This is a genomic window from Streptococcus sp. E29BA (assembly GCF_041807805.1).
Classification (GTDB): Bacteria; Bacillota; Bacilli; order Lactobacillales; family Streptococcaceae; genus Streptococcus; species Streptococcus entericus.
On the sequence record NZ_JBGTZA010000011.1, the window covers coordinates 1 to 55,469 of the forward strand.

Sequence of the window (55,469 nt, forward strand, 5' to 3'; positions counted from 1 at the left end):
CGGAAATGCTTTTAAAGGGAAAAAGAATATCATTACAAAAGTGAAAAAATTAATCAAACAACTTGAAGGTGAGTGATTATAAGCTTTAACATAAGAGCCTGGAAAACTTTTCCGGTCTCAGTTTCTATGCAGATTAACCAAAGAAAGTAAAAGTCTACTCGTTATAGCTAAAGGCTATGGTACTTTATAGTTAAAATGTATAACCAATATATTGAAAGCACTAACAAAAATTGATATAATTATCTTATTCTGGTAAAACAATTCAAAAGGGGTTGCTATGAAATTCGGAAAGAAAGTTAAAGCGTTACGACAGGCTCAAAAGATAACTAAAGAGGCCTTTTGCGGCGATGAAAGCGAACTATCTGTGCGCCAGCTAACACGCATCGAAACAGGTAAATCAACACCTACATTGGCTAAGGTTCAATTTATCGCTAGTCGATTAGGGGTTAAAATCGGTGATTTAACCGATGAGAGTTTTGAATTGCCAGCGCGCTATAAAGAGTTGAAATACTTATTATTGAGGACGCAGACGTATCAAGAAAACAGCAGATTAGAAGAAAAAGAAACTTATCTAAATGAGATATATGATGATTTTTATGACGAACTCTCTGAAGAAGAGCAATTAGTAATTGACATCATTGATACAAATTTAAGATTAGGCTTTGATGATAATTTCTTTTCTGCTAACAAAATTCTCGAAGATTATTTAGACCAACTCTTCACAAAAAATATTTATACTGCCAACGACCTTGTCCTTATTGATCTTTATTTGCTTGCTATAAAAAAGAAAGACTTTCCTCCTGAATGGTTTGATAAAAAACAATATAATGAATTAATCAGCAATCTTTTTAAACATGTTGATATTGTCCCTCTTGAAGATTTATCTACTCTTAACTCTGTGTTTATTAGTGTATTTTCTAATTCTATCAGCTTAAATTGTGAAGAATCTATGGGAAAAACGATTGCCGCAATGGAGCGAATTATGCAAAAGACACAAGATTTTCAAAAAATGCCAATTTTCAATCTCATGAAATGGAAATACTATTTATTCCAGGAAAAAAATGAAGAAGAGGCTAGATTGTGTTACGAAAATGCTTGTATGTTTGCTAGGCTAGTTAGCGATAAAACCTTGCTAACTAAATTATCTGCTGAATGGAAGCAAGATATCGCTCGTCGATAAGACATTTTTGTCCTGTTAAGATTAATGATGTTCCGATACAATAAGTATGTAATATAAATTATTAATTTTAAAGGAGATAACACCATGTTCTTTTTCAACTTCGCTGCAATTAGTGCTTTCATCGTTAAGCCATTGGAAGAACTCAGTTGGTGGTGCGTTAAATAACTGAACTGTAACATAAAAGCAAGCTTATCGCTTGCTTTTATGTTATACTATTTTCATGAACAATCTACTAGACAAGCAACAACTGTCTGGGGAGGAGGCGGTTGAACGTACACTCCGTCCCCAGTATTTTCGAGAGTACATCGGTCAGAACAAGGTTAAGGAGCAGCTGGAAATTTTTATCAAGGCTGCCAAACTGCGTGACGAAGCCCTGGATCATGTCCTGCTCTTTGGTCCTCCGGGTCTTGGGAAAACGACTATGGCCGCGGTAATTGCTAACGAGCTGGGGGTCAATCTCAAACAAACTAGCGGTCCTGTCATTGAGAAACCTGGTGATTTGGTCGCTATCCTTAACGATCTGGAGCCCGGTGATGTGCTTTTCATTGACGAGATTCACCGCATGCCCATGGTTGTCGAAGAGGTGCTCTACTCGGCGATGGAGGACTTTTATGTCGATATTATGATTGGGCAGGGGGAAAATAGCAGAGCTGTCCATCTGGATTTGCCTCCTTTTACCTTGATTGGGGCGACGACACGGGCTGGGATGCTGTCCAATCCCTTACGCGCTCGGTTTGGTATCTCTGGGCACATGGAATATTATGCCTTGGAGGATCTGACGGAAATCGTTGAACGGACGGCTGACATCTTTGAAGCTGAAATCACCCACGAGGCTGCTCAGCAATTGTCACGGCGAAGCCGTGGAACTCCCCGTATCGCTAATCGCCTGCTCAAGCGGGTGCGGGATTTCGCCCAAATTATGGGCGACGGGCAAATTGACGATCAGGTAACTGATAAAGCCTTGACCATGTTAGACGTGGATCAGGAGGGGCTAGACTATGTCGACCAGAAAATCCTGCGCACCATGATTGAGGTTTACCGTGGTGGTCCGGTCGGGCTGGGAACGGTGGCGGTGAACATCGCCGAGGAACGTGAGACGGTCGAGGACATGTATGAACCTTACCTGATTCAGCAGGGGTTTATCATCCGTACCAAGTCTGGTCGGGTCGCTACCCAAAAAGCCTATGAGCACTTGGGGTATCCCTATCCTCAGACTTAACCACACGTTATCGAGATAATGCACAAAAAGAGCCCACGAGGCTCTTTTTATCGTCAACTTTCATCTCAAGTTAGGTCGATCCAATAAAATTCATCATGGTTGACCGTTTTTTCATAATGTCCACCATTACCCAAAATCAATTGTCGACTTCTCTTGTTATCAGCGTCACAGATAAGTATTAGTCGTTTCAAGCCTAACTGTTTGAGTTCAAGCAGCCCTAGCTTTAGCTGGGTATTCCCATAACCCTTGCCACGCTCCGACGGACGAATCGAATAGCCAATATGCCCATACTCGTCAACAATTTCTGGGGTGGTATCCTTACTAAAGGAGAAAATACCGAGTAAATCACCTCTATCGCTAAAACATTGACGATTACTCCCTCAAAACCTATTGGCGCCCACTCTATGACCAAGCTGTCAGCAGCGAAGACCTCTTGATTTCTCTCCTCTCAAGCGAGTTTGAAACAGTCTTTTCACCGACTGTTCAAGAGCGTTTTGTCAGAGTGCTCTTCCATGAGGAAAAAGCTGGACAGCTCAAAACGCATTCTACCATTTCCAAAAAAGGACGTGGTCTTCTCCTCAAGCAAGCCTGCCTGGAAGCAGTGGAGACTCTGGATCAGCTCAAAGAGCTGACTTTTGCGGGTTTTACCTATCAGGCTGTTCTATCCAGCGAGCAGGAATTGGTTTATGTCCGTCCAGCTGATTAAACAAGATTCAGGTCAAACAAAATCTTAAAATACTATAGCCCTAATCTTTTAAGATAGTTAGGACTAGAATGTTCTTAAATATAATCTAAAATGGTCAATTGCTTCAAATAATTAGTCAGACAATCATAGTCTACTTATTAAATGTACCACTGATATAGTAGGTCTGACCCGAACTCTCTGTTGTCGAAAAATACAAGCGATAAGTTCCTGATGATAAATAAGGAGAGAAAGTAGCAGGCCTTGTTTCATAATAAGTTTCAGAAGCTACCGAATACCACGTCCAACCGTTATGCTTTTGCACGGTCACTGTCATTCCGATACCATTGCAGTTATAATCTCTTTGCTGATAATGATTGATTGTAACCCTTTGGGAACTATTGAGGTAGGTCGAGCCAAGCGACGGTCTGCTCCTTATCCCCCAACCTTCATAGCTAAATGCAACGGCAGCCTGTACCACGCTTGTAGCCAATGATAAAAAAGTCACAGTAGACAAGACTAAGAAGACTATCTTTTTATTGAAATTTAATGATTTCATAAGTTTACTCCTTCTATTTTTTTGTTATAATGTATACGTATACATTATAATTTTCTCAAACAGGAGTCAAGTAAAATGAAGAAAAATATCATTTATGTTGTTATAACCCTTCTTATGAGTCTCGTTTTCTTTTTCGAACTAGCTAATTTTTATTCCTTTATTGCCTATCCCTACCTAGTGCTCCTGTTAGGAGGGGCTGGAGTTGACATTTTGAGTCAGACTTGGCTCATTATCACGTCACTAGTCGCCATCACTCTTTTATTTGCTACCAACGTTTGGCAACTCCTCCACCTACGATTCAAAAAAACATTTTTGAAAGTCCAGACCCTCCTCTATCTTGTCGCTCTTCTCTTTGTCATCATGCTCAAAAGTCGAGGGGTGCAGGGAATTAACTTAAACCCACTAAATCTCCTCACCCAATTTCAGGAGTCAGCCTTTATCGTTTTTGCCAACATCGTCCTCTTTATCCCCGTTGGTTTCCTGCTGTTTCGTCGTGTCAAAACGCTCAAAATGGTTGTCGCCTCTGCTACGATTGGTCTGATAATCCTAGAAATCAGCCAGTATCTTCTTCATCTGGGTATCGCCGATGTGGCTGATATCCTGACTAACCTGTCTGGTATTCTTTTGGGCTATTTAGGCTTAGATTTATTAAGGGACTTGGGTTGGAAGAGTCGAACAGACAGTAGCTACATCTATTTCTACAAAAACTAGTACGCTTTGACAATCAAAATCAGATGTCGTCACCTCGCCTAACTGCACCACCAGTGCTACCTTCGATTCGTTTCCTAGTCTGATGCTGATTTTTTGAGTATAACCAGCAAAAAAGAGCCATTTGGCTCTTTTTGTCTACTCTAAATCAACCCAATACCGCTCTGTGCCTTCACGCACGTCTTCCAACACGCCGCCGTTGGCTAAAATCGTCGCTCGGCTGGCTGGATTTTCCATGGAACAGGTGATTAGTACGCGGTGAATATTTTTCTGTGGGCACTCTAAAAGCCCCAACCGCAACTGCTCCTTAGCGTGACCCTTACCCCGCTCACTCGGTCTGATGGAATAGCCAATATGCCCACCTTGTTGTAGCAGGAAGTCATTGAGCCGCAGACGAAGATGAAGAAAGCCCAAAGATCGCCCAGCCTCATCAAAAGAGACAAACTGAACAGCTGGAACAAACTCTGCTGGGATATTGAGCCCCATCTCTGCGTCGGCGTTGTACTGGAGCCAGTCAGCATAGTCAAAGTTCTCAGGAGTCCAAAAGCCGCCATCGGTCGCAGAACCTGTGGCGATAAACTCCGCCATCATTTCCTCGACAGCCGCTTGATCCGCTAGGGTTGGTCGTCTTAGTTGCATGACAGTCCTCCTATTCTGGCAGGGTTAGCTGGAGCTGACCGCTGCTGGTTTTACTGTGGTTGATTTGGTGGCAGAGCCAATGGCTGAGCAAGCTGCTAGTAGGGTCTACAGGATTTTGCTTGGTCTTGATAGCCGTCAGAAAGGCGTCAACAATGCTCTCAAACCCTCGTTTGTAGAGGGTCGTATCCCAGGAACCAAAGCTCTTGGTCTGTTGGTCGTCGCCCTCGATGATGGTCAGCTTGTCCAGATTTTCCAGCTGATAGGTCGCTTGTGGGGTTTGGATGTCCATGACCTCATGGCGAGAGCCTGCTTGCAGGTTCATGCCAATGTGAATTAGCTCAGCTTGGTCAGTTTCCAGTGTGACAGCAACCTGTCGCAACTGTCCTGATGGCGTCAGGTAGTAGCGAAAATCCCCAGAGACAGCTCGGCCATTTGCCAAAAAAAGCGCCGTATCTAACGGGTGGATAAAGAGGTCATAGAGCTTGAAGGTCAAGTCGGCGGGACGGTTGTTGTCGTTTTTCTCGACACGAATGTGGGTCTTGTTCGTGAGCTGGGTCAGCTCTGTCACTCGAGGGGCGAAGCGGCGATTGAAGCCCGCCATAAGAAAGGTGTTGTGCTTTTCAGCCAAGGCATAGAGCTGGCGCGCCGCCTCGTAGTCCTCTGCCAAAGGCTTGTCCATGTAGATAGGAATCCCCCGCCGCAGAAACTGACTAGCCAGCTCCACGTGCGCCACCGTCGCTGCATGAATCATGACCCCATCCAGTTCCACCGCCAGCAAGTCTTCTATGGCTTGGTAGGTGTTGGCTACTCCAAAGAGGCTGGCAGTCTCTGCCAATACTGCTTGATTGCGGGTAAAGAGATGCCACTCCACACCTGTCAGCTGCCGCAGATAGGGCAGGTAGGCTTTCTGGCAAATGCCGCCAATGCCAACAATGCCAATTCTCATCCCTTGTTCCCTTTCTTGGTCCTAGCGACAAACTGAGCCTTCAGGTCTTTGAGTTTGTCGGTTTTATCAGATTTGCCTGTCGAATGTTTCTCGTGAAACCTAGTTACCTGTGCCTGCCCCTTGTAGTCGAGTTGGTATTTTCCCATGATTGTCTCCTCTGTGGTTGATTTGATGTGACCTCTAGCTTACCATATTGTCAATGGTTCGTCAAAGGTTACTCCATCTCCTGCAACCTCGACCACAGGACAACTTCACCAGTTGCTAACGACGTTGGGACATCAATGATGCGTTGGTTAGATGACCCGCGAAACTGTAGGCGGAGATTGCGCTTGCTGCGGTCATATCGTCCATCAACCAAAATATCGAGGAAACGGAGCAGTTCTAGCTTGTCCTCGGTTTCTAGCTGCAGTTCCTCCCAAGTGTAGCCTGTCCAAGACCAGATGTCCTTATCAGGCAGTTCTCTTCGTATCCGCTTAACCAAGGGAAGGAGAATCCCTGTGTTGAGAAAGGGTTCGCCCCCTAGCAAGGTCAGCCCTTGCACATAGGGCTTGGCTAAATCAGCCATTATCTGCTCCTCAAGCTCCTGGGTATAGGGAATACCTGCCCTAAAGTTCCACGTGGCAACGTTATAACAGCCCTCACAATGAAAGAGGCAGCCCGACACATAGAGGCTGCACCTTACCCCCTCACCATCTACCATGTTAAAAGCCTTGTAATCCATGATGTGCCCATGGCTTAGCTCGTCACTTTTCCATTCTTGGGGCTTGGGATTATTCATGGTCGCTCCTTTCAGGTTTTATAAGCTAGAGGCATTCATGTGTTTGACTCGGGCAACAATTTCCTTGTGGCGACCGGCGACCATGGGACGGGCTTGGGGATTGCCCAGATAACCGCAGGTGCGCTTGACCACATCAACGGTTTTGGGATCCGTATTGCCACAGTCTGGGCACTGGAAACCTCGCTCAGTCGGCTCAAAGTCCCCCTCAAACTGACATTTGTAGCATTTGTCAATTGGGGTATTGGTGCCTAGGTAGCCAACACGGTCATAGGCGTAATCCCAGACGGCTTCCAGAGCCTTGGGATTTTGCTGGAGAACAGGGTACTCGCAGTAGTGGATAAAGCCGCCGCTGGATCCTGCTGCTGGGTAATCTTTTTCAAAGTCCAGTTTGTCAAATGGCGTTGGGTTCTTGCGCACATCATAATGGAAGGAGTTGGTGTAATACCCCTTGTCAGTGATGTCTTTGACACACCCAAATTGCTCGGTGTCTAAGCGACAAAACCGATCGGTCAAACTCTCTGATGGTGTGGAATAGACCGAAAAATGGTAGCCATACTGATCTGACCAGGTCTCGCATGCCTGCTTGAACTGGCGGATAATGTCCAAGGTAAAGGTCTTTGCTCTGCTATTGGTCTCCCAATCTGCCCCATAAAAGACTGTCGCCACCTCATAAAGACCGATGTAGCCCAGTGAAATGGTCGCCCGACGGTTCTTGAACACCTCATCAACTGCATCGTTCTCGGCTAAGCGGCGGCCGAAGGCGCCGTGCTGGTAGAGAATAGGCGCGTTTGTCGGGCTAGCTTCCTTGACGCGCTGGACACGATAGACCAAAGCATCATGTGCGGTGGTCAGGCGCTCCTCCAAGAGCCGCCAAAAACGTGACAAGTCACCCAAAGACTCTAAAGCAATCCGCGGAAGATTGAGGGTGACCACCCCGAGATTCATCCGACCAGAGTTGACTTCTTGACCGTTCTCATCTGTCCAGCCCTGCAAAAAGGAGCGACAGCCCATCGGCACCTTGAAGGAGCCTGTCAGCTCAATCACCTGATCATAGGATAGGATATCAGGATACATCCGCTTGGTGGCACAGGCCAGCGCCAGTTGCTTGATGTCGTAGTTGGGGCTGTCAGGTTCCAGATTAAGCCCTCGTTTGAGGGTATAGATGAGTTTTGGGAAAATAGCTGTGCGACCTTCGCGCCCCAGACCCTTTAAGCGGATTTGGAGGATAGCACGCTGGATTTCTCGTTCTAACCAGCTGAGCCCTAGACCAAATCCCAGAGAGACAAACGGCGTTTGACCGTTGGAACTAAAGAGGGTGTTAATCTCATATTCCAAGCTCTGCATGGCATCGTAAATGTCCTTGACCGTCTTTTCCTTGGCGTAGGCATCGACCTGGTCAGGGCTTAGCCATTTTTCCCCTTCAAGGCGGTGCTTGTTATAATTGAGTTGAGCATAAGGGGCTAACAATTCATCGACACGGTCAGCTGAACAGCCCCCGTATTGACTGGAAGCGACATTGGCGATAATTTGAGACATCTGCGCTGTCGCTGTCTGGATAGACTTGGGACTCTCCACGTCAGCGTTACCAATCCGAAAGCCGTTTTCAAGCATATTGGCAAAATCAATCAGACAGCAGTTGGTCATAGTCGTATAGGGGCTATAATCCAAATCATGGTAGTGCAAGTGTCCACGTTGATGAGCTTTGGCCACATGAGGGGGTAAGAGTGACAACCCGAAACTTTTTGCGACTAGACCAGCAGTCAAATCCCGCTGAGTGTTAAACACCCGAGCATCCTTATTGGCGTTTTCATGGACAAGGCTACTATCAGCCGTCGCCAAACGGTTGAGCGCCTGCCCCATATCTGTCGCTGCTACAAATGCCCTTGCCTCTTCACTAGCATATGTTAGCATGCTCTCTGCTAGCTCGCCATAACCAGCCGTCTGCAAGGTTTCTGACAATAATGTTTGAATTTCGCCTGAACTGATGTTGTCTTGTTCAGACTGACTGATTTTCTGACCTACCGCATCACAAATCTGCTGGCATAACTCCCTTAACTGCTCCTGATTAAAAGATTCATAATACCTCGCGGTCTTTACTAAACTCCGATACAGTTTATCTGCATCAAATAATTGCTGCCTGCCGTCTCGTTTAATAACCATCAGTTGTCTCATGATATTGATACCCACCTTGTTAGCAAATTCACTTTTTCTCCATTATAGCAAGAAGAGCAAAAAAAATCAATATCTTGTGGTCTATTTTTTAAAAAGACACAAGATATTGATTTTTACTGTTTCTGGTAGAAGTTAAAATGAGTAAACTGGGGTGATGACAGGTGTTGATAATCCTTATCCAACTTCTCCTGTAATTGTTCAGGGAGAGGAAGGGACTTGTTAACAATGACAAAGCTTGCCTGTCCTCGCAACAGTTCATCGACAACCTGTTGCTGAGTGGTTTGAGTCATAGGATAAGCGGTGATAATGGGAATCTGGCTTGCCGAGGTCAGGTGACTGTCCAGATAAATTGTCGCGGATTTATCCCAAGCGTAGATCGATGTCTCACCAGTTACCTCGCTAGACAGATACTGAGCTATCTGTTCTCTTTCAGCTTGAACAGCTTGTTCTGTCAAGATAGGAGACAAGCGCCAGACTAGCCCAACTAAAAGCAATACCGCAGGCAGATAAGCATGGCTTTTCAACAGACCAACCGATGAGGAGGCTAACTTCTGACGACGGGCTGAACGGCTGTTTACCAAAGTCGTTTTCTCATCAGCCAAGCCCAGACCTGTTAGTAACAGGCCAAACGGCAGTAGCAGCAATAAATCTGTAAATGACCAAGATTGCCCAAGTACGGCCACAATTAAGTAACTCAAGGTCAGCAACGCCAGCAAAACAACACTGGCAGTCTGCTCTGACATGTGTCGAAAAACTTTCGGCAAAAAGAGCAAACCTGTCAATAGCCCCAACCCAAGGGCAAGGATGGCATTGACCCCCATAGGCAGAAAACTCATCGTGCCAGTGTCGGACAAGCTGCTGAAGTTCCCAATAAAGGCTTGCTCAAAATAGGGTGTCAACAAATCCAAGTTAACCGCAATATAGGCCAATGGGTAGATGATTAAAATGATACCGAACACCATGGCTAATTGTTGATAGAACCCTCTAGCCCAACGTTTTTTAGCGATATTGGAACCGGTGAAAACGACAAAACTGAGCAACCAAAACACTAATGTCCGAGGCTCCAAAGCTAAAGCCAAGGCAGACACCAGACCATAAGTGATAAAAATTTCATCGCGCCGCCAGTCATTTAAATAGGTCACCAATAGCCATAGACCAATCAAGACAAACGGAATGGCCAATTGAACCGAGAGAAAACCGCCGAATCCAACAACGGCGTTGACTGCGTAAAACATCCCTGATAACCCCAGCGCCTGTCGGTTATCCCCTGTCCAATAAGACACCAGTTTAAACAGGTAAATCCCTGATAGGTATAAACACCCAAGCTGGATTAGCATCATCCACTGAAGCCCACCTAGGAATGTGGTTGCAGCAACCAAAGCACTGTAAAGAAGTCCAGATCGACTAAAAATCGAAACATAAGGCAGTTGCCCTTGAGTAATCCCCCAAGCCATGTAAAAAATCTGGCTTTGCAGACCATCTGCAGAGGTACTGATGTAAAGGGGAACGAAAGACATGAGAGATACAACCGTACTCCACAGCATCAAGAGAAATTGATGCGATAGGGGCACTCTGTAATCTCTTAATCTTTTCTTTGGTCGCTCCGCAAGTGGCGCCTCAAGCAATTTGTCCCAATCCTCGGGGTTTAGAAAATGTTCACTCACGACATATCTCCTTATTCATTTGTAGTTCTTGTATAGCTTGCTGTCAAACTTAAAAAACTGGGCATTCAACACCCTGCATTATCCAAGCCTCAAGCCCAATAATCGGATTTCCAATTTCTCGTCTGGACAACCCGCCTATCCTCAGCACCCAATAGGCATTTTTTACACGTGTTTTCTGGAATTTGGTTTCACCAAATACTTTTATCCTATTTTGTATGCTCCGTTTGTATCTTTCATTATATCACCTTTTTCAGCTTTTTACTAACTAAAAAAGACCAGCATAAGCTAGCCTTGACATCGGTTATAGCCAGATAAAAAACGGCGCTAGACCGTTTTTTACTATTCTTCATCAACAAAGCTGTTGAAGACTTCTTCGATCATATCCCACTCAGCATCAGAATCTTCAGGGATTGGTAATAAGTCGCCTTCTGTACCGTCCTCATTTTCTGTATAAGAGTAAGCTTGAATCTCAATCTCACCTGTTTCATCTGCCTCTGCACCTGCTGGCACTAGGAGGACATAGTTCTTACCGAATTCTTCTCGACCATCAATGGTCAACAAAATTTCAAAGAGGGTTTCGTTGCCCTCTTCATCAACGAGGGTAATCACATCGTGATCATGTTCATGGTTATGTGACATAGTTTCTCCTTTATTTCCTAGAAAGACCGGTCAAGGTAGTTCTGCAAAATTAGCTGAGCAGCTAATTTATCAATAACTTTTTTACGCTTGTTACGGCTGACATCTGCTTGCTCAATTAAGAGCCGCTCTGCTTGAACGGTGGTTAGTCGCTCATCTTGATAATCAACAGGCAACCCAAACCGTTCAATAAGGAGTTCCCCGTAAGCCTGACTTGCTTCGGCACGAGGACCGAGGCTGTTATTCATGTTCTTTGGCAGACCGACGACGAACTTGGTCACTTGATAGTTCTTAACCAACCCTGCTAGGCGATCCAAACCAAACTCACCGTTATCCTCGTTAATTGGAATAATTTCCACACCCTGAGCTGTGAACCCTAGCGGGTCACTAATCGCCACTCCGACAGTCTTTGACCCAACATCCAATCCCATTACTCGCATCAGAGGTCTATCCCATTGCCTTTCAGGTAAAAGCGAACCAACTCTTCAACCAATTCATCACGCTCGTATTTACGAATTTGATTTCTAGCATCGTTATAGCGTGGGACATAAGCTGGGTCCCCACTCAGGACATAGCCTACGATTTGGTTAATCGGCTGATAGCCTTTTTCGCTCAACGAGCGATAGACAGACGCCAAGGTCTCGCTAATTTCTTTTTTATTGCCGTCATCCAGTTGAAAACGGACAGTATCTTCTGTAAATCCCATAACGTCCCCTTCTTTCCTTATCTTATTAACTATTATACCTTATTTTTATAATATTTTCAAGGACATGCTATCCTTTCGTCACCGAACATTGCTAGCGATTTTTCTCCAAGCTAAGCAAATCAGATTGATAGATAAAAAGGCTGGGTGAATCACTGTATCAACCAACCTTTAATAACCTATAAAGCAGCCCGCAAACGAGCTTCCGAATTTTCAACATCACGCACCGAACGTGGCAAGAAAATGCGAATGTCATCTTCTTTGTAGCCAACCTGTAGGCGTTTGTTATCTACTAAAATCGGACTTTTCAAAATACGAGGATTTTCTTGAATCAATTCAATCACTTGATTGAGGCTCAAGTCGTTAACATCCAAATCAAGAGCCTTGACATAACGATTTTTCGACGAAATGATGCTATCAACACCGTTTTCGGTTTTTGATAAGATATCGAGAATTTCTGCCTTTGTCAAGGGTTCCTTACCAATATTTTGTTCTTTATATGGTAGTTTGTGGCTGTTTAACCAAGTTTTTGCTTTTTTACATGAGGTGCAACTGGAGATGGTATAAATCGTAATCATTACTGATCCACCTTTCTATCAAGTCATACTACCATTATAACACAAAGCTGAGACACTGGTCGTAGGTCTTTAGACCTATTTTTACGACAAGCTAAAAAACCAGTTTTTTAGGGTTAACAGTAACCCGAGATAAGTACAACAGTCACTTCAACTTCTGATGGCACAACCTAAAACAAGCCACTGGCTTGTCTCGGCTTTTCAATTTTTTTGCCTCGACCTAAAACAAGCCACTGGCTTGTTTTAGTCCTCCAGATCGATATCGTCATCGTCAAGGTCAAGTTCCAAGAGGGTATCTTCCTCTTCGATAACCTCGTCAGCTTCTTTTTTCTTGCCTTTAGCCGTTTTCTTGCCTTCGGTCTCGATGGCAGGCAGGTCTTCACCTTCTTCAGGTTCAATCAGACCGTAGTGAAGTCGTACCTTACGGTCAATTTCTGTAAAGATGTCAGGGTTCTCTTTGAGGAAATCCTTGGCTTTTTCAGACCCCTGACCAATTTTTTGATCATTATAAGAATACCACGCACCTGATTTTTTAATAATATCCAAGTTCGTAGCAATGGTCAAAAGTTCACCAGTCTGTGAAATGCCCTCGCCGAACATGATCTCAACAAGAGCCTCCTTAAATGGTGGCGCAACCTTATTTTTGACAACTTTGATCTTCGTTTCCTTACCGATACTCTGGTCTTTCTGATCACCAGTCCCCTTAATTTGACTTGACCCACGAACATCTAGACGAACAGAAGCATAGAATTTAAGGGCACGTCCACCAGGTGTGGTCTCAGGACTACCGAACATAACACCAACTTTTTCACGGAGCTGGTTGATAAAGATAGCAATCGTTTTGGTTTTGTTGATAGAGGCACCTAGTTTACGCATGGCCTGACTCATCATCCGAGCCTGCAAGCCGACATGATTATCACCGATGTCACCATCAATTTCTGCACGCGGTACTAGAGCGGCTACTGAGTCAATAACCACCAAGTCCACCGCACCTGATTCGATGAGCTTGCCCGCAATTTCTAGCCCCTGCTCTCCGGAATCTGGCTGCGAAAGGAGCAACTCATCAATATTAACGCCCAGCGCTTGAGCATAAATAGGGTCGAGCGCATGCTCCGCATCAATAAAGGCTGCGATGCCACCTTCTTTTTGAACTTGAGCTACCGCATGCAAAGCAACAGTTGTCTTACCAGAGCTTTCCGGTCCATAAATCTCGATAATCCGCCCTTTGGGATACCCACCTGCACCCAAAGCAATGTCCAAGGCCAGAGAACCTGAACTAATCACTTGAACCTTTTGCTCCGCTCGCTCGCCGAGCTTCATAATGGCACCTTTACCAAAGTCTTTTTCGATTTGCTCAAGGGCTTTATTTAGCGCTTTTTCACGCTCTTCACCAAATTTTTTAGTGATATCTTCTAATTTCTTTGTCTGTTTTTTAGCCATGTTGTCTCCTTTTAATCACTTTTTCATTATACCATAGTTTTGTCAGAACAGATAGCCTGACGAACGAGATTTAGGACGTGCAAGACGGCAATCTGACGGATATGCTGCCTACCACGGTCACCGATGGTCAACTTGTGACTTATGACGCCATACTCTGTTGCAAGCCCCAGATAAACCGTCCCAACGCTCTGTCCCTCCAGCTCTTCTGGACCAGCCACACCCGTCAGGGCAACTCCTAAATCACTACCTGTCAATCGCCTACTCTGCTCTGCCATTGCCTCCGCAGAAACCGCCGATACTGTCCCGTGCTGGCGTAACAGCTCAGGTGAGATCCCCAGCATCTGCGCCTTTTGTTCCAGACTATAGGTGACGAAACCACCTTTGAAAATAGCTGAGCTACCGGCCTGTTCTGTTAGGGTTGCTTGCAAGAGCCCGCCTGTCAGGCTCTCTGCTGCGGTCAGGGTCAGCTGGCGCTCCTTGAGCAAATTGACCACCACAGCTGCGAGCGAGTTGTCCTCGCCATAGCCATAGAGACAGTCCGCTAACCCCTCATGGGCTAGAATTGTCGCCTCCAGCTGGTCAAATGCAGCATCTGCCAACTCTTGACGACTACTTTTGGTCGACAAGCGTAGGGTGACCTCGCCTGTCTTGGCATAAGGAGCGATGGTCGGATCTGTCTGATTGGCGATGAGGTCTGCGAGCACGGTCACTAGTTGACTCTCCCCAATCCCGATAAACCGTAAAACACGGGAGTAAAGCCGCTGTCCATCGGATAAGAAGGGTAAGAGCTGTTCTTGCACCATGGGCTTGAGCTCGCTCGGCGGACCAGGCAGGACAACATAGGTCACCCCATCCTGCTCGACCAGCCCACCAACGGCCAAGCCTGTTCGGTTAGGCAGGGGACGACTACCATCCACCAGCTCTGCCTGCCGGTCATTGTTTGGGGTACGATGATAAGTGGGGCGGCTGGCAAAAAAATGGTCCAGCTTAGCCATCGCATCTGGATCAGCAATCAAGTCTCGCCCCAGAAACTCAGCCAAGGTCTGCTTAGTCAAGTCATCCTCGGTCGGACCCAAACCACCACAGAGGATGACTAGTTGACTTCGGTTTTTAGCCAGTTCAAGCACCGACAGCAGCCTGTCTCGGTTATCGCCGACCGCTGTCTGAAAGTAAACATCTACGCCAATTTCTGCCATTTTTTCCGCCAAATACTGGGCGTTGGTGTTGACGATTTGCCCTGTCAACAGCTCTGTTCCAACGGTAATCAGCTCTGCTCTCATAAGTCCTCCTAATCAGTTATTCGTAATCACTGGGTATTTTTGCAAAAACAGGTGTCTTCGTGGTCGTTAACCAATCCCGCAGCCTGTAAATACGAGTAAACACAGACTGGTTCGACAAAGGTAAAGCCCCGTTTTTTCAAGTCCTTGGACAGGGCTTGTGACAGGGTCGTCTGAGTGGGGGCTTGGCTGTAGTCACTGACAGGATTAACCTGAGGTTGACCATTTACCCAACTCCAGAGGTAGCGGTCAAAGCTGCCAAACTCAGTCTGCACTCGCTGAAAAGCCCGAGCATTTTTCCGTGTGGCATAGAGTTTGGCTCGGTGACGGATGATGTCTGGGTTGACCAGCAGACGGTCCAGCTCCTCGTCGGTCATCTGGGCCACCTTGTCCACGGCGTAGCCATGAAAAGCTGAGCGAAAAGCCGAACGCTTGTTAAGAACAGTTTCCCAAGACAGCCCTGCTTGATAGGTTTCTAGGCAGAGCAGCTCAAAAAGCTTGTGGTCGTTGTGGAGAGGGAGTCCCCACTCCTCGTCATGATAAGCAACATAAAGAGGGTTACTGATTTTCACCCAAGAACAACGTGTTTTTTCCATGGGATAAGTATAACATAAAAAGCACCTGATGAACTGTCAGTGCTTTAGAATATACTCTAACATGAGGTGTTTGGCCAATATAGCGCCGATAATAAACAATAATAAACCGATAACGCGAAAAAAGTCGCTGGGAAGGATAAAGAACAAGCCAACCTCCCAGATAAGGACGGGCAGTAACTGCCATCTGAGTTGGCTGAGAAATGATGCCGTTAGTAGCTGGTGGTGCGGTCTGCCTAACAGGTGATGAATGCGAAACTCTTTTCGCTTTGACAACATCATCATGTAAAAAAAGATTAGGTTTAGCAGATAAAGGGCGCTCAGCCAAAGCAGACCTTCTACTGGTTCTTTCCAGTGAAAAAAGATACTCATCAACAAACTGGTATAGAGGTTAAGTAAGCGAATCCGCCACTCATGCATCATCTGAGCCCCCTTGTGTCATCAGCTTCAAACGGTAATCGCTAATCTGGTAAACCTTATCGGCTATGGCTGTCAAGCGGTCATCGTGGGTGGCGATGATGATAATTTTCCCGTCGGCTTTTAAGGTGTTAAATAACTCTATGACCAGCTGAAAGTTGTCTGCATCAAGATTGCTAGTCGGCTCATCGGCAAGAATAATATCTGGGTCCAAAAGAATACTGCGGATAATGGCTGCCCGCTGTTTTTGACCGCCCGAGATGCGCTTGACCTTAGTCTCCAGAACATCTGATACCTCAAATTGGTCGGCTAATTGACGAGCCTTGTCTTCAAGGCTTGACTTGTCTGCTGAACGACGATACAAGGCAGGCAACAACAAGTTCTCAAGCACGGTGTAGTCGTCAATCAAGGCAAAATCTTGTAAGATATAGCCGATATGACGGTTACGAAAACGGCTCATCTGCTTATCATCTTGACAAAAAATCTCATTGCCACGGTAATGATAGCTGCCATCATCCATTGATTTTACCCCAGCTATCATATCCAGCAGGGTTGACTTCCCAATGCCGGACTTGCCCATCAGCAAAACGATTTGACCCGCTTCAACTGTCAGGTCTATGCCTGAAAAAATCTGCTTGTCCTTATAGGATTTTTTAACTTGTTTCAACTCAAGCATCGAGAAACCTCCTTAGTTGGTTTTTGATTAATTTTGAAACGATGGTAAGTACTAGCAATTGATAACCAAATAGATAAAGGGAATCCCATATCAAAAACTCTCGCCATGGGAAAATCACTATGATGCTAATCAGCGCTAGCAGAAACCCCAAGGTCGGCAAGACCGTGACTGACAACACCAATTGTCGATGCAGTTGAGTAGCCGACAGTCCCACTACACGAAGTAGGCGGATATCCTCTTGACAAATTGTCATGACAGAAACAACTGCCCAGTAAATCAGTAATAAGCCAAAGCCAGACGCCAGCACGTTGACCAACAGAGCAAAGAGAGCTCCGCCACCGTAATAGCCGATTTCTGATGCCGCTCGTTCTCTCAAGGATGTAAACATCATCGTCACATTTAAGCGACCTGCCGCCTTTTCTAATCTCTTTAGTTGTGACTGGTCAACATTGGTCACTAATAAATCAGCAAAAAACGTCGGGTGATAAAGGTCGTTTGCTAGTTGCGTTGACAACTCGGCTTCTGATAGAATCGGCATTTCCGAAATGCTTTGGTCACCTTTCAAATAGGTTCGTTTCCCTTTGTACAAACGATTATCGGAAGTATCTTTGAAAAACGTTTCCTTCAGCAAAACCATCAACTGCTGACGCTCGCTAGCCGTGTTCGGCAGTATACGACCATCAGTGTCTGTTTGCGGCATCACAAAGACATCATAAATATCATCGGACGATTTCTGATGAAGGGCTATAAGCCTTGGCAAATTTTCAACGAATAGATTGGTATTGTTCCACGATAGAACGGTCGTGATAAAGGTGAACAGGCTCATAATACCAAAAACATACCAGCGCTTTTTAACGATTGTCCAAAACACATACGCCATTGTTAGCTCCTTTGTAATGACAACTCAAGCATCGAGAAACCTCCTTAGTTGACTTGACAATAGTTTTGATATTATAAGTCCGATCAAAAACTGGTAACTAAATAGATAGATATAATCCCAAATGAGTATCGTACGACCAACAGAAATGCTGTGAATAAATAATAACGATAGGAAAATTCCAAACATTGGAGCGCTTAGCACCAGTATCAGCAAGTACCGATGCAGTTGAGACTTGGATAAGCCAATAATCCTCAATAATCGAATATCCTCTTGACAGATGATGAACAGAGAGTGGATAAGCCAGTAAATCAGTAATAAGCCAAAGCCAGATGCCAGCACGTTGACCAACAGAGCAAAGAGAGCTCCGCCACCGTAATACCTTAATTCACTCTGAAATCGCTTTTTAAGAGAGGTAAACATCAAGTTAATTCTTAGTTTTTCAGCTAACAACTCAGCTTGTTTTAAGTGTTCGGGAGATGTATTTGCCACTAATAAATCGTCAAAAAATTTTGGTTGAAAAATATGTCCTGCTAGCATCTGTGAAAGTTCGGACTGCTCTAATTTAGGCATTTCAGTCAATCCCTTATCGCCTTCCAAATAGCCCTGTTTGTCTGTATAAAGTTTATCTACACTCTTATTGTTAAAAAATGTGGTCTCTAGTAAGCCAATAAATTGTTGCCTTTCGCTAGAGGTGTTGGTTATGATAAGACCGTCTGATTCAGCATGAGGAACTGCCACAATTTCATAAACATCGGTTGATGATTTGTCATGAAGCTGCATGATATAGGGTAATTGGGTAAACAATAGATTGGTATTGTTCCACGATAGAACGGTCGTGATAAAGGTAAACAGACCCATGATACCAAAAACATACCAGCGTTTTTTAATGATTGTCCAAAACACATACGCCATTGTTAGCTCCTCTATGATATCAATTCAAGCATTTAGAGACTTTCTTAGTTGACTTTTTACAATAAAGTAAATCAAGCTTAGCACAAAAGCATTGAAGCAAAGTAAATAAATATAATCGTAGGCAATCGCACCAAAGCCAATGGCATGTGCAAAAATGATAACTAGGATAGAGGCTAAAAAAATTGGGCTAAATAGTAATAACGAAAAGCCAATACAAATGTCTTGCTTATTTGCTCCAACAATACTTAATAATCTGATGTCATCTTGATAGAGGTTTAAGCTTGTTTGTATCAGCCAATAGAGCAGCGCTAATACAAATATCAGAATAAATAGAGCTGCCCCTAGCCCGAATAAAAAGTTGACAACATAATAGTTCACTTCTGCCGATAAACGTTGGTTAAGTGACTCAAACGACATGTTTATATTAAGCGTTTTGAATTTTTCAGTAACGGCACTTAAAGTGGATTTTGACGTATTTCTAACAAGTAAATCATCTAAAAATAACTCATCAAGTGTACCTGAATTTGCAAAAGAAGATTTCTCCCTGAATTCTTCAAAGGTCAACTGTTGTAGACTTCCCCCTTCTATATATCCCCATTTATTGTAGTAGAGAGTTTCACTAATATCTTTGTCAAAAAAAGTTTCTTTGATAATGTTATAAAATTCTTCTGTTTCCTCTGAAGAATTTGGGATAATCCTCTGGTTGATGGTGTAAGGTAGATGAATGATTTCATAGTCGTTATCACTACGCTTATGATATAACCCTATCAACTGCGGTGCGTAACGAAATAAGCGACTAGACTCATAAAATGTCAAAAAATTCATGACAAAACCTAATAAGATAATTGACACAAAAATATACCAACGCCTGGCAATGAGTAGCCGATAAATATATCTCATCCAGAATTCCTCCATTTTCAATCCATCCCATTAGATAATACAGATGAGAGTGGGACAAAAATCGGTCATTCGTCAGAATTCAATGAGTCGTCCCACCTCCGCACAGTTGAGTAGGGCTGTGAAAGCTGATAAAATCAGCGAATTAGAGCCCACTCTATAATCGCTCTTGATATAGATGTTCATCACCATTGAGCATAAAATTGAGTGACGTAACGCCGACCTGAAATTAACGAATCCCAAACATAGGTTGTCTGATAATCTTCTGCGGCATCAGACCAAGATGGTACCAGAGCAGTTACGGAACCAACGACCCTACCATCTCTTTTATAAATTCCTCTTGCAGCACCTCGTGCTGCTTTCGTATAGGCTTCCCCAAAATAGCGCAATTGTAATTGCTCTGTACTTCTTACCCACTTAGGACCATTGCTGAAGGTTATTGCCTGAATAACTTGAGCAGTTCCTAAGCCAAGCAAAGATAGGGCAGTCAAGGTCATTAGTTTCTTTTTCCAATTTTTCATCATCAATTCTCCTTTACGTATTATAACATTTTGTTCGTTTTTTAGCACACATTAACTGTTAGTTAATCCATCGGACTCACCTTGATTCTATCTATTTATAATACTGCTTGCCGTAAAGCATTAAAGCAATATTAACCACGTCCAATCTAGGGATAAAACTGGAGCAATTAGACAGGTAGTAATAATTAGTTTAGCTAATATCAAGTTTTTCATTTTTCCTCCTTTTCTTTATTTTATGATACAATAAAAAGTAGATAAGCGATTAAAATGTAAACTTTTTTCACTTTTTATTTTAGGAGGATTTTATGAGACATGATTTTGGCTATATCTATAAAAAAATTCGAAAATCAAAAGGTTTAACCCAAGTTCAAGTTTGTGGCGATATGATTTCGAGAACCACACTGACCAAGATAGAAAGTGGCATAGTTGTCCCTAAGTTTGAAAACATGATTTTTCTCCTTGATCAAATCAACATGAGTTTAGAGGAATTCCGCTATATCTGTAACCACTATAGACCACGACAAAGAGAGCATATCTTTGAGAGAGTTTATAACTATAAATCAATAGCAGATAACACAGAACTCTACCAGATAAAATGCCTGTGTGAAGAACATCTAAAAACTCACCATGATATTCCCATAAAAAAACTCCTAGATAAAATCAATGTGACCCTCTTAGTTCGCAAGCAAGGTTTTTTAAATCCTTCTGAAGAACTACAACAGCTTACTAAAAGAATCTGGGACGAACTTGCTAAGCAAGATACTTGGTATGAACGAGACTTGAAAATGATTGGTGTGATTTTGTTTACCTTTCCTTTAGAAACGATTATTGTCACAACTGATAAACTGCTTGTCAGTCTCGAAAAATACAAGGATTACCGTAACATCAACGACCTAAAATACGCTCTCCTTGCCAACCTTTCCAGTATTTTTCTCTATAACAACCTCATCAAGGACTGTGAACGACTGACGATGATGATTGAAGACTTAGCTCGTGAGACCAAGCGTTATGACCAGCTAGGGTTTGCGCAGGTTCGCTTGGGCATTTGCCGTGATGACCGCGATTTGATTGACAAGGGGCTAGCACTCCTCGACCTAACCGGAGAAGAACAAATGTTAAGCAATTTTCGAGAAGAACTCGATAAACTGAAAAAATGAGCAGGTTGTCCTACTCATTTTTCTTATTTCATCAGCATCTTGAGCGCACCCTTGATGTAGTTCTCCGTTGTGTCTGTCGTGCCATCAAAGAAGGTCTTGATCTTTTTGAGCTCAGCCGCTTTGTAGCCGAGGGCCAGAAGGGCCTCTATGGCTTCTTCAAGAGCGGTGTTTTCTGGGGTCAATGGCAGAGCAGCTCTGCTATTGGCGTCAGCCGAAGTAGCCGTAGGCTCAAACTTGCCAGCCAAGTCCAGCACCATCTGCTGGGCTGTTTTTTTGCCGACCTTGGGGAACTTGGTCAGGTAGGTGATGTTGCTGCTGTCAATGGCGGCGACCAGCCCGTCATTGTCGTCCACTGCGATGATGGCGAGGGCGGTGGTTGGTCCAATCCCTGTGACCGAGATGAGGTTGAGGAAGACTTCTTTCTCACTTTCGCTGGCAAAAGCGTAGAGGAGCTGGGCGTCCTCACGCACCACCTGATAGAGGTAAAGCTGGACGTCCTGACCAACACGGTCTGAAAAACGGTAGGGATTGGCGATATGAAGTAGGTAGCCGATGCCATAAGCCTCGACCACGAGGTGCTTGGCGGTGATTTTGGTCAGTGTGCCTTTGATATAGTCGTACATAGAGTCTCCTTTATACCATTATACCACAGCAAGATAAAAAGAAAAATAGCCCATGAAGTGGTTCCGACACTGACATTCTCTTCCATCAGTGACAAAAAAATCTTGCTTTTTAACTAAAAAATGATAAGCTAGTCCTAACACGAAAGGAGATACCATGTTACATTTTGAAAATGATTATAACGAAGGGGCTCACCCCGAGCTACTCAAAGCCTTGTTAGAAACAAACACTGAAAATTTAGCTGGCTACGGGACAGATTACTACACCAAACGAGCAGCTGAAAAAATCAAGCTGGCCTGCCAATCACCAGATGCAGACGTGTTCTTTTTAACAGGAGGAACACAAACCAACCAAGTTGCCATCGCAAGCCTCCTTCGCTCCTATGAGGGGGTTGTAACTGTTGACACTGGGCATATTAACACCCATGAAGCAGGCGCGATTGAGTATACTGGTCACAAGGTCTTAACAATCCCTCACGAACAAGGCAAGCTCTCTGCCCATAAACTAAAGGCCTATCTCGAACAGTTTTACCAAGATGATGCCAAAGAACACATGGTAGCACCAGGTATGGTCTACATCTCACATCCGACAGAGTATGGCACACTCTACTCCAAAGCGGAGTTAGAAGCCCTCGCTTCAATCTGTCGTCACTACACCTTACCGCTCTTTCTTGACGGCGCACGCTTGTCCTATGGCTTAGCCGTGACCGAGACAGATGTCGATTTGCCGACAATAGCAGAGCTTTGTGATGTCTTTTACATCGGCGGCACAAAAATCGGTGCTTTAGCAGGTGAAGCCTTAGTCTTTACCAGACAGCCCATGCCGAAAAACTTCACCAGTATCGTCAAGCAACACGGCGCTCTTCTCGCAAAAGGGCGGGTTCTTGGTGTTCAATTTGATCGCCTGTTTACTGATGACTTACACCTAACTATTGGGCGTCACGCTATCAAACTCGCTGAACAAGTCAGAACGATTCTCCTTGAAAAAGGCTACCACCTTTACATCGATTCTCCGACAAACCAGCAGTTTGTGATCATCGACAATAGCCAGCTGAGCAAGCTCGCTGAGTCAATGGTCTATACCATCTGGGAACCTTATGATGATAACCGTACCGTCATCCGCCTAACAACCAGCTGGTCAACCACGCAGGAAGATGTCGACCAATTAAGAGAACTATTATAACAACGAATCTAACAACGAAAAAGTGGCGAATCGTTTGACTCGTCACTTTTACATCATTACCGTCAATCACTGACAAGACACTCGTCAATGACTACCAGATAATCACACGATCCGCTTCATCACGCCACATACCATCTGCTGGTGTGACCCCAAAGGTCTCATGGAATTCAGCAAAGTTTGGTACTTGCAAGTTACAACGCAAGTGACCTGGGGCATGGACATCAACACTAGCCAGCATTTGCATGTACTCCTCACGAGCTTTCAAACGCCAGATGGTGGCAAAGTTGGTGAAATAGTCTGCCGCTGAGAAGTCAGCTTCTTTCTTGGCAGCTTCTAAGGCACAGGCAAGACCTCCTAAGTCTGCCACGTTTTCAGATACCGTCAGCTGGCCATTGACCTTGGCACCGTGAGAATCCTGTCCATCAAAGAGAGCGACAACCTTGTCTGTCCGCTCTTTGAAGGCCGCGTAGTCCTCGTCTGTCCACCAGTTTTTCAAACTCCCATGCTCATCAAAGCTGGCACCGTTGGTATCAAAGGCATGGGAAATCTCATGCGCAATGACCGCACCGATCCCCCCATAGTTAGCAGATGAAGACTGCTCCAAACTGTAAAACGGCGCCTGCAAGATTGCCGCTGGGAAAACAATCTGGTTCTGTTGAGGGTCATAGTAGGCATTGACCATGTGAGCCGGCATGTGCCACTCGGACTTGTCAACAGGTTTATCCCACTTGCTCCAACCGTGACGGATAGAAATCTCTGCTAATTTCTGAACATTGTCGACTAGAGACTTGTTTTCATCGATGATTTTTTGCGCATAGGTCTCAGGGAGTTTTTCTGGGTAGCCGATGTGTGGCACGATGGTATTGAGTTTGGCGATGGCCTTGTCACGAGTCTCGGGCTTGAGCCAGTCGTTGGTCTCTAGGCGCTCCTTGTAAACTGCAATCATGGTTCTCACCTTGTCCTCAACGTCCTTCTTAGCTTCTGGCGAGAAGTAATTCTGCGCATACCAGAGACCGATGGCTTGGCTATAAGGACTTTGGGCCAGGTAACTAGCTGCTTTTTTCTTGTCCATGGCTTGTGGCGTCCCCGAGAGGTGACGCCCATAAGCTCCCGCTAAAACCCTGATCTCGTCTGTTAGGTAGCTGGTGTACTGTTGCGCCGCCAAACTCAAGAGACTTGCCTTGAGGGCTGGCCAGTTGGCTTCTGAATAAAATTCCTTAGCAAAGCCTGTCCAGAAACGCTCCTCGCGCACGATAACCTGCTCTGGCAAACGCCCCAAAATCTCTGTGAACACCCTATCCAGTGGCAACTCTGGTGTCAGAGCGGTAAAGTCTGCCCAGTCGTAAGGGTGGTAGTGCTCCACATACTTGGCTGACTCTTCGTTTGATAGGACATACTGGGCAATCTTGGCATCCAAGACGATGATCTTGTCCAGCATATCGGCAATCTCCTCAGCTGTAAAACCAAAGTGAGGTAGGAGCTCTTCCTGGCAGCTCCGCCATTTCGCCAACAACTCCGCTCCCTTCTCATGACCGTCCTCATAGTAGGTTGTGTCTGGGAGAATGGTATCCATACCATAAGCCCAAAGGACATTGTGCTGGGCGTTCATAAAGTCAGGCGACACCCCAAACGGCAGGAGGTTGGGCTTACCTGCAAACTCAAAGTCTACTAGTTTATCAGTGAAGGCTTTGAAAGAGTTGAGGGCACGAATTTCCTCGATCAGGGGCATGGCTGGCGCCACACCATCAGCCTCACGTTTGTCAAAATCAGCCGCCAAGCGATGGAACTTGACGAAGTTTTGCAGAATAGGATCTGTCGGCACATCCTCACCTGCCAACCACTTGTCCGTAGTCTCAAGCATGAGCTTTTCTATGCCCAGGTGCAAATCCATAAAGCCACCTGTCGTTGGCTTGTCATCTGGAATCACAGCTGTCTTTTCCCACTCACCGTTAACACTCTTGTAAAAATCATCTTGTAAACGTGTCATTCGTTCATACTCCTTTTCAGTTGCTGGATATTATTGTAGCAAAATTTTGACGTTTTGAGTAGAAAAAACGTTAAAGCCCAGCAAATTGCTGGGCTTTAACTAGGAGATTTATGAAAAAGATGAGTTAATGATAAGCCTTCTTCCTTAAAAGAACCTTAATCGTCAAGCAACCCACTTTACTACCTCATGATAACTTAGTAAATCCGTATAATAGCACCGACATTCATCGGACTTGCTTTGCCTATCTTTAAGGTATCCTGGCATGGTTGCCATACCGTCTCTACGGTCCTTCATTCCCAATCTAAAATTGCTATCCTTTAGAGCTTTTTTGTGATATAATAAGGCATTAAGAGGTTTAACATGAAAAAATTTCGATTTGATAAGAACCATCTCATCATGATTGGTTTGATTTGCTATGGCGTATTGGCTTTGGGTCATGTCTTGGTTGGGCAATCTATTTGGTTTTTCTTCTTGTTGCTGGGAGTTATGATTGCTCTGGTCGGTTTATCTTTGTACCAAAAGTTCAGCTATGATTTGTCTGAAAATGAACAAGTTGAACGGATAGCAGATCAAATGGAGGATAACTTAGCCACTTTGCTGGATCAGATGCCCGTTGGTGTGGTTCAGTTTTCTGAAGACCATCAACATGTGACCTGGTTCAATCCCTATGCTGCTCTGCTATTGACCACAGAAGACGGTGACTTTGATGCCAACAGTGTCCTTGAGTTGTTTAGGCATAACCATCAAGGAACTGTTAAACTTGGGGACACCCTCCTGATGGTGACGACGGATAGTGCTAAAGGGATGCTTTACTTTTGGCACACCTACCAACCAGAGGTTCAAGCACCAATCTTGAGCGAGTTTAGTCCGGTTATCGCGGTTGTTTCTGTTGATAACTATGATGACATGACGGACAATTTGGCTGATGCAGAGGTGTCACAAATCAACAGTTTTGTGGCGAATTTTATCTCTGATTTTGCCAATCAAAAGAAGATTTTCTATCGTCGAACCGAAATGGATCGGTTCTACTTGTTCACAGATTATTTGGTCTTGACGGAGTTAATTGAGGAAAAGTTTGCCTTGCTGGAGCAATTCCGTCAGGCAGCAAAGGAGCTTGAACTAGGCTTAACGCTGAGTATCGGAATTGCTTATGGTAGTCACGATTATCAGGATATCGGTCGAGTGGCTCAAAATAACCTTAACCTTGCCATGGTTCGAGGCGGTGACCAAGTTGTCGTCAAAGAGAACCTGCCAGATAAAGATGTGCAGTATTTTGGTGGCGGTAGCACCTCTACCGTCAAACGCTCTCGGACACGCACCAGGGCGATGATGTCTGCTATCTCAGAGAAAATCAAGCATGCTGATAATGTGTTTGTCGTTGGGCATAAGCAGACGGATATGGATGCTTTAGCTGCCAGTGTCGGTATGCAGGTTTTTGCGTCACAGGTGATTGATGAGGCTTATGCAGTGTATGACCCAGAGAGCATGACCGATGATGTAGCGCGGGCTATCAGCTATTTAAAACATGACGAGAGCACACGACTACTAACACTGGCAGAAGCTTTTGGTCACCTTAAACGGCGTTCGCTTTTAATTATGGTTGACCATTCAAAACTCGCGCTGACCTTATCCCAAGAGTTTTATCGGCAGTTTCGTGAGGTGATTATCGTGGATCATCATCGCCGAGATGAGGACTTCCCTGACAATGCCAGCCTTAGTTTTATCGAAACAGGAGCTAGTTCAGCCAGTGAACTCGTCACCGAGCTGATTCAGTTTCAAAACGCCCCTAAACCGATTAGTCGCTTGCAGGCTAGCGTTTTAATGGCAGGCATCATGCTGGATACCAAGAATTTTTCTGCCAGAGTAACCAGCCGTACCTTTGATGTGGCGAGTTACTTGCGCCGATATGGTAGCGATAGCGTCGCTATTCAGACAATCTCCGCTCAAAACTTTGACGAATACCGTCAAATAAACCAGCTGATTATGGCAGGGCAGCTCGTCGGTCAGCGGGTCATTATCGCTACAGGTGATGAAAATGTCGTCTATACCAATACTCAGACAGGCAAAGCAGCAGATGCCCTTCTTGAGATGGCTGGTATCGAAGCCAGCTTTGTCATCACCAGAACAGCGAATGGCACTGTCGCTATTTCTGCGCGCAGTAAAAAAGATATCAACGTGCAGCGCCTGATGGAGCGCCTCGGCGGTGGCGGTCACTTCAATGTGGCAGCCGCCCAGTTGGATAGCCAATCTACACGACAAGTTAGGGATATTTTACTAACCGAAATAGAAGAAATTACGATAGACAAGGAGTAACGAGTATGAAAGTTATTTTTCTACAAGATGTTAAGGGAAAAGGTAAAAAAGGTGAGATTAAGGAAGTTCCTACGGGCTACGCTCAAAACTTTCTTATCAAAAAAAATCTCGCCAAAGAAGCCACTAATCAAGCGATTGGTGAGTTAGCAGGTAAACAAAAATCTGAAGAGAAACACGCTGCTGAGCTCTTAGCCGAAGCCAAACGCTTGAAAACTGAGTTGGATAAGGAAGAGCATCGTGTCCAATTCTCTGAAAAGGTTGGGCCAGACGGTCGTACCTTTGGCTCAATCACTGCCAAGAAAATTGCCGAAGAGCTGAAAAAACAGTTTGGTTTGACTGTTGATAAACGAGGCATTCAACTAGACCATCCGATTCGTGCTATCGGCTTGATCGAAGTCCCTGTGAAACTTCACAAAGACGTTGATGGGCAAATCAAGCTGCACATCAAAGAAGCTTAAATCATCTAAACAGGAGGTGTCCTCGTGACAGAATTTCAAGAAATGCGGGTACAACCCCAAGACTTGTTAGCTGAGCAATCTGTCTTGGGCGCTCTTTTTATTGCACCTGATAAACTGGTCGGGGTGCATGAATTCATCAATCCAGAGGATTTCTATAAGCCTGCTCACCGTATCATTTTTCAAGCCATGCTTTCCTTGAGTGACCGTCGCGAAGCCATCGATGCAACCACAGTCCGGTCAATTTTGGATAATCAGGGTGATTTACAGGCTGTCGGTGGCCTGACCTACATCGCAGAGCTAGTCAATAGCGTTCCCACATCAGCCAATGTTGACTACTATGCCCAAATCGTTGCTGAAAAGGCTATGCTTCGGCAAATCATCTATCGGCTTACCGCGTCGGTTAATCAGGCCTACGATGGCAGTCTGTCACCTGAGGAAATATTAGCAGAGGCTGAAAAAGCTCTAGTTGATGTCGGTGAACACCATCATCGCAGTGGCTTCAAACGAATCGCTGATGTTCTGGCACTAAATTACGAAAATCTTGAGGTGCGTGCTAATCAGACAAGTGATGTCACTGGTTTGCCAACTGGTTTTCGGGACTTGGACAAGATTACCACAGGTTTGCATCCCGATCAGCTCATCATCCTTGCGGCACGTCCTGCAGTCGGAAAAACCGCCTTCGTCCTCAATATCGCACAAAACGTTGGTACCAAGCAACATCAGCCCGTCGCTATCTTCTCGCTGGAAATGGGCGTAGAGAGCTTGGTCGACCGGATGGTGGCTTCCGAAGGTGTGGTTGATGCCCATCGTTTGCGGACAGGGCAACTGACTGACCAAGATTGGCAAAATGTCACCATAGCCATGGGCAACCTTGCCAAGGCACCGATTTACATTGACGATACCCCAGGGATTAAGATTACAGAAATCAGAGCACGTTCCCGCAAACTGGCTCAAGAGTTAGGACAGCCCTTGGGACTGATTGTTATTGACTACCTGCAGTTGATTACGGGTACACGACCTGAAAACCGCCAACAGGAAGTGTCAGATATTTCTCGCCAGTTGAAAATCTTAGCCAAGGAATTAAAAGTTCCTGTTATCGCCCTCAGTCAGCTCTCTCGTGGGGTTGAGCAGCGGCAGGACAAACGCCCAGTTCTATCTGACATCCGCGAATCGGGGTCCATCGAGCAAGACGCGGACATCGTTGCTTTTCTTTATCGCGATGATTACTATGACCGCGATAACAAAGACGCGGACGGTAATGACAGGCTACCCGATAATATCATTGAAGTTATTCTGGAAAAAAACCGAGCAGGAGCCAGGGGAACCGTTAAATTGATTTTCCAAAAAGAATACAACAAGTTTTCTAGTATCGCACCTTATGAAGAGAATAGGTAGGGGAGAAACCAGTGAAAAAGCGATTGTTGGGCGGTATCTACGAATACTTGATCAAGGGAGTGGTGCTACTAGGTACCTGTTTATGGGTATTTGTTACTGAACGGCAAGAGGCTGATAACATAGGCTACATGTCTATGGCAGTTTTTACCGTGCTTGGACTGGGCTTATTAGTCTGGGCTGGGAAAATTATTCTTGCTAACCAAAAGAATTATGCCCAATTTTTCAATCAGTTTCCTGAATTAAACGGTCAAATATCTGCTCTTGAGACGAGGGCTAGCTTTATTGACCATCAGTTTGGTTTGCTCATCTACAAGGGACACCTGATTTCTTATCGCGTCGGTCAATTTACAGTTGTGCCCTTAGCTAGGGTCTCTCGGCTGAGTTACTATAAAGTTAGTGGGAGCTTAAAACGCTTGCCAAAGGTATACTTGATTGCTGACTTCTTGGATGGGGCAAAGCCAGTCTACCTGCCCATTAAGGCTCTGACCTTGAACAGTCCTAAGCTTTGGCTAGAAGCAGTACACCACGACATTCTTAAGGATTTCCCACATATTACATACCATTAAAAAGGAGAAACACATGAGTGATGCATTTACAGACGTTGCAAAAATGAAAAAAATCAAGGAAGACATCAAGGCTCACGAGGGGCAAATTGTCGAATTAACCTTAGAAAACGGGAGAAAACGAGAAAATATTAAGCAAGGTCTCCTATCAGAGGTTTATCCCTCCTTATTTGTCATCGAGTTTACCGATGAATTGACAGGTCAAACCTCCATCGAGTCTTATACCTACTCTGATATTTTGACAGAAAAAACGCTGATTCGTTACTTGGATGAAACAGAGGATACCATTAAAGAAGAACAAGGAGAATAGTATGGACCACCAGGAAATGAGACATGCCATTAGAACGGCTAGTGATTTTCGAACAGCCGTTCGTGTCTATAGCGAACAGCAGTTAGCGAGGGAAGACGTTGAGCTACTCCTTGATATCGCTCACCAAAGTCCTAGCTCTGTCGGCTTAGAGGGCTGGCGATTTATCGCTATTGATAATCATAAACTGGACAGTCAGTTGAAAGATGCTCTAAAGACCGTTTCTTGGGGAGCCATTCCGCAATTTGAGACAGCCAGTCACTTCTTTTTTCTGGTCGCAGAAAAAAATGCCCGCTACGATAGCGAGAGCATGCGGCAAAGTTTAGTGCGACGAGGCTTAACTAGCGAAGCTGATTTAAGCAGTCGTTTGGCGCTTTATAAGGCATTTCAAACACGCGATATGGCGATGGCGGACGATGAACGGGCTCTGTTTGACTGGACAGCCAAGCAGACCTATATCGTTCTAGGTAATGTGATGACTTGTGCTGCTCTTTTAGGGATTGACAGTTGTCCTATCGAAGGCTTCCATCAGGAAGAAGTCAATCGTCTATTGACAGAAGCAGGCATTATCGACCAAAACAAAGAAGGTCTAGTGACCATGTTATCTCTAGGCTACCGCTTACGTGACCCCAAACACCCTAAAACACGCAAACCGCGTGAAGAAGTTATTAGTTGGTTGACGGATTAAATCCAAATCACTCGTTTTCAAGGGTGGTTTTTACACCGCCTATAAGGTGATTCTCTCCAACCGCGTCAACGTCCAGGCTACTTGATTACTTGACTAACGCTCGTTGAATGGACGTTATCTTATTATGACTTTAAGCCATAATGAAAAGCCATTACGTTCTACAAGTCAGCTCTAGGAAATTTTTAAAAAGGGAATTTTTTCAAAGAGCAACATTTTCAGATACTTTATAATCAGATTAAAGCATTTTGTTGTATAGTCAAAATGGGCTTACCTTATCCTCCGTTACCCTACCCAAAAACCAGTATTTTCAAGGGTTTCAGCTAAAACACCATTGCGTTATTAAACATTATCGGAGGGCTAAAAGTCAGCAAAAAGTCAGTAAAAAACGACCTAAAAAGGTCATCTTTCCACGAGTTCAGCGGGCAAGGAACTAGCACCCCACAAGGTGCTTTTCTTTTGTGCTGAAAAAATAGAGTGTCCGCGCTCCAATGGGTGCTCGAACCTCTATCTTTAACTAAATTATACCACAATCACGCACCGCTTGCTACTGCGTTTTACTGTTTCCTAGTGTATTCTGATAGTATCGCCTCATGGGGTGCGTGATAGCAGCAGAAAAGCCCAGCTAGGGGCTAGGCTTATACTTGCAATTCCTCACGGATTGCCTTTTGCAAGAGCTGGGAAAAATTGACCTTTCTTTCTTTGCCAATCTCGACCAACCAGCTAGGCAAGGTTACTGTCTTATTGACGATTTTTGACCGCTCACGTTCACGCACCAGCTCACTATCCACCGTTACCGCTTGGATAATGTCATCATCGCTGGTCAGTTTATCCGCAAGAGCCTTGAAAGATGATACCGCTGGGAACTCCTTGCCCTCATCTTCAAACATAAGGGCGTAAATCTCCAGCACCTCACGGGCATTATAAACCGCCTCGCTCAATGTGTCTGCCTCACTAATCGCCCCTGGAAAGTCTGGGAACGTGATAGTATAACCGCCGTTTTCGTGGTCTGCCTCAAAAATAGCTAAATAAGTGTACTTCATAATCTTTGGTTAGCCGATGACCGCCCAAAAGGGCAAGGGGTAGAGCTTACCCCTATTTCTCGTTCAAGACTTTCAAAACATTGTTTAAGGTCTTAGGTTTATAGTCTTTTTGTTTTGGATTGCTGATTAGGACTGTTCTGCCGTCCTCATGTTCCCAAAGGGTATGAGACCCTTTGCCTTTATCCGTTGGGTAGAACCCTTTAGCCTTAGCTAGTTTCTCAAGTTCTCGCCGTGTGGTCATCGGCTATCTCCTTTCCTTATCTTTAACACTATTATACACTTGTTTGAAACACTTGTCAATATGAAACACTTGTTTTTTACAAATGTTTTATATACAAGAAAAAAGGGGGCCCTTGAAAATCCGTCGCCCTCTCAAACGCCATATAAAAGCCGTAGAGCGATTTTAGAGGGGGGTAGCCTATATTTAGCTAGTCGCTTGATTTGCCCTGTTCTCGTTGGTCTGTGTAGCCTGTGACAACCTCAGACTAATCTCAGCTCTTTTCATGGTCAGATTCTACATGATCTAACACCTCAGCAAGTTCAGAAAGTGCTTTTCTCAAGTATCTAAAAAATGTTTGTCCACTTACGCCCATTGCCTCCCCTGCCTCTATGTCTAATTTTTGCTGAACATAGTAAAGGTTTAATGCTAATCGATGCTTGGGGGTTTTTAGACTATCAATTAGGCTGACCAGCTCCATACGTTCTTTAGTCAACCTGTTAATTCTGTTCGTTATATCTTCCTTAAGCGTTAACTGGGCAACTAACTGATTTTCCGTAATGTTTACCCTGCTAGTCTGCACCCTAGTCTGCGTTAGTCTTGTCTGCTTAAAGAGACCTGTTTCCAAATACTGAAGTTCCAGATAGAGTGAGCTGATTTCCTTATCAATCCACTTAATACCCTCTAACCTCTGTTTTAGTTCTTCCGTGGTCATTGTTGCCCCTCCTGTGGTAGAAAGATTGTTGAAACTTTCTACCCTGCGGCCAAACCGCGGGGGTTTTTGCTATGGTTTATCCAGAGTATTTGTTCGTTCTGAAAATCACCACTTTCTAAATAATAAATCTTTATCTCATAACTTCTTATCGGTCTAGCATTTCCGAAAATTTGATTTCATACTCTTCCAGCACCTCTTGCACGCTCTCCACCTCGTGGGATTTGTAGGCCATGGAAAGGACAGTCTGGGCGGCCTGCTGCCTAGCATAAGGACTAGTATTAGCATCTAGCATAATTTCCCGCAAAACCTGCACCGCTTCAAGGCTAGCGTTTTGCAGCTGGGCTGTGGTCTGGGCCATCAGTTCACTTTTATAATTACGCCAAGCTTTACGAAACACAACAGATTTCAAATACTTTTGCCCTGTACTCCGTGCTATACCCGCCACCTCACACGCCTTCACAACACTAGGGCTGGTAGATAAAGCAAGCATAAACTTTTCTTGTTTAGGGGTCAGTTTCTCATCCATTCTAGTTCACCTCCTTGATCAGCTAATTGTTCTATGATACTTCTAAGAATGGGGGTAACCCGATACTTTTCCCAATCTATCGCTTCACCTTTTTGTAACGTTTGAATCATTTCATCAAAATCCGGGTACTTCCGATAATCGGGTTGGTTGGCAATTAATTTCCCTATTCTCTTTTTTACCGTATGACGGTTTATCATACAATTTTACCCGTGCCTTCGGTCTCGAATCCGTGGATAATCTTATTATTCAAATTTCTTAAGACTTGATGGGTATAGCGTCCTAAACCACCCATTCTAAACTCGGTTAATCTATATAAGCTAGGTTTAGAACGTAACTGATTTTCTAATGGATGCAAAATCTCATGATCGGTAGGGTTATTTTTACTCCGATAAGCATTTATAATTTTCAATGCTGATAAATGATAGTTGTATTCACTAGCTAGTTCAACCCTTGCTTGTTGACTATTGTCTTTCTCTAATAATGATGTGATATAAGCAATGTCACCGGCAGACAAGTCAGACGGCTTCAACTCGCTTTTTAAGGTTGCGAATGCCTTCTCCATTGAATTATAGCGAGTTTTTCCAATTTCAACTTGGAGCTCATGCTGACGGTCTCCAAGCTCCTTTAGTTGGATTTCAGTCTCACGCCGCTTGGCTTGATAAAGATTATATTTCCCTTCTTCGCTGTAATCGTTATTTTGTTCTAAATTTTTGACCCAGTTATTAAATTCATTTACTAATATCTGAGCATGATTTTCTAACTCTAATATCTCTTCAGCACGTTTGGCATTTGAGTACCCATCTAACGGATTTTCAAATTTTTTCGCTATCTCGTTAGTAAGTAACGTCCACGGGTCATTCTCTCCTAGCCCCACCTCTCTAGGGTCTGGGGTCGTTCCCTCAAAAGTTTGGCCGCTCTTTTTAGCTTTTTCCCAAGCTTCTTCTCCATAAGCCTTGATGCCTTTTGCGTTCGCTTCTTCAAGCATACGTTTATAATCTACCATTTTTATTCCTCCAAACTTTTATTAAAAACAAAAAGAGACGGCAAGATATTCCTATACCTTGTCGCCTCTTAAATCCTTGTTAAGTCAGCTTTTTATATTTTTTCCTATCGATTGTCTCGACTTCAGTAACTACACCATCCTGGATTTTTAAAGTGATACTTCCAAACTCTGGCTTTATTACTAAATCTATTTTACCATTTCTTTCAAAATAAATAAAGTCCTTTTCGATTTTCAATATTCCCCCTCCAATCTGTCTATATTTGTCTATTTCTGTTTGCTATCAAAAGCCCTAGCTATTCGCTCCAAGTCGCTTGATAGGTCTTTGTCATGCTCATAGGTCACCGATACTTTCCCCTTGCCGTAGTCAATGGCATAGGTCAGCCCCTCGTGACTGCCCACAAAATAGCCGACCAAGCCATTCTTAAAGGCTAGCATATCAGGGCGATAGGCAAAGGTATAGCTAAAAGTCCGCTCGGTCATTCGTCCACCTCATTTCTAGCTAATAGCCCACTTACCGCCATATCTTTTGCAAACTGTTCCCGCTGTGCCCCGTCAAGTTCCAGAACTTCGATAAGCTCACCCAGGGCTTGGGTATCGGTTTGGTTGACGAGTTTCTGCATAGTGGTCTTAAATTGCCCCTCCAGATACTCACCAAAGATTAACCGCTGGGCTTGTGTCGGTGTTTTACCTAGAGCCATATAGCAAGCCTCGGTAATTTGTGCAAAGAGCTTGGCTCTGGCTTCTGGGTGCTTATAGAGTTCATATACATTTAAGCTGGTATCAGTCGCTCGCAACTTTGCCCCAATCTCTAGCAGTTTTGGAATATCCTCATCCGTAACCGGGGTGTCGTCAGCCATGTAAATAGCTCTTTGCCGATCCATGTTTTCCAGCTCTTGCCCCAAAAAATCTGTCTCTGTCATCGTCTCGATTCTCCTTTTTTGTCTAAAATTATGTAAAATTTCCTTGAGGTGACCAACTTCTAAAAAACAATTGGTCACCTCAAAAACCAGCAGTATCAAGGGTTTTTAGCCCCAAAAAAGCGAGGTGACCAAGATTGAAAAAAATTAGTTCTATTTTTTATATATAGCTATATATACTTTCACTATATATATATATATAAATAAATAAAAATCTTGGTCACTTGGTCACCTAGTGCCGTAAAAGTCAGTCGTGGCAAGGGTTCTGCTGGGTGACCAACTAAAAAATCTCGGTCACTTCTTGGTCACCTTGGTCACCTTTTAGGCGTACCCCCTTGGGTTTGTTTTGTAACCTATCTCGGTAAAACCCCAGCGGGTCCAAAACGGCATAATCTTCCTCTCTGACGTGACCACTTTTTATTTCGTAGGTGCCTTCCGTTTCCCTGTTAAGCACCTCCACGACTTTCTTACCAAATCCCCACAAGTTAGCACTTTTGACCCCTTCATTCTCTACGTGTTCCTCTAGCCACATTTTCACAATCGGCAAGGGAACATGAACTAACTCATGATAACCTTTCAGGATGTACTCCGTAACCACAAAAGAGTAGTAAAAATCGTTATTCTCCTTGTACTCAGCTAGCAACAACTTTGATGCCATAGGTTCTACAAATTTTTCAAAATCGGCCATGTTTAGGATTTGGTGTAAAATCCACTCCAGCAGCTCTTTGTCCTTGACAAAGACCTCTTTAACCTCTGGACGTTCAGCCTCTCCATTAAAGTCGGCGTTAAATGGAACAACACACAGGCGACGATACCAGCCGTTTGAGCGGTTCCGACTTCGGGGCAGTCCATTGCCTGAAAAAATGCAAAGCAGTCTATAAGTCGCCTCATAGGGCTGTTGATGCTTCGGGTTAACCTGAATAGTGTCCCCCGTTACAACACTCATCAGGTCCGAAACGCTATCCAGGTACTTATCTGTGATATCGTCGCCGATATTACAAACCTTCCCGCTCAAGGCGGCTAGTAAATGCTTTTCGCCAAACTGATCAGGTTTTAGGCTACTGACATTCTCACGGCCGATTAAATTTTCAAGCAGGGCCTGGAAAGTCCCTTTTCCATTGTTGCCGCTACCTGTCAGGATAACCATCTTCTTCCTGGTTCGGTTTGGGTTGATGGCTTCATTCATAACCTGCCATAGGAGCGTGACGATTTCAGAATCACCGCAAGCTATGCTATCCAGCCACTTGTCAAAGTCAAACCACCCCCCTAGCGTAGGCTTCTGGGCCCCCTCTCGGTATGCCGTTTTAATCTTACTTGTTATGGCATAGTTAGGCGAGAACGGCTGTAACCACTTTGTTCTGAGATTAAAAACGCCGTTCGCAACTGGGATAAGGTTGTTGTCCTCAAAAGGTTTCATTATCCTCGTACTGGTCCGAATAAAGGCCCTTGTGTCAGCCCACACTCTAGGCTTTAATCTATTGTCAAATTTAGTGCATAGGCGGTTAAAAAGGTCAACGCTATCCGTATATAGCCCCGTGTCAAAGTTGAATAAATACAACGGGCTTTTATCAGTCGCACTTCCGTACCCGATGAAAGCAAAGTGGCAAACCTCCCTTAAGTTTTTGGCGACGTCTTTAGGTTCTGGGACAGGGGTAACGATTTTCTCGTTAGCCTTCCCTGCGTTGACAATATACTGGTGTTCCGCTCTCCAGATTTCACCCAATGCCTGCAGAGCGGCATAGAGCTCTTTCATACTCTCCGGCGCTGAAAAATCCCCTAACGCTTGAGCCTGTTCCAGCTCTTCCTGCAATTTTTCTAGTTCGATAATCCTAGTCCTCGCTTTCTGATTTCTGTTTTTACAATACTTTCAAAAGTCCGCTCCAGTTCGGCAAACGGCAGCGGATCCGCCGTAACACTATTTGCAACTTGCACTAACTCCCAAGCCGTGGCGACGTCACACCTCACTGCACGGCCGATTAGTAACCCCACAAAACGGGCCATGGCGACGTTACGTCCACCTTCACCGCCAAAACCATTGATAAGAACCTCCAAAACCCTCATGGTCACCGTCTGCCCCCTCCTGCCACTAGCTGCTTTTTTGGGGGCTATCTTCTCCCCTTACTGCTTGGGGTGCTTTATCCAGAACAGACTTGACAGGGTAATCCACTCCTCGGTTGATGATTTTCTGATAATCGGCTGGGTCTCCAGTGGTCACGGGTAGGCCTTGGAGCTGTGACCATGTTAGACTTGCCACGTCAAAAGGTAACCCTATCCGTTCGGCTATATCTGCAACAACGGCCCGATAAGTTGGTTCCCTCATGCTATGACTAGGCTTTACGACAAGCCTATAGCGGGGCTTCTGAGGCGTGTGCTTGATTGTTGGGTAAATTATCCATGAATACCCTTGGAGTGCCTTAGAAACAACCTCAGGGAAGTCTACGCCTGATTCAATCTCGTCATAATCAAGGAAAATCAAATCCCGATAGAGCAGACTGTCGTTATTGCGTTTCAATTCCCCCTGATCATTTGGTTCAACTTTGCCACTCAAACAATATGGGGCGTATGTGCGTTTGTACCGCTCGACGTCAATTCCTTTGGGAACGACGTGGGGGGTAAACTGGGCCACATACTCAAACGGGGCTTTTTTATCGTAGAGGTATAGACTATTGCCAAACCCTCGACTCTCGTAGATAGTCAACGTCTGCCTCCCTTCTGTCTCAGTTTTTTCAGTCGTTTTTGCTCCTGCCGCCGTTCCTTCTCCCCCTGAGGTAGCTGACGGCTTTTCTCTTTCAAGATAGCCCTCTGCGGTTTTTTCTCTCCTGGATGTGTTAATCGTCTACCTGTCATTTCCTACCTCCTAACTCACCGCCAAAAACTTGTAAATGTCAGTCTTGCGGTAATAGATTTTCTTGCTATCCTCCAGCGGTGGCTGGTAACGCTGCAAGCCTCCCAGCTTTTCCCAATTCCTCAAGGTCTGGCTGGATATATCCAACTTCTCCAGCAAAACCTCACGGGGGATTAAATCCAATGGATCAGCGTTAGCCTGCTGAAAAGCCACCAACTCGCTGAAACGGCGGTCAACAATGCCCAAAAGCTCACGCTCCGCCTCCTGTGATAATAACGCCATAGCCTAGCCCTCGCTTTCTAGCAATGTCCGCCACTCGGTCAAACTGCAATAGGTGACCACGTTCAAGCGGTTGGTCTGCTCTGTGGTTTAGTTGCGTAGAGCCTGCAACCCTTCCAAGCGTTCTGTCTCATCGGCTGGGATATAATAGCCGTGATTATCGCCACGCTCCCCAATAATGGGAACTCGGTACTTGCTTATCAGCCAGGAGATGATGTCCATAACTGACCGTTCTGAGATACTCACCGCCTGGGCTATCTCTTTGGCTGGTTTGGGGCGTTGTCGCCCTGTGGGTATCAATCCCAAGACCTGCATTTCTAGTCTCTCCATGTTCTTATGTTCTCCTTGTCTTTGCTTTTTCCAGTTGCTCCACTCGATGGGTCAGACTTTCCAAGACTGTCTGCTGGCCTGTAACAATATCGCTCAAGCCCCTTACTAGGTCAGTTAGTTGGATAACACTTTCTGTCATCATGCTATTAAGCGTGCCGTCGTTCTTGTACTCGGATAAGTCTAGGCTGACTTGCTTTAGGTCTTGGCGGTGTTGCTCCAAGCTAATAATCTTGTCACTCATGGGCAACCTCCTGGGGCTGATATTGCCTGTTAGCATTGGCTGTATGGTGCGTGATAAGGTGGTTCAGACTGTGTTTGATCACGTTCAGCGTATCTATAGCGGTCTTTTTGTCATCGTATACCAAAGCTAAGTCTATGACCTCTACCAAGTCGCACAACTGCCCACTCAAGCCCTCATAGTCTGCCGAAAAATCAATTTGTTTAGTCATGAGCTACCCCTCCATTTTAGACTTGGCATAAGCCTCTAGCTCTTTGGCGTTGTCGCACTCCAGTAAGTAAAAGGCTATGTTATCCAGTAGGGCATAGAGCTTTTGGTTTTGCTCAAAAGCTGTATTTAGGAACTTGCCACTAAGCAGGATAAATGTGTCTCGGTCTTTCCGCCGTGCCAATTCTAGCCCCTCGATGGCATGGTTAGTCATTTCTAGCCTGCCCATGATATCGGTTAGTTGGCTTCCTAGCTCTTTTAATTTTTGAGTTGATAGCTGGATTTTTTTGCTTGATGTTTCTTGTGTCATGGTTTACCTCGCTTGGTTTGATGGTGTTGTCTGTGTAATGCTCACGCTATCGGTGCGTGATTTCTCCGTGATTAAAAGACTTATCTTGTGCTGTTTCTCTGCATAGGATATTTTCAAATAGCTCAAGTTAAACGCTGGGTGATTGCCCCTAGTTGGCCGGCCGCTTAACTTGCCTTACTGTCAGCAGGTCAGCCAATAAAACGGTGACTAGAGGGAGCAGAATAGCCAGCAAAGCTAAAAGCTGGGGCATGGTTAGGTTAAGCTCGTTCATGATTAAATAACACCCCTTGCTTTTAAATCTTCTTTGACTAGACGGCGTAGATAGTACCAGATAGAAAATGAGGACACATCCCCTTGGTCTTCCGTTCTAAAAGTTTCCATCTCTTTTGCTAGCAAATCAAAAAGTAAATAGTTCGGACGTTTTCTATCCAGCAATCTGTTAACCGTTGCCTCTCGCTCGTCCTGTTGGCGTAATTCATTGATCACTGTTTCTACATTAGCTTGATAAAACGCTTCATGGCTGGCTTCACGCTGTTTATAAGTCTCTGATAGCCTGTAAAATTCAATCCATAAAGACGTTATAGCTATTCTGCATTCTTCTGCGATTTCAGTAGCTCCATTATGCCCCTTGGCTATATGCCACTCGCTCAGAATATCCAGCTTTTCCTCAGTCACTTGTAACTTTGCTTCAAAATCCTTAAAAAATTGTTCCATGTTTTACCTCTGTTTTTTGATTTTTTACTATACGGGTTGCCCCTGCTTTTGATGGTCGGGGAAGGGGATAGTTTTAAGAGTTCCCGCTCTCCGTCTGGTCAATCCTAGCCGATTATGGTATAATCTAGCTAGAAAAACTTACTAAAACCCTTGATAACGGCTTGCCTACTGTTTCATGGTGTTCTAGTTTTTTGTCCCAAAGGCTTTGCTGGTTGGTCCCTGTTAAGCCTTTTTTTGTTGCTCTCACGCGCCTTGTGGTCTGAAAACCATGGTCTTGATGTCCTGGTAACTCATGCCCAGGTTGATCATAGCGATAGCCATATCTTCCAAGGCTTGGTATCTCACTAGTTCCTTACTAGTTAAGCTGTCAATACCTGTCAGACCGCCACGGCTTGCCACTAGCTGACGCTTATTCAATCCGCTTGCACCTTTAAGCAATAGGTTTGTAACGGTGCTATGCGCGTGTTTAGGGGCTTCTTCCCAGCGTTCTATGACCTCGTGTAGGGTTTTACGCTTGGGCTTCTCTAAAGCCCTCTGATAGCGAAATTCTGCCACCTCATCACGCATTGCAAAAAATGCTTTGACCAGGTTTTCTTTGAATGTTGCGACCTGCTCTGTATTCTTTAAGAACGTAATCAGCAAGGTTGCTTGTTGCTCGTTTAGAATATAATCTTTTGCCTGTTGTCCACTCGGTAAAGGTCGCATTTGAAATGAGACCTTCCCAAAACGCTCAAGGCGCTCTCTATTCTTTCTGATATGTTCTTGTACTGCGTGATGTTTCACTCCAGCACATTCAGCGATTATCTCGCTTGTGGTGTACGGCTCCTTTTTGCCGTCAAGATAGACTAGGTTCATCTTCTCACTCCTTCCTAACTGTAAAATAGTTCATCAATGGTTATATCTGGCTTAATTTCAGTAACCATAGACTTGATTTTTAGGCGCTCTTTGTCATTGAATGGTGTCTTACCTGTCTCTTTGTTGTTGTAAGACTGTAAAGAGATTTCTAGCTTGTCAGCCATTGCTTGCTGTGTCAGTCCAAGCATGACCCGATAGCCTTTCAGTTTGCTCATGCCGCTCTCCTTTCTTTGAAAAAATCCCCCTCCATAGATTGAAATCATGAAAGGTCGTGGAGGGGTGTAGGATTTGACGTCGTTTTTCGGCGCAATCAAATCTTGATTAAGATTATATCGCCATCTTTTGTCGTTGTCAATAGCTTTTTGAATTTTTTTACGCCATTTTTTGACTTTTTTCTAATTCTTAGTTATAATCACTTTTGAAAGGTCGTGAAATTTATGAACAGATTGAAAGAATTAAGGCAAGAAAAAAAGCTATCTCAAAAAGAAATAGCCCTTGAATTACAAGTGCCACCTAGAACTTATCAACGCTGGGAAAACGGCGAAAGCCAAATCAAACCCGACAAAGCCCAGCAACTGGCGGACTACTTCGGTGTATCAGTGGGGTATCTGTTGGGGTATAGTGATTTTATTTCCCCTAATGATTTTTTGAAAAGCAAAGAAATAGTACATCACGAAAGTGTAGGAGATATAATTGAATTAAAAGCTGAACCTATAGAGCTTCTTCTTTTTGATACTATCGGTGAGAAAAGAGTAGATGAATTTTATGACGCTCTCGTTAACATTGCCAACACTGAGAATAAAAAGTTTGGCTTAGGCGGGTACAGCTCAAAAGAGGAAGCTATGCGTGATATTACCCATCTTGTTAATAATATTTTTAACTTACCTGAAGAATATAGAAAATTACTAGTCTTTTGGTCAATGGGAACACAAAAGCAAAAAGATATAGTTATGGAAATAGCCCAAGAGTTTGCTAACACTATCGATTAACCCACGCGCCATAATCCATTCTACGCCCCACCAGAAGCTTCCTACTGGGCTTCTAACGACTTCAAAACTCTTAGGGGTATCTTTCCCCTCCAAAAAGTTTAGGCTCTCAAAACGCCTGCTAGAGCCTTCTCACAATCCAAATAGAAAGGCGGTACCTATGCCCTACTCAAATAGCTATCTTGATGATGTCCTGGTTCGCATGTCCTACCATTCCAGCGGGATTGAGGGCAACACCATCACGCACCCACAACCTGCCTATATAGGCTCGGTGGGTTAACATTCCCAACTATCAACCATCGCTTGACAGTTGCCCTATACAGGTTTTTACATTAGGATTTCTTAGTAATCACACTCTACTAACATGGATAAAAGGCTATTTCTAGGCGTTATTAGCCATCTTGGTTCTACCAACTTTTTTCCTACTTTTTCCAACATTTTCCTATATACGGGATATGTCTATACTTAAGGGTGTAGTCTATCCTCATACTTTCACATACCTACCACAAATCCAAAAGAAAAAACGGACTTATAGAAGTCCGCTTGTGGGGTGCGTGATTGATCAAACACCTAACTTAGCTATCAGAATTAAGCAGGCGCATAATCATTTTTTTGAAAACCGCATACACAAATTAGGCTTCTGGACAAGGTCATATAATGCCGTATATTGTGCGCCTGTTTAATTGTGACTTTACTGTTCCTAGAAAGGAAATCGAAACATGGATAAATTAATGCAACAAATGGCTGATAAGTTTGGTGATATGATCCAGGCTGTAATCATTGAAAAAACAAAAGTCATTGATATTGATCAGACATTGCCCCTGGAACTTAACCAAAAACAATTGGCAACTTTGCTCGGTTGTTCTACAAGTCGCTTACCTGAATTTATTTATCGGAAAGATTTTCCTAAGATTGATAGAGGATATGGAAGAAGATTAGCTTTTCCGAGAGATGCAGTAAGGGAATGGTATAACAATAACTGGCACAAGTTATAAACAAATTAACTAAGATGATTTTTAAACTTTCCCGCGCGTGTGCGAATGCGTGTGCGAATTGATTGTTATCGATAAATCCTTTAATAACGCCTTTTGCTAACAGGAAACAAACTTATTAGTCTGCGCGTGTGCGAATGCGTGTGCGAATTGATTGGAGAAAAAATGAGAAAATACGATATACAAAAATTGTTATTATCAGGGGAGAACCAAAGTGTCGAATTTAAAGAAGCTAAAAATTCTTTCCCTAAAGACGGTATGAAAACAATTTGTTCCTTCGCTAATACAAATAATGGTCTGTTAATTCTAGGGGTCTCAGAAAACACAAAGAGTAAAGATTTTTATATTTCCGGCGTTAATGATTCCGATAAAGTACTGGACGAATTATATAGTTTACTTAATAACCCTAATAAAATTAATAGAAATGTGATTAATGAAGAAAGTGTTGAAGTCACAAATATAAAAGGAAAAGAGATTATCATTATCCCTGTTAACAAGGTTGACTACAAGGATAAACCTATATATCTTAATGACAATATAGCATCTACCTATTTTCGTCAGGGGACTGGTGATTTTAGGTGTTCACAAGAACAAATCAATGCGATGCTAAGAGATTCTGCAAAAGAAAGTTTTGATAGTACACTTGTTCAGGATTTCTCTATTTTAGATTTAGATAGAGAAACAATAAACCGTTATAGAGAAAAGTTCGATAATATTAATGCTGAGCACCCTTTTTCCAAATTAGACACCGAGCAATTTCTCTTAAAAATAAACGCTCTACGAAGAGATCGTACAGACAATAAAATAAAACCAACTGTGGCTGGATTATTAATTTTTGGAACACATAATGCCATAAAAGAGTTTATTCCTCACTATAACGTAGAATATGTTTTAAAAGAATTTACCGAAAATAATCGATTTAAAGACCGAGTAATCTATGATGGTACGTGGGGAGAAGATAATCTTTTTAATTTCTTTCACCTAGTTATCGAAAAATTGTATCTAACTTTAAATGACAACTCTAACATTCAAGAAAATTCTATGAATAGAATTGGGATTTCAAAGTTACGAATTGCAATTCGTGAGGCATTCGTTAACAGCCTTATTCATAGTGATTATAAAAGCGAAAAAGGGATAATGGTAATTAGATACTCTGATAGATATATATTCACAAATGGCGGAACACTTAGAATTGACCTAAAGGACTTTTTTAGTGGGGCACATTCTGATCCAAGAAACTACTTAATACAAGAAATTTTTAGGTTTTTAAATTTATGTGAAAAAGCGGGAACTGGTATCCCTAAAATAATGGAAGCAGTTAAAGAGAGTCATTTAAAGTATCCCAAATTACGAACTGAATTAGACTCAGTTGAACTTACATTATGGGATACTTCCCTTATAGATAACCTAGATATTGATAACGAACATGAGAAAAAAATATTAGAGTTAATAATCGAAAACCGTTTCATAACAAGAGAGACTTTGGAAGAAAAACTAAAAATCCATAAAAATACAATTTTAAAATATTTAAAAAAATTAGTGGAAAAACAAGCTATCAATAAATTCAAATCTGGTAGACAATACGTATACTTTATTGCACAAAACCAAGATCCTGAATTTCAAAAATATAACCACATTGATGCTATGTATTCTCTACTAGAAGAAATGAAACGAAAATAAAGGCCTTCTCGTAAGCCCTGACATGATATAAACCTAACCCCAATCTAAAACCTTTGATAACGGCTTGCCTGCTGATAGTTAGAAAAGAGGTTAGACAATGAACATTACAGAACATAAAAAGAAAAATGGGGTAACAGTTTACCGGGCTAGTGTTTACCTGGGCATTGATAAGCTAACAGGTAAGAAAGCACGCACCACGGTCACGGCTTCCACCAAAAAAGGGGTAAAAATCAAGGTTAGGGAGGCGGTCAACGCTTTTGTGGCTAATGGGAATTGCTCAAAGGCTAAACCAACCATCACAACTTACAAGGAACTGGTGACCCTATGGTGGGAAAGCTACCACCATACCATCAAACCAAACTCCCAGCAATCCATGGAAGGCATTGTAAGGCTTCATATTTTGCCTGTATTTGGCGATTACAAGCTAGATAAGCTGACTACTCCAGTTATCCAGCAACAGGTCAACAAATGGGCTGATAGAGCCAATAGAGGAGTAAAGGGAGCATACGCTAATTATAGCTTTCTCAACAATATCAACCGCCGCATTCTCCAGTACGGGGTCACTATGCAACTGATCCCGCATAACCCTGCCCGTGATGTCATTGTGCCACGTAAGCAACAAAATAAAGAACAGAAAGTCAAATTTTTCAGCAATCAGGAGCTTAAACAGTTCTTGGCTTACCTCGATAGCCTAGACTTGTCCGATTATGGAACGTTTTTTGACTAGTGCTTTACAAGGTCTTACTGGCCAGCGGTTGCCGTATCGGCGAAGCCCTAGCCCTAGAATGGTCTGATATTGACCTAGAGCAGGGGACTATCAGCATATCCAAAACCCTAAACAGGTATCAGGAAACCAACACGCCAAAGTCTAAGGCTGGGGTGCGTGATATTGAGATAGACAAAGCTACCGTTTTGCTCCTGAAACAATACAAAAAACGCCAGCAAGTCCAAAGCTGGCAACTGGGACGGTCTGAAACAGTTGTCTTTACACCTCTTACCACCAAGTACGCCCATGCCTGCATGTTGAGAAAGAGGCTGCAAGGCCATTTTAAGGCTGCTGGCGTTCCTGATATTAGTTTCCATGGTTTTCGCCATACGCACGCCACTATCATGCTCTACGCTGGGATTGAGCCTAAAGACCTCCAGTATAGGCTGGGGCATTCTAATATAGCCATGACCCTAAACACCTATGTCCACGCCACCCAAGAGGGGGCTAAAAAAGCCGTCTCAATCTTTGAGGCAGCTATCAGCAATCTATAAAAACAAGGGTGTCGCATTTTGCGACGACCCTCTTACTTAACCCAATTTCTCCCAGGGGTAGTAAAAAGGGTAGTAAAATCAAAAAAGCACCTTGGGATAGAGCCCCAAAGTGCTTGATATAAAGGCATTTCTGCCCCATACTTCCAAAAAAGTATTACAACATTTTGTTGTAGAATTCAACGATAAGGGCTTCGTTAATTTCTGGGTGGATTTCATCACGCTCTGGCAAACGAGTGAGTGAACCTTCCAATTTTTCAGCATCGAATGACACGAAAGCTGGGCGTCCAAGAGTTGCTTCAACAGCTTCAAGGATTGCTGGTACTTTCAATGATTTTTCACGAACTGAAATCACTTGACCTACTTCAACACGGTAAGATGGGATATCTACGCGTTTACCGTCAACAAGAATATGACCGTGGTTAACAAACTGACGCGCTTGACGGCGAGTTGTTGCCAAACCAAGACGATAAACGACGTTGTCTAAACGACGCTCAAGCAAAAGCATAAAGTTGAAACCAAGCGTACCCTGTTTAATTTTAGTCGCTTGTACGAAAAGGTTACGGAATTGTTTTTCACCCATACCAAAAGTGAAACGTAATTTTTGCTTTTCAGCTAACTGTAAACCGTATTCTGACAATTTAGAACGGTTGTTTGGTCCGTGTTGTCCTGGGACGTAGTTACGGCGAGCAAGCTCTTTACCTGTACCTGTAAGTGAAAGACCCAAACGACGAGCTTGTTTCCAAGATGGTCCTGTATAACGTGACATAGCAATGTCCTCCATAAAATAAATTTTTATGGAAATAACGATGTAGACAAACCTAATTCGTGCAGCTTGCCTTCGCCCAAACAGCAAAGGTTACTGGTATTTCAGACAAGCTGTTGACGAGCTTTATTTTGTCCTGCTGTTATTTCACACAAATGATATTATATCACAAAAATATAGCCTTGACAAGCACTTTCACTGTTTTTTATCATTCGCCATCTTCTACAAAACATCTACTTACAAGCACCTACCAGAAACCGAGCACAGACAAATGCGAGCATCCAGCTCAAAACATATGATACCCACAGTGACCTTAAACCTGATATTGTCTATTTCTCTGAACTCTTATCCGAAAGGCACCCTACCAAGCTGGCTATCGCCTAAAACTCAGAGAAAGAAAAGACCAACGATTGAAAAAACTGGCTAAACTGACAGAAGAAGCGCAGAGCAGACCGGACTCCTACCAAGGGCTTGCGACTTTCTAGAAATGCCTGAGAAAATGGGCTAGGAAGAAGTTAAAAGGGAGCTGGTGCAGATGGATGACCGTCACTAAAGCGTAGTTTGGAGATTCCTCTTCATATACCATTACAATGCCTCTGAGCACATCGCTGGATTCTTACTTTTTACAACGAACAAAACCCTCGTTTGACAACAACGAGAGCTTCATTCTAGTTTGAGATTGAGCAAGCTGCCCATAAGTAGAGCTTGCTCAGCTTGTCCCTTGCTTTCGCAAGATGACAGAGTTAAGCTTACTTACGTTTTGGTGGGTTGTGGATGGCCACACCAAGTACATCAAGGAAGGCTTCGTACATCACCTCAGAGAAGGTTGGGTGTCCATGGATGGATGCCGCAACATCGTCGATGGTCAATTCAGCTTCCATGATGGTGGCTGCTTCGTTGATCATATCTGCAGCGATCGGACCGATGATGTGAACACCAAGGATTTCATGGTATTTCTTCTCCGCAATGACCTTCACAAAACCGTGAGCTTCGCTAGAGGCGATGGCACGACCGTTACCAGTAAAGCTGTTGCGACCGATGATAATGTTGTCTTTGCCATATTTCTCGATGGCTTGCTCTTCGGTCAAACCAACCATGGCAATTTCTGGATGTGTGTAAACAGCAGCTGGTGTGAAGTCCAATTTTGCTTTGTGGTGGTTGCCTTGCATCGCGTTTTCAGCAGCCACTTCACCCATACGGTAAGCCGCGTGAGCGAGCATCTTCGTACCATTGACGTCACCAGGAGCGTAGATACCTGGGATAGAGGTTTCTTGGTAGGCATTAACTTTGATACGACCGCGGTCCATTTCAAGGTTGAGGTTTTCAAGTCCAGCCATCTGTGGCACACGTCCGATAGAAAGAAGGGCTTTTTCAGCGACGACTTCTTCACCATTGTTGAGTTTGATGGTCAACTGGTTGTTGGCTTCAACAATCTCAGAGACACCTACAGATGTCAAGAACTTCATGCCTTTCTTAGAAAGGACTTTTTGAAGCTCAAGAGAGATTTCACGGTCCATACCTGGAATGATACGGTCAGCCATCTCGATAACGGTCACCTCGACACCGTAAGATGCCCATACCAAACCAAGCTCAACACCGACAACGCCACCACCCATAACAGCGAGGGATTTCGGCATTTCACGCAGGTCAAGGATATCATCAGAGGTCAACACCAACTTAGAATCAATCCCTGGAATGTTGATGCGAGACACTTTTGAACCTGTCGCCAAGATGATAGAGCGACCTTTGATGGTTTCTGAACCGATGGTTACTGTCTTATCAGGGTTGACTTGACCAAGACCTTTGAAGATGGTTACCTTGTTGGCTTTCAAGAGACCTTGAACACCACCAGTGAGGGTTTTTACAACTGTGTTCTTGAAGTCAACGGTCTTATCCATGTCGATGGTGTAGTTGGTTGACGCCAAGTTGATGCCACGACCAGCTGCGATTTTCAAACCGTCAAGGATTTCAGCATTTTTGAGGTAGGTCTTAGTTGGGATACAGCCGACGTTTAAGCAGGTACCACCAAATTCAGACTTCTCTACGATGGCGATTTTTCCACCGAGTTGGGCACCACGGATAGCCGCATAGTAACCAGCAGGACCACCACCGACTACGATGATGTCGTACTCATCAGCTGCCAATTCTGCTTTTGGCGCTTGTGCCGCTTGAGCTGGAGCTGCTGGCACTTCCAAACCTGCTGCCTTGAGGTCTGCTTCTGCCTTAGCCACATCAGCTGCGGCTGGAGCTGCTCCTTCTTCAACTACTTCACCTTCAGCGCCGATATAGGCAATCACTTCTGTAACAGGCACTACTTCACCGTTGCCACGAACGATTTTCAAGAGAACACCTGAATCTTCTGCTTCCAGTTCCATATTGGTCTTGTCAGACATGATTTCAAGAAGGACATCACCTTCGTTGACGACATCACCGACTTGTTTTTTCCACTCGATGATTTCACCTTCTTGCATGTCCACACCGAGTTTTGGCATAATGACTTCTACTGCCATGATTTTCTCCTTTTTATGGTTTCTTTTTGATACTGACTGAGGTGGTCGGGACGCAAGGCAAATCATAACGTCAATTCCCGTCAGAATTGACTATGATTTGCACTAGTTTGGAAAATAATTATTATCGAATTGTTTTCCAAACGTCGCAACTTTCCATTTTGAATGTCATGGCTAAACGGAAAGCCTGTAGTCTTTCCGTTTGCCTGTATCATTGCCTCTAGCAATGATACTATAATCACGGCGTCAGTATCTACTGTGCTCGCTAACGCTCGCTTATTTTTAAATCAACAACTCCAATGGATTCTCAAGCAAGTTCTTGAGATCCACCATGAACTTGGCACCGTTCATACCATCTACGATACGGTGGTCGATGGTCAAGCACAGTCCCATGATTGGGCGGATTTTCACTTCGCCATCCACTACAACTGGGGTTTGTACTGTTGCTGCCACACCCAGAATCGCTGAGTTTGGCTGGTTGATGATTGGGTTGAAGGATTTCGTGCCAAACATTCCCAAGTTGGTGATAGAGAAGGTTGAACCTGACATTTCGTTAGACTTGAGCTTGCCAGATTGGGCTTTCTTGATGACATCCTTAGACGCTACCACAAAGTCAGACAAACTCATCTTGTCTGCACCGTGAACAACTGGTACGACCAGACCAGCGTCCAGACCAACGGCGATACCGAGGTTGACGAAGCGGTGGAGTTCAATCTCTTCAGCATTGTTGATGAGAGAGGCATTGAGGTACTCGTGTTCTGGTTTCATGAGGGTACGCACGACCGCCAGACCAATCAAGTCGGTAAAGGTCACTTTGAGACCTGTCTTATTCATGATTGGCTCAAGGACTTGCTTACGAAGCGCCATGAGGTTGGCCATGTCGATATCGTAGTTAAGCGTAAATGTTGGTGCTGTCAGGTAAGAGTTGACCATACCTTTTGAAATCGCCTTACGCATGGCAGACATCTTGATGACTTCAACGCCTTCTGGCAATTCCTTGGCTGGTTTTTCTTCCTTGGCAGGCGCAGCTGGTGCTTGCGCTTGTGCTGGAGCAATAGCTGCCAGAACGTCCTCTTTGGTGATTTTGCCACCGACACCTGTTCCTGTCAAGCTAGCCAAATCAACACCTTCGCCTGCAGCGATACGGCGTGCTAATGGTGTCGCTTTAGGAACTGCACCCTTGAAGGCCTCAACGTCGTCCTTATGGACACGACCGTTGGCACCTGTTCCTGTAACAAGGTCAAGGTCAATACCCAAATCACGAGCCACCTTACGAGCCGCTGGGGTCGCACGGACTTTTTCACCCGCTGGGCGTTTAAATGCAGGTACTGGCTGCTCAGACTTCGCAGGTACAGCAGCTTCTGGCTCTTCTGTTGCCACAACTGGTGCATCACTGATAGACGGAGACGCTTCTGCAACAGCCTCGCCAGACGTCTCAACTGTTTCGCCTGCTTCACCGAGGTAACCGATGATTTCAGTGACTGGCACAACCTCACCGTCGCCACGAACGATTTTAATCAGGATACCAGAATCTTCCGCTTCCAGCTCCATATTTGTCTTGTCTGACATGATTTCGAGGAGAACGTCGCCCTCTTTGACAACGTCGCCCTCTTTCTTTTTCCACTCGATGATTTCGCCTTCTTGCATGTCCACACCGAGTTTTGGCATAATAATTTCGATTGCCATGGGGGTTCCTTTCTTTGTGTTATTTTTTTGGTTAATGGCGGAGCTAGTCAATTACTACTGACTAGCAGCCAGACACCTTCAGATAAGCTCAGTCTCGTCAAGCAGTCATAGACACCACTGATAGTCGTACAAGACCACCTAACGAAGAACAAGCAAAACTAAAAGAGTCTGAGCGATTAGCCCTTGTTAACAGACTTGTAGATAGCAGCCTTAATCTTCTCAACAGTTGGAAGCATGGCTTGCTCAAGAACACGGGCATAAGGAACTGGCACATCTTCTGATGCCAAGCGAATGATTGGCGCATCAAGGTAATCAAAAGCGTCACTCTCAGCAACTTGTGAAGCAATCTCACCGATGAAGCCACCTGTTTTGTAAGCGTCGTTGACCAAAATCAGGCGACCTGTTTTCTTAACAGAGTTGAAAATCATCTCTTTGTCAAGCGGAATCAGGGTACGTGGGTCAACAACTTCAACGCTGATGCCTTCAGCAGCCACTTCGTCAGCAGCTTGGATAACGCGCTCAAGCATACGACCGTAAGACACGATGGTCACGTCAGTACCTTCACGTTTGATATCACCTTTACCAAGTGGAATGTAGAAATCTGGATCTTGGTTAACTTCTTCTTTTTTACCGTAAAGGGCTTTTGGCTCCATGAAGATAACGATGTTGTTATCGCGGATAGATGACTTCAAAAGACCTTTAGCTTCGTTAGCGGTACCAGGGGCAACCACTTTGATTCCTGGAATATGTGTCAACCACGCTTCAAGTGACTGGGAGTGCTGCGCTGCAGAACCGATACCTGAGCCTGATGCGACACGGTAAGTGACAGGGGTAATGAGGCCACCACCGAACATGTAGTTGTTTTTTGCACCGTTGTTCACAATCGCATCAAGGGCAATGGTGATGAAGTCCATGAAGGTCAAGTCAATGATTGGACGTAGACCAGTGATTGCCGCACCAACCGCTGCACCAGCGATTGCCGCTTCTGAGATAGGCGTGTCGCGAACGCGTTTTTCGCCAAATTCAGCTAACATGCCGACAGAGGTACCGAAGTCACCACCGTAGACACCAACGTCTTCACCCATCAGGAAGACATTTTCGTCTTTACGCATTTCTTCGCTCATGGCAAGGTTAATCGCCTCACGCAGAGCCATCAATTTTGTTTCAGCCATTTTGTGTGTTTCTCCTGTGTTGTTTATGAAAAGATTTTTTCCAATGATTGTTTTCTTTTTGATAGATTCTTAGGTGGCAGGGACGGAAGCGACTGCCTACGGCATTCCTAAGTTTTGAGCCTAAGGTCTCAAAACTTCCCTTGTGGCATCAGCTTAAAATCTGATGTCACCTTTGCCACAGCGACTCTATCGCCTAATTGCTCGCTTCGCTCGCTGATTTGTCCAGCAAGCATCGGCTCTTTTTAGCCTACGACACGGGGTTATCGCTGTCGATAACACAGCGATAACGTAGTTAGTAAGGTCAGTAGGCAGACCGCCATAGCGGAACCCGAATCATTCAGATTTCAGTCTGAATATCCTACAACCACGCAGTAGACAGCTGGCTCTGCCGTCGCTAAACGCTCGGCAATCCCCTAGTTGTCCTTGCGGGGGTCTCGCAACGGAGTGACAAAGTCACTCCTGCTCGGCCGCCTACCAACTGAACACGGGCTAAAATCCTAGAAAAATCTCACCCTCCCTTGTGTGCAAGCACACAGCGGTCGGTCTACGATTTTTTTACGGATTTTTTAACGCCCTTTGTATCTTAGTCTACCCAAACATCCTCAAAGGCTACTGAGAGTTCTGGGTCTGGACTGTTTACGGCAAATTCATAGGCATCGTCGACTTCTTTAACCACTTGAGCATCGATGGCATCAAGCTCCTCGTGCGTCGCAATTCCTTCTTTGGTCAAGTAGTCGCGGTACTTGATCATTGGGTCTTTTTTCTTCCACTCTTCAACTTCTTCTTTGGTACGGTAAACACCGGCATCCGCTGTTGAGTGCCCGAACCAACGGTAAGAAATCACTTCAACGATAGCTGGTCCGTTTCCACCACGCACATGCTCAACTGCTTTGCCCATTGTTTCGTAAACCGCCAACACATCGTTTCCGTCTTCTACGTAGAAGCCCGGGATCCCGTAAGCTTCCGCACGTGTGTAAAGGTGAGGCGTGTTTGTCGCTTTTTTGATATCCATAGAGATACCATAGCCGTTGTTGATGATGAAGAAAATCACAGGGAGTTTCCATGTTGCTGCCATGTTCACAGACTCGTGGAATGACCCTTCGTTGGTCGCACCGTCACCTGAGAAAGCAACAGCGATGTTGTTGGTGCCTTTGTACTGTTGGGTAAGAGCTGCACCGACAGCCATGGCGTAACCACCACCAACAATACCGTTAGTACCGTAGTTGCCACGTTTGAAGTCTGCCAAGTGCATAGAGCCACCACGGCCTTTAGATACACCTGTCACTTTACCAGCAAGCTCAGCCATCATGGCATTCAAATCCATGTCTTGCGCGATAGACTGACCGTGACCACGGTGGTTTGAGAAGAAGCAATCATCATAAGTCAAGTGTTGTACTGCACCAACGTTGGCAGCTTCTTCACCAACTGAGAAGTGGGTCATCCCTTGAACAAAGCCACGACGAACCAGTTTGTTAATCCGCATATCGAATTCACGAATGCGCTGCATTTTTAGATACATTTCCAAATGTGTCTCTTTTGAGAGTGTTACCATTTCGGCCTCCAAATTTTTTAGATTACCTTATTATTTTATCGGAAAAATTCACAAAGTGCAAGAATTTCAACCGCTTTCTCAACTGTTATAGGTCAGTTTCGGTTTTTAAAAAGTTGTTTTTTTCACAAAGTAAAAATCTCGTTCAAAACGAACAAGATTTTTAGTAAGCTTAGTTAATGGCAGTTAAAACCGCATCTGCTTGAGCAGAGAGTTTAGCAATCGTTTCTTCAGAAACGGTCAACTCACCTGTTGCCCAAGCTTCTGGGTTAACCAAAGCGCCAGTGAACTCACCAACAGGTTGAGTACGGATGAAAGTCAAGAGTTGTTGGAACTCTGGGAAGAGGTGGTCGTGACCTGCGTTAGCCACTGATGACACAGTCGTTACTTTTGAATCAATCGCTGATGGACCGCGAGTTTCTGACAAATCAAGAGCACGGCTGAGCCAATCAGTCAAGTTTTTCAAGACACCTGGGATAGAGAAGTTGTAGATTGGTGAGAAGAACCATACCGCATCAGCAGCAAGCACCGCATCACGCACAGCTTGTACCGCAGGAAGCGTTGGGACTTCCAATTCTTGGTTAAAGAGTGGCACTTGACTGTAGTCCAAGTAAGTCACTGTTGCACCTTTCTCAGCTAAAACCTTCTCAGCAGCTTGAGCCAACTGGTGGTTAAATGACCCTTGACGCAGTGACCCTACGATAAACAAAATATTTTTTGACATAACTGTTTCCTCCTTTTTTGAAAACAACGATTTGATTGAAGTAATGATAGACATGCTATCTCCTTAAAATAGATTTACAGCAGATATTACTATATAGTTATTATACAACAGGCTAAAAAAATTTGTAAAGTCTTTTGCTTACAAATTTTTGAATTTTTTAAGCAGGGTAATCAACTGCTCTTGTTCATCATCGGTCAGAACAAACATGGCCTCTTCGACCTTGGTTAAATGCTCTGGCAGGACACGCTCGATTAACGCACGACCCGCTTCAGTCAAACCAACGAGCTTAGCACGTTTATCCTCAGGACAAGTTTTTGTCCACACCCAGCCATTTTTTTCCATATTTTTAATGACCACGGTCATGTTACCAGAAGTCGCTAATAAGCCTGATAAAATCTGCCCAACTTTTTGCTCCCCTTTGCTGTAGAGGTAATCCAACACGCCAAACTGGGTATGGGTGATGCCATACTCGCGTAGATTCGGCACAACATAATTATCGATCGTCAACTGTGCCTTTCGAAAGACAATATTAGCTTTCTGGGCTAGTCTTTTCTCATTCATGATTTTTCCTCCATACGATATCCGCTATTTATCCTACTATATGACCGATAATAAAGTCAAGATAGGAGACTGCAAAAAAAATAATGACGCACAAGCGGTCATCTGGCAACACGCAACGCTGTCCATCACTCTACACATCGCTTAAACAAGCTAAAATTAGCTGTTTGAGGCGGCAAATTGAGCAAGAAAACGTTCCCTTATATATTGTACGGGCTATTCAACCAATAGAGCTATCGTTCACTCGGTGTTCGTCCCGCTAAGGTTTAACAGCCTTAACGCACTCAACAGTGAGGCATTGCCTAATCGGATCTCAAAAACTACCTCTGAACTGGCAGTAACGCTCAAGAATCGCTTCCCTATTTTAATGACAATAAAATCGAGAGTCTGGGAGCTTTACCCAACCTCTCTACAAGAATCTTTCAAAACATGTTATAGCGAGCACATCATTTCTATGCTCAACTGATAACATCTACTTGTCCGAAAAACTAATCCCTCACCCCATACTGGTAAGGTACACCGAGGTGCTCCCGTAGGGTTTCACCTTCATAATCCTTATGGAAAATGCCGCGTTCTTGGAGAATTGGGACGACTTTGTCGACAAAGCGAGGCAAATCGACGGCATAGACATCTGGAATGACCCAGAAGCCA

The 55,469-nt window shown here is 44.3% G+C and carries 64 protein-coding genes and 4 pseudogenes (1 of these 68 running past the window's edge); 16 read left to right on the top strand and 52 right to left on the bottom strand.

Translation table 11 applies throughout. The features are described from left to right. Positions 1-277: 277 nt before the first annotated feature. A complete protein-coding gene (locus ACERC8_RS03670) occupies positions 278-1,180 on the top strand; it encodes a helix-turn-helix domain-containing protein (protein WP_373658544.1) in 903 nt (300 codons plus the stop codon). A gap of 220 nt (positions 1,181-1,400) precedes the next feature. Continuing rightward, positions 1,401-2,399 (top strand): Holliday junction branch migration DNA helicase RuvB, encoded by a 999-nt coding sequence (gene ruvB, locus ACERC8_RS03675; RefSeq protein ID WP_373658546.1) that lies wholly within the window; start codon positions 1,401-1,403, stop codon positions 2,397-2,399. Positions 2,400-2,464: 65 nt separating this feature from the next. Here ruvB and ACERC8_RS03680 read toward each other — a convergent pair. Next, positions 2,465-2,743, bottom strand: a pseudogene (locus ACERC8_RS03680) (GNAT family N-acetyltransferase); the annotation flags it as partial. A gap of 20 nt (positions 2,744-2,763) precedes the next feature. Here ACERC8_RS03680 and yaaA point away from each other — a divergent pair. Beyond that, on the top strand, positions 2,764-3,105 hold the full coding sequence (gene yaaA / locus ACERC8_RS03685) for a peroxide stress protein YaaA (RefSeq protein WP_373658608.1): 342 nt from the start codon (positions 2,764-2,766) through the stop codon (positions 3,103-3,105). A gap of 130 nt (positions 3,106-3,235) precedes the next feature. Here the strand turns inward: yaaA and ACERC8_RS03690 are convergent, their stop codons facing one another. After that, complete coding sequence (locus ACERC8_RS03690) at positions 3,236-3,640, bottom strand: hypothetical protein (RefSeq protein WP_373658547.1); 405 nt, start codon at positions 3,638-3,640, stop codon at positions 3,236-3,238. Between the two features lie 75 nt (positions 3,641-3,715). Between ACERC8_RS03690 and ACERC8_RS03695 the strand changes: the two genes are divergently transcribed. After that, positions 3,716-4,351: a VanZ family protein gene (locus ACERC8_RS03695; RefSeq protein ID WP_373658548.1), complete on the top strand. Its 636-nt coding sequence runs from the start codon at positions 3,716-3,718 to the stop codon at positions 4,349-4,351. A 135-nt stretch (positions 4,352-4,486) separates the two neighbouring features. On the opposite strand, the gene ACERC8_RS03700 is transcribed toward ACERC8_RS03695, so the two are convergent. From ACERC8_RS03700 to ACERC8_RS03790, 19 genes are all read right to left on the bottom strand, one after another. Beyond that, positions 4,487-4,987, bottom strand: coding sequence for a GNAT family N-acetyltransferase (locus tag ACERC8_RS03700; RefSeq protein ID WP_373658549.1), 501 nt, complete (start codon positions 4,985-4,987; stop codon positions 4,487-4,489). 10 nt (positions 4,988-4,997) lie between these two features. Next, positions 4,998-5,933 (bottom strand): Gfo/Idh/MocA family protein, encoded by a 936-nt coding sequence (locus ACERC8_RS03705; RefSeq protein WP_373658550.1) that lies wholly within the window; start codon positions 5,931-5,933, stop codon positions 4,998-5,000. Beyond that, positions 5,930-6,079, bottom strand: coding sequence for a hypothetical protein (locus ACERC8_RS03710; RefSeq protein WP_373658552.1), 150 nt, complete (start codon positions 6,077-6,079; stop codon positions 5,930-5,932). The genes ACERC8_RS03705 and ACERC8_RS03710 overlap by 4 nt, the downstream gene beginning before the upstream one ends. A 68-nt stretch (positions 6,080-6,147) precedes the next feature. Further along, positions 6,148-6,711 carry an anaerobic ribonucleoside-triphosphate reductase activating protein gene (nrdG, locus tag ACERC8_RS03715; RefSeq protein ID WP_373658553.1) on the bottom strand — a complete coding sequence of 188 codons (564 nt, stop codon included), beginning with the start codon at positions 6,709-6,711 and terminating at the stop codon, positions 6,148-6,150. 18 nt (positions 6,712-6,729) lie between these two features. Further along, entirely contained in the window at positions 6,730-8,871 is a 2,142-nt protein-coding gene (gene nrdD / locus ACERC8_RS03720) for an anaerobic ribonucleoside-triphosphate reductase (RefSeq protein WP_373658555.1), read from the bottom strand. A 125-nt stretch (positions 8,872-8,996) separates the two neighbouring features. After that, positions 8,997-10,547 carry a hypothetical protein gene (locus ACERC8_RS03725; RefSeq protein ID WP_373658556.1) on the bottom strand — a complete coding sequence of 517 codons (1,551 nt, stop codon included), beginning with the start codon at positions 10,545-10,547 and terminating at the stop codon, positions 8,997-8,999. A gap of 339 nt (positions 10,548-10,886) precedes the next feature. Continuing rightward, positions 10,887-11,186, bottom strand: a complete 300-nt coding sequence (locus tag ACERC8_RS03730; RefSeq protein WP_018368113.1) for a DUF1292 domain-containing protein — start codon at positions 11,184-11,186, stop codon at positions 10,887-10,889. A gap of 17 nt (positions 11,187-11,203) precedes the next feature. After that, complete coding sequence (gene ruvX / locus ACERC8_RS03735; protein ID WP_373658557.1) at positions 11,204-11,623, bottom strand: Holliday junction resolvase RuvX; 420 nt, start codon at positions 11,621-11,623, stop codon at positions 11,204-11,206. Then, positions 11,623-11,889, bottom strand: coding sequence for an IreB family regulatory phosphoprotein (locus ACERC8_RS03740; RefSeq protein WP_018368115.1), 267 nt, complete (start codon positions 11,887-11,889; stop codon positions 11,623-11,625). The genes ruvX and ACERC8_RS03740 overlap by 1 nt, the downstream gene beginning before the upstream one ends. A 176-nt stretch (positions 11,890-12,065) precedes the next feature. Beyond that, on the bottom strand, positions 12,066-12,464 hold the full coding sequence (spx, locus tag ACERC8_RS03745; RefSeq protein ID WP_018368116.1) for a transcriptional regulator Spx: 399 nt from the start codon (positions 12,462-12,464) through the stop codon (positions 12,066-12,068). Between the two features lie 240 nt (positions 12,465-12,704). Beyond that, positions 12,705-13,901, bottom strand: a complete 1,197-nt coding sequence (gene recA / locus ACERC8_RS03750; protein ID WP_373658558.1) for a recombinase RecA — start codon at positions 13,899-13,901, stop codon at positions 12,705-12,707. Positions 13,902-13,927: 26 nt separating this feature from the next. Continuing rightward, a complete protein-coding gene (locus ACERC8_RS03755) occupies positions 13,928-15,181 on the bottom strand; it encodes a competence/damage-inducible protein A (protein WP_373658559.1) in 1,254 nt (417 codons plus the stop codon). Positions 15,182-15,207: 26 nt separating this feature from the next. Next, positions 15,208-15,774, bottom strand: coding sequence for a DNA-3-methyladenine glycosylase I (locus ACERC8_RS03760; protein WP_373658560.1), 567 nt, complete (start codon positions 15,772-15,774; stop codon positions 15,208-15,210). Further along, on the bottom strand, positions 15,737-16,099 hold the full coding sequence (locus ACERC8_RS03765) for a hypothetical protein (RefSeq protein ID WP_373658561.1): 363 nt from the start codon (positions 16,097-16,099) through the stop codon (positions 15,737-15,739). The genes ACERC8_RS03760 and ACERC8_RS03765 overlap by 38 nt, the downstream gene beginning before the upstream one ends. 84 nt (positions 16,100-16,183) lie before the next feature. Further along, positions 16,184-16,864: an ABC transporter ATP-binding protein gene (locus tag ACERC8_RS03770; RefSeq protein ID WP_373658562.1), complete on the bottom strand. Its 681-nt coding sequence runs from the start codon at positions 16,862-16,864 to the stop codon at positions 16,184-16,186. Beyond that, positions 16,857-17,744, bottom strand: coding sequence for a hypothetical protein (locus ACERC8_RS03775; protein WP_373658563.1), 888 nt, complete (start codon positions 17,742-17,744; stop codon positions 16,857-16,859). Before ACERC8_RS03775 ends, ACERC8_RS03770 begins: the two co-directional genes overlap by 8 nt. 24 nt (positions 17,745-17,768) lie before the next feature. Next, entirely contained in the window at positions 17,769-18,656 is an 888-nt protein-coding gene (locus ACERC8_RS03780) for a hypothetical protein (RefSeq protein WP_373658564.1), read from the bottom strand. A 24-nt stretch (positions 18,657-18,680) separates the two neighbouring features. After that, the gene (locus ACERC8_RS03785; protein WP_373658565.1) at positions 18,681-19,556 is read right to left on the bottom strand and encodes a hypothetical protein; all 876 of its coding nucleotides are present in this window, start codon (positions 19,554-19,556) and stop codon (positions 18,681-18,683) included. A 182-nt stretch (positions 19,557-19,738) separates the two neighbouring features. After that, complete coding sequence (locus tag ACERC8_RS03790) at positions 19,739-20,074, bottom strand: hypothetical protein (RefSeq protein ID WP_149036268.1); 336 nt, start codon at positions 20,072-20,074, stop codon at positions 19,739-19,741. A gap of 305 nt (positions 20,075-20,379) precedes the next feature. On the opposite strand from ACERC8_RS03790, the gene ACERC8_RS03795 reads away from it, so the two are divergent. Beyond that, complete coding sequence (locus ACERC8_RS03795) at positions 20,380-21,231, top strand: helix-turn-helix domain-containing protein (RefSeq protein WP_373658566.1); 852 nt, start codon at positions 20,380-20,382, stop codon at positions 21,229-21,231. 23 nt (positions 21,232-21,254) lie between these two features. Here ACERC8_RS03795 and ruvA read toward each other — a convergent pair whose 3' ends face one another. Then, entirely contained in the window at positions 21,255-21,854 is a 600-nt protein-coding gene (ruvA, locus tag ACERC8_RS03800) for a Holliday junction branch migration protein RuvA (RefSeq protein WP_373658567.1), read from the bottom strand. Between the two features lie 154 nt (positions 21,855-22,008). Between ruvA and ACERC8_RS03805 the strand changes: the two genes are divergently transcribed. After that, positions 22,009-23,034, top strand: a complete 1,026-nt coding sequence (locus tag ACERC8_RS03805) for a low specificity L-threonine aldolase (protein WP_373658568.1) — start codon at positions 22,009-22,011, stop codon at positions 23,032-23,034. A gap of 91 nt (positions 23,035-23,125) precedes the next feature. On the opposite strand, the gene ACERC8_RS03810 is transcribed toward ACERC8_RS03805, so the two are convergent. Continuing rightward, positions 23,126-25,021: a M13 family metallopeptidase gene (locus ACERC8_RS03810; protein ID WP_373658569.1), complete on the bottom strand. Its 1,896-nt coding sequence runs from the start codon at positions 25,019-25,021 to the stop codon at positions 23,126-23,128. Between the two features lie 360 nt (positions 25,022-25,381). Here ACERC8_RS03810 and ACERC8_RS03815 point away from each other — a divergent pair, with 360 nt between their 5' ends. From ACERC8_RS03815 to ACERC8_RS03840, 6 genes are read left to right on the top strand one after another with little or no spacing between them, the layout of a single operon-like run. After that, a complete protein-coding gene (locus ACERC8_RS03815; protein WP_373658570.1) occupies positions 25,382-27,334 on the top strand; it encodes a DHH family phosphoesterase in 1,953 nt (650 codons plus the stop codon). 5 nt (positions 27,335-27,339) lie between these two features. Beyond that, the gene (gene rplI / locus ACERC8_RS03820; protein ID WP_373658571.1) at positions 27,340-27,792 is read left to right on the top strand and encodes a 50S ribosomal protein L9; all 453 of its coding nucleotides are present in this window, start codon (positions 27,340-27,342) and stop codon (positions 27,790-27,792) included. Positions 27,793-27,834: 42 nt separating this feature from the next. After that, positions 27,835-29,187 carry a replicative DNA helicase gene (gene dnaB / locus ACERC8_RS03825; protein WP_373658609.1) on the top strand — a complete coding sequence of 451 codons (1,353 nt, stop codon included), beginning with the start codon at positions 27,835-27,837 and terminating at the stop codon, positions 29,185-29,187. Between the two features lie 11 nt (positions 29,188-29,198). Next, positions 29,199-29,753, top strand: a complete 555-nt coding sequence (locus ACERC8_RS03830) for a hypothetical protein (protein ID WP_373658572.1) — start codon at positions 29,199-29,201, stop codon at positions 29,751-29,753. Between the two features lie 13 nt (positions 29,754-29,766). Continuing rightward, on the top strand, positions 29,767-30,060 hold the full coding sequence (locus ACERC8_RS03835; protein ID WP_373658573.1) for a Veg family protein: 294 nt from the start codon (positions 29,767-29,769) through the stop codon (positions 30,058-30,060). A gap of 1 nt (position 30,061) precedes the next feature. Beyond that, positions 30,062-30,745: an NAD(P)H-dependent oxidoreductase gene (locus tag ACERC8_RS03840; protein ID WP_373658574.1), complete on the top strand. Its 684-nt coding sequence runs from the start codon at positions 30,062-30,064 to the stop codon at positions 30,743-30,745. 635 nt (positions 30,746-31,380) lie between these two features. Here ACERC8_RS03840 and ACERC8_RS03845 read toward each other — a convergent pair. The 21 genes and pseudogenes from ACERC8_RS03845 to ACERC8_RS03945 all read right to left on the bottom strand — a co-directional run bounded on the left by ACERC8_RS03845 (position 31,381) and on the right by ACERC8_RS03945 (position 41,156). Beyond that, a complete protein-coding gene (locus ACERC8_RS03845; RefSeq protein WP_373658575.1) occupies positions 31,381-31,785 on the bottom strand; it encodes a type II toxin-antitoxin system HicB family antitoxin in 405 nt (134 codons plus the stop codon). Between the two features lie 52 nt (positions 31,786-31,837). Further along, positions 31,838-32,026, bottom strand: a complete 189-nt coding sequence (locus ACERC8_RS03850; RefSeq protein WP_373658576.1) for a type II toxin-antitoxin system HicA family toxin — start codon at positions 32,024-32,026, stop codon at positions 31,838-31,840. 250 nt (positions 32,027-32,276) lie between these two features. Next, positions 32,277-32,717 (bottom strand): DUF1492 domain-containing protein, encoded by a 441-nt coding sequence (locus ACERC8_RS03855; protein ID WP_373658577.1) that lies wholly within the window; start codon positions 32,715-32,717, stop codon positions 32,277-32,279. 145 nt (positions 32,718-32,862) lie between these two features. Then, positions 32,863-33,243: a replication protein gene (locus ACERC8_RS03860; RefSeq protein WP_373658578.1), complete on the bottom strand. Its 381-nt coding sequence runs from the start codon at positions 33,241-33,243 to the stop codon at positions 32,863-32,865. Continuing rightward, on the bottom strand, positions 33,228-33,440 hold the full coding sequence (locus tag ACERC8_RS03865) for a hypothetical protein (RefSeq protein ID WP_373658579.1): 213 nt from the start codon (positions 33,438-33,440) through the stop codon (positions 33,228-33,230). Before ACERC8_RS03865 ends, ACERC8_RS03860 begins: the two co-directional genes overlap by 16 nt. Next, the gene (locus tag ACERC8_RS03870; RefSeq protein ID WP_373658580.1) at positions 33,437-34,246 is read right to left on the bottom strand and encodes a hypothetical protein; all 810 of its coding nucleotides are present in this window, start codon (positions 34,244-34,246) and stop codon (positions 33,437-33,439) included. Before ACERC8_RS03870 ends, ACERC8_RS03865 begins: the two co-directional genes overlap by 4 nt. 79 nt (positions 34,247-34,325) lie before the next feature. Next, positions 34,326-34,481: a DUF2292 domain-containing protein gene (locus ACERC8_RS03875; protein ID WP_373658581.1), complete on the bottom strand. Its 156-nt coding sequence runs from the start codon at positions 34,479-34,481 to the stop codon at positions 34,326-34,328. 29 nt (positions 34,482-34,510) lie between these two features. After that, positions 34,511-34,726, bottom strand: coding sequence for a hypothetical protein (locus ACERC8_RS03880; protein ID WP_373658583.1), 216 nt, complete (start codon positions 34,724-34,726; stop codon positions 34,511-34,513). After that, positions 34,723-35,166 carry a hypothetical protein gene (locus ACERC8_RS03885; RefSeq protein WP_373658584.1) on the bottom strand — a complete coding sequence of 148 codons (444 nt, stop codon included), beginning with the start codon at positions 35,164-35,166 and terminating at the stop codon, positions 34,723-34,725. Before ACERC8_RS03885 ends, ACERC8_RS03880 begins: the two co-directional genes overlap by 4 nt. Positions 35,167-35,443: 277 nt before the next feature. Next, positions 35,444-36,916, bottom strand: a complete 1,473-nt coding sequence (locus tag ACERC8_RS03890) for a phage/plasmid primase, P4 family (RefSeq protein WP_373658585.1) — start codon at positions 36,914-36,916, stop codon at positions 35,444-35,446. A 62-nt stretch (positions 36,917-36,978) separates the two neighbouring features. Beyond that, positions 36,979-37,861 (bottom strand): annotated as a pseudogene (locus tag ACERC8_RS03895) (primase alpha helix C-terminal domain-containing protein). Further along, on the bottom strand, positions 37,858-38,010 hold the full coding sequence (locus ACERC8_RS03900; protein WP_373658586.1) for a hypothetical protein: 153 nt from the start codon (positions 38,008-38,010) through the stop codon (positions 37,858-37,860). Before ACERC8_RS03900 ends, ACERC8_RS03895 begins: the two are co-directional and overlap by 4 nt. 10 nt (positions 38,011-38,020) lie before the next feature. Then, positions 38,021-38,290 (bottom strand): hypothetical protein, encoded by a 270-nt coding sequence (locus ACERC8_RS03905; protein WP_373658587.1) that lies wholly within the window; start codon positions 38,288-38,290, stop codon positions 38,021-38,023. Positions 38,291-38,377: 87 nt separating this feature from the next. Then, positions 38,378-38,617, bottom strand: a complete 240-nt coding sequence (locus ACERC8_RS03910) for a DNA-binding protein (RefSeq protein WP_373658588.1) — start codon at positions 38,615-38,617, stop codon at positions 38,378-38,380. A 4-nt stretch (positions 38,618-38,621) separates the two neighbouring features. Next, the gene (locus ACERC8_RS03915; RefSeq protein ID WP_373658589.1) at positions 38,622-38,858 is read right to left on the bottom strand and encodes a hypothetical protein; all 237 of its coding nucleotides are present in this window, start codon (positions 38,856-38,858) and stop codon (positions 38,622-38,624) included. Beyond that, complete coding sequence (locus ACERC8_RS03920) at positions 38,851-39,066, bottom strand: hypothetical protein (protein ID WP_373658590.1); 216 nt, start codon at positions 39,064-39,066, stop codon at positions 38,851-38,853. Before ACERC8_RS03920 ends, ACERC8_RS03915 begins: the two co-directional genes overlap by 8 nt. A 3-nt stretch (positions 39,067-39,069) precedes the next feature. After that, positions 39,070-39,372, bottom strand: coding sequence for a hypothetical protein (locus ACERC8_RS03925; protein ID WP_373658592.1), 303 nt, complete (start codon positions 39,370-39,372; stop codon positions 39,070-39,072). A gap of 148 nt (positions 39,373-39,520) precedes the next feature. Beyond that, a complete protein-coding gene (locus ACERC8_RS03930) occupies positions 39,521-39,643 on the bottom strand; it encodes a hypothetical protein (protein WP_373658593.1) in 123 nt (40 codons plus the stop codon). Positions 39,644-39,645: 2 nt separating this feature from the next. Continuing rightward, complete coding sequence (locus tag ACERC8_RS03935) at positions 39,646-40,086, bottom strand: hypothetical protein (protein WP_373658594.1); 441 nt, start codon at positions 40,084-40,086, stop codon at positions 39,646-39,648. Positions 40,087-40,329: 243 nt separating this feature from the next. Further along, the gene (locus ACERC8_RS03940; protein WP_373658595.1) at positions 40,330-40,941 is read right to left on the bottom strand and encodes a Rha family transcriptional regulator; all 612 of its coding nucleotides are present in this window, start codon (positions 40,939-40,941) and stop codon (positions 40,330-40,332) included. Between the two features lie 14 nt (positions 40,942-40,955). Then, positions 40,956-41,156 (bottom strand): helix-turn-helix transcriptional regulator, encoded by a 201-nt coding sequence (locus tag ACERC8_RS03945; protein WP_373658596.1) that lies wholly within the window; start codon positions 41,154-41,156, stop codon positions 40,956-40,958. Positions 41,157-41,378: 222 nt separating this feature from the next. Here ACERC8_RS03945 and ACERC8_RS03950 point away from each other — a divergent pair, with 222 nt between their 5' ends. From ACERC8_RS03950 to ACERC8_RS03965, 4 genes and pseudogenes are all read left to right on the top strand, one after another. After that, positions 41,379-41,930, top strand: coding sequence for a helix-turn-helix domain-containing protein (locus ACERC8_RS03950; protein WP_373658597.1), 552 nt, complete (start codon positions 41,379-41,381; stop codon positions 41,928-41,930). A gap of 716 nt (positions 41,931-42,646) precedes the next feature. Continuing rightward, a complete protein-coding gene (locus ACERC8_RS03955) occupies positions 42,647-42,922 on the top strand; it encodes a helix-turn-helix transcriptional regulator (RefSeq protein WP_373658598.1) in 276 nt (91 codons plus the stop codon). Between the two features lie 162 nt (positions 42,923-43,084). Beyond that, a complete protein-coding gene (locus ACERC8_RS03960; protein WP_373658599.1) occupies positions 43,085-44,599 on the top strand; it encodes an RNA-binding domain-containing protein in 1,515 nt (504 codons plus the stop codon). A 97-nt stretch (positions 44,600-44,696) separates the two neighbouring features. Continuing rightward, positions 44,697-45,859, top strand: a pseudogene (locus ACERC8_RS03965) (tyrosine-type recombinase/integrase). A gap of 154 nt (positions 45,860-46,013) precedes the next feature. Here the strand turns inward: ACERC8_RS03965 and rpsD are convergent. The 8 genes and pseudogenes from rpsD to ACERC8_RS04005 all read right to left on the bottom strand — a co-directional run. Then, positions 46,014-46,625, bottom strand: coding sequence for a 30S ribosomal protein S4 (gene rpsD / locus ACERC8_RS03970; RefSeq protein ID WP_018368064.1), 612 nt, complete (start codon positions 46,623-46,625; stop codon positions 46,014-46,016). Positions 46,626-47,371: 746 nt separating this feature from the next. Continuing rightward, positions 47,372-49,132, bottom strand: a complete 1,761-nt coding sequence (lpdA, locus tag ACERC8_RS03975; RefSeq protein ID WP_373658600.1) for a dihydrolipoyl dehydrogenase — start codon at positions 49,130-49,132, stop codon at positions 47,372-47,374. A gap of 279 nt (positions 49,133-49,411) precedes the next feature. Beyond that, a complete protein-coding gene (locus ACERC8_RS03980) occupies positions 49,412-50,815 on the bottom strand; it encodes a dihydrolipoamide acetyltransferase (RefSeq protein WP_373658601.1) in 1,404 nt (467 codons plus the stop codon). 176 nt (positions 50,816-50,991) lie between these two features. Continuing rightward, on the bottom strand, positions 50,992-51,987 hold the full coding sequence (locus ACERC8_RS03985) for an alpha-ketoacid dehydrogenase subunit beta (protein ID WP_373658602.1): 996 nt from the start codon (positions 51,985-51,987) through the stop codon (positions 50,992-50,994). A gap of 583 nt (positions 51,988-52,570) precedes the next feature. Continuing rightward, positions 52,571-53,539, bottom strand: a complete 969-nt coding sequence (locus ACERC8_RS03990) for a thiamine pyrophosphate-dependent dehydrogenase E1 component subunit alpha (protein ID WP_018368069.1) — start codon at positions 53,537-53,539, stop codon at positions 52,571-52,573. 169 nt (positions 53,540-53,708) lie between these two features. Beyond that, entirely contained in the window at positions 53,709-54,260 is a 552-nt protein-coding gene (locus ACERC8_RS03995) for an NADPH-dependent FMN reductase (RefSeq protein ID WP_373658604.1), read from the bottom strand. Between the two features lie 138 nt (positions 54,261-54,398). Further along, entirely contained in the window at positions 54,399-54,821 is a 423-nt protein-coding gene (locus ACERC8_RS04000; RefSeq protein ID WP_373658605.1) for a MarR family winged helix-turn-helix transcriptional regulator, read from the bottom strand. A gap of 485 nt (positions 54,822-55,306) precedes the next feature. Beyond that, positions 55,307-55,469 (bottom strand): annotated as a pseudogene (locus tag ACERC8_RS04005) (NtaA/DmoA family FMN-dependent monooxygenase); it runs 1,160 nt beyond the window's last position.

Bases quoted from the DNA above. Each gene is read 5' to 3' on its own strand.
- ACERC8_RS03670 (WP_373658544.1), top strand. From the start codon at position 278: ATGAAATTCGGAAAGAAAGTTAAAGCGTTACGACAGGCTCAAAAGATA.
- ruvB (WP_373658546.1), top strand. From the start codon at position 1,401: ATGAACAATCTACTAGACAAGCAACAACTGTCTGGGGAGGAGGCGGTT.
- ACERC8_RS03690 (WP_373658547.1), bottom strand. From the start codon at position 3,640: ATGAAATCATTAAATTTCAATAAAAAGATAGTCTTCTTAGTCTTGTCT.
- ACERC8_RS03695 (WP_373658548.1), top strand. From the start codon at position 3,716: ATGAAGAAAAATATCATTTATGTTGTTATAACCCTTCTTATGAGTCTC.
- ACERC8_RS03700 (WP_373658549.1), bottom strand. From the start codon at position 4,987: ATGCAACTAAGACGACCAACCCTAGCGGATCAAGCGGCTGTCGAGGAA.
- ACERC8_RS03705 (WP_373658550.1), bottom strand. From the start codon at position 5,933: ATGAGAATTGGCATTGTTGGCATTGGCGGCATTTGCCAGAAAGCCTAC.
- ACERC8_RS03710 (WP_373658552.1), bottom strand. From the start codon at position 6,079: ATGGGAAAATACCAACTCGACTACAAGGGGCAGGCACAGGTAACTAGG.
- nrdG (WP_373658553.1), bottom strand. From the start codon at position 6,711: ATGAATAATCCCAAGCCCCAAGAATGGAAAAGTGACGAGCTAAGCCAT.
- nrdD (WP_373658555.1), bottom strand. From the start codon at position 8,871: ATGGTTATTAAACGAGACGGCAGGCAGCAATTATTTGATGCAGATAAA.
- ACERC8_RS03730 (WP_018368113.1), bottom strand. From the start codon at position 11,186: ATGTCACATAACCATGAACATGATCACGATGTGATTACCCTCGTTGAT.
- ruvX (WP_373658557.1), bottom strand. From the start codon at position 11,623: ATGCGAGTAATGGGATTGGATGTTGGGTCAAAGACTGTCGGAGTGGCG.
- ACERC8_RS03740 (WP_018368115.1), bottom strand. From the start codon at position 11,889: ATGGGATTTACAGAAGATACTGTCCGTTTTCAACTGGATGACGGCAAT.
- spx (WP_018368116.1), bottom strand. From the start codon at position 12,464: ATGATTACGATTTATACCATCTCCAGTTGCACCTCATGTAAAAAAGCA.
- recA (WP_373658558.1), bottom strand. From the start codon at position 13,901: ATGGCTAAAAAACAGACAAAGAAATTAGAAGATATCACTAAAAAATTT.
- ACERC8_RS03755 (WP_373658559.1), bottom strand. From the start codon at position 15,181: ATGAGAGCAGAGCTGATTACCGTTGGAACAGAGCTGTTGACAGGGCAA.
- ACERC8_RS03760 (WP_373658560.1), bottom strand. From the start codon at position 15,774: ATGGAAAAAACACGTTGTTCTTGGGTGAAAATCAGTAACCCTCTTTAT.
- ACERC8_RS03770 (WP_373658562.1), bottom strand. From the start codon at position 16,864: ATGCTTGAGTTGAAACAAGTTAAAAAATCCTATAAGGACAAGCAGATT.
- ACERC8_RS03775 (WP_373658563.1), bottom strand. From the start codon at position 17,744: ATGGCGTATGTGTTTTGGACAATCGTTAAAAAGCGCTGGTATGTTTTT.
- ACERC8_RS03780 (WP_373658564.1), bottom strand. From the start codon at position 18,656: ATGGCGTATGTGTTTTGGACAATCATTAAAAAACGCTGGTATGTTTTT.
- ACERC8_RS03785 (WP_373658565.1), bottom strand. From the start codon at position 19,556: ATGAGATATATTTATCGGCTACTCATTGCCAGGCGTTGGTATATTTTT.
- ACERC8_RS03790 (WP_149036268.1), bottom strand. From the start codon at position 20,074: ATGAAAAATTGGAAAAAGAAACTAATGACCTTGACTGCCCTATCTTTG.
- ACERC8_RS03795 (WP_373658566.1), top strand. From the start codon at position 20,380: ATGAGACATGATTTTGGCTATATCTATAAAAAAATTCGAAAATCAAAA.
- ruvA (WP_373658567.1), bottom strand. From the start codon at position 21,854: ATGTACGACTATATCAAAGGCACACTGACCAAAATCACCGCCAAGCAC.
- ACERC8_RS03805 (WP_373658568.1), top strand. From the start codon at position 22,009: ATGTTACATTTTGAAAATGATTATAACGAAGGGGCTCACCCCGAGCTA.
- ACERC8_RS03810 (WP_373658569.1), bottom strand. From the start codon at position 25,021: ATGACACGTTTACAAGATGATTTTTACAAGAGTGTTAACGGTGAGTGG.
- ACERC8_RS03815 (WP_373658570.1), top strand. From the start codon at position 25,382: ATGAAAAAATTTCGATTTGATAAGAACCATCTCATCATGATTGGTTTG.
- rplI (WP_373658571.1), top strand. From the start codon at position 27,340: ATGAAAGTTATTTTTCTACAAGATGTTAAGGGAAAAGGTAAAAAAGGT.
- dnaB (WP_373658609.1), top strand. From the start codon at position 27,835: ATGCGGGTACAACCCCAAGACTTGTTAGCTGAGCAATCTGTCTTGGGC.
- ACERC8_RS03835 (WP_373658573.1), top strand. From the start codon at position 29,767: ATGAGTGATGCATTTACAGACGTTGCAAAAATGAAAAAAATCAAGGAA.
- ACERC8_RS03840 (WP_373658574.1), top strand. From the start codon at position 30,062: ATGGACCACCAGGAAATGAGACATGCCATTAGAACGGCTAGTGATTTT.
- ACERC8_RS03845 (WP_373658575.1), bottom strand. From the start codon at position 31,785: ATGAAGTACACTTATTTAGCTATTTTTGAGGCAGACCACGAAAACGGC.
- ACERC8_RS03850 (WP_373658576.1), bottom strand. From the start codon at position 32,026: ATGACCACACGGCGAGAACTTGAGAAACTAGCTAAGGCTAAAGGGTTC.
- ACERC8_RS03855 (WP_373658577.1), bottom strand. From the start codon at position 32,717: ATGACCACGGAAGAACTAAAACAGAGGTTAGAGGGTATTAAGTGGATT.
- ACERC8_RS03860 (WP_373658578.1), bottom strand. From the start codon at position 33,243: ATGGATGAGAAACTGACCCCTAAACAAGAAAAGTTTATGCTTGCTTTA.
- ACERC8_RS03865 (WP_373658579.1), bottom strand. From the start codon at position 33,440: ATGATAAACCGTCATACGGTAAAAAAGAGAATAGGGAAATTAATTGCC.
- ACERC8_RS03870 (WP_373658580.1), bottom strand. From the start codon at position 34,246: ATGGTAGATTATAAACGTATGCTTGAAGAAGCGAACGCAAAAGGCATC.
- ACERC8_RS03880 (WP_373658583.1), bottom strand. From the start codon at position 34,726: ATGACCGAGCGGACTTTTAGCTATACCTTTGCCTATCGCCCTGATATG.
- ACERC8_RS03885 (WP_373658584.1), bottom strand. From the start codon at position 35,166: ATGACAGAGACAGATTTTTTGGGGCAAGAGCTGGAAAACATGGATCGG.
- ACERC8_RS03890 (WP_373658585.1), bottom strand. From the start codon at position 36,916: ATGAAAGAGCTCTATGCCGCTCTGCAGGCATTGGGTGAAATCTGGAGA.
- ACERC8_RS03900 (WP_373658586.1), bottom strand. From the start codon at position 38,010: ATGACAGGTAGACGATTAACACATCCAGGAGAGAAAAAACCGCAGAGG.
- ACERC8_RS03905 (WP_373658587.1), bottom strand. From the start codon at position 38,290: ATGGCGTTATTATCACAGGAGGCGGAGCGTGAGCTTTTGGGCATTGTT.
- ACERC8_RS03910 (WP_373658588.1), bottom strand. From the start codon at position 38,617: ATGGAGAGACTAGAAATGCAGGTCTTGGGATTGATACCCACAGGGCGA.
- ACERC8_RS03915 (WP_373658589.1), bottom strand. From the start codon at position 38,858: ATGAGTGACAAGATTATTAGCTTGGAGCAACACCGCCAAGACCTAAAG.
- ACERC8_RS03920 (WP_373658590.1), bottom strand. From the start codon at position 39,066: ATGACTAAACAAATTGATTTTTCGGCAGACTATGAGGGCTTGAGTGGG.
- ACERC8_RS03925 (WP_373658592.1), bottom strand. From the start codon at position 39,372: ATGACACAAGAAACATCAAGCAAAAAAATCCAGCTATCAACTCAAAAA.
- ACERC8_RS03930 (WP_373658593.1), bottom strand. From the start codon at position 39,643: ATGAACGAGCTTAACCTAACCATGCCCCAGCTTTTAGCTTTGCTGGCT.
- ACERC8_RS03935 (WP_373658594.1), bottom strand. From the start codon at position 40,086: ATGGAACAATTTTTTAAGGATTTTGAAGCAAAGTTACAAGTGACTGAG.
- ACERC8_RS03940 (WP_373658595.1), bottom strand. From the start codon at position 40,941: ATGAACCTAGTCTATCTTGACGGCAAAAAGGAGCCGTACACCACAAGC.
- ACERC8_RS03945 (WP_373658596.1), bottom strand. From the start codon at position 41,156: ATGAGCAAACTGAAAGGCTATCGGGTCATGCTTGGACTGACACAGCAA.
- ACERC8_RS03950 (WP_373658597.1), top strand. From the start codon at position 41,379: ATGAACAGATTGAAAGAATTAAGGCAAGAAAAAAAGCTATCTCAAAAA.
- ACERC8_RS03955 (WP_373658598.1), top strand. From the start codon at position 42,647: ATGGATAAATTAATGCAACAAATGGCTGATAAGTTTGGTGATATGATC.
- ACERC8_RS03960 (WP_373658599.1), top strand. From the start codon at position 43,085: ATGAGAAAATACGATATACAAAAATTGTTATTATCAGGGGAGAACCAA.
- rpsD (WP_018368064.1), bottom strand. From the start codon at position 46,625: ATGTCACGTTATACAGGACCATCTTGGAAACAAGCTCGTCGTTTGGGT.
- lpdA (WP_373658600.1), bottom strand. From the start codon at position 49,132: ATGGCAGTAGAAGTCATTATGCCAAAACTCGGTGTGGACATGCAAGAA.
- ACERC8_RS03980 (WP_373658601.1), bottom strand. From the start codon at position 50,815: ATGGCAATCGAAATTATTATGCCAAAACTCGGTGTGGACATGCAAGAA.
- ACERC8_RS03985 (WP_373658602.1), bottom strand. From the start codon at position 51,987: ATGGCTGAAACAAAATTGATGGCTCTGCGTGAGGCGATTAACCTTGCC.
- ACERC8_RS03990 (WP_018368069.1), bottom strand. From the start codon at position 53,539: ATGGTAACACTCTCAAAAGAGACACATTTGGAAATGTATCTAAAAATG.
- ACERC8_RS03995 (WP_373658604.1), bottom strand. From the start codon at position 54,260: ATGTCAAAAAATATTTTGTTTATCGTAGGGTCACTGCGTCAAGGGTCA.
- ACERC8_RS04000 (WP_373658605.1), bottom strand. From the start codon at position 54,821: ATGAATGAGAAAAGACTAGCCCAGAAAGCTAATATTGTCTTTCGAAAG.